At 69.8% G+C, this 56366-nt stretch carries 50 protein-coding genes and 2 pseudogenes (1 of these 52 cut by a window edge); 26 read left to right on the plus strand and 26 right to left on the minus strand.

Going from position 1 to position 56366, the window contains the following annotated elements:
- From GF068_RS47595 to GF068_RS47600, 4 genes and pseudogenes are all read left to right on the plus strand, one after another.
- Positions 1 to 788, plus strand: a pseudogene (locus GF068_RS47595) (collagen-like protein) (its annotated part extends 343 nt beyond the left edge of the window); the annotation flags it as partial.
- A 1288-nt stretch (positions 789 to 2076) separates the two neighbouring features.
- Complete coding sequence (locus GF068_RS26315; protein WP_153822194.1) at positions 2077 to 2541, plus strand: hypothetical protein; 465 nt, start codon at positions 2077 to 2079, stop codon at positions 2539 to 2541.
- Between the two features lie 56 nt (positions 2542 to 2597).
- Entirely contained in the window at positions 2598 to 3791 is a 1194-nt protein-coding gene (locus GF068_RS26320; RefSeq protein WP_153822195.1) for a tetratricopeptide repeat protein, read from the plus strand.
- Positions 3792 to 3839: 48 nt separating this feature from the next.
- A complete protein-coding gene (locus GF068_RS47600) occupies positions 3840 to 4490 on the plus strand; it encodes a deiodinase-like protein (protein WP_465251811.1) in 651 nt (216 codons plus the stop codon).
- A 28-nt stretch (positions 4491 to 4518) separates the two neighbouring features.
- Here GF068_RS47600 and GF068_RS46460 read toward each other — a convergent pair whose 3' ends face one another.
- Both GF068_RS46460 and GF068_RS26335 read right to left on the minus strand, forming a co-directional pair.
- A complete protein-coding gene (locus GF068_RS46460) occupies positions 4519 to 4641 on the minus strand; it encodes a hypothetical protein (RefSeq protein ID WP_275939231.1) in 123 nt (40 codons plus the stop codon).
- A gap of 130 nt (positions 4642 to 4771) precedes the next feature.
- On the minus strand, positions 4772 to 5104 hold the full coding sequence (locus GF068_RS26335; protein ID WP_153822198.1) for a hypothetical protein: 333 nt from the start codon (positions 5102 to 5104) through the stop codon (positions 4772 to 4774).
- A 92-nt stretch (positions 5105 to 5196) separates the two neighbouring features.
- Here GF068_RS26335 and GF068_RS26340 point away from each other — a divergent pair, with 92 nt between their 5' ends.
- Positions 5197 to 6045: a phytanoyl-CoA dioxygenase family protein gene (locus GF068_RS26340; RefSeq protein ID WP_153822199.1), complete on the plus strand. Its 849-nt coding sequence runs from the start codon at positions 5197 to 5199 to the stop codon at positions 6043 to 6045.
- A gap of 4 nt (positions 6046 to 6049) precedes the next feature.
- Here GF068_RS26340 and GF068_RS26345 read toward each other — a convergent pair whose 3' ends face one another.
- The 4 genes from GF068_RS26345 to GF068_RS26360 all read right to left on the minus strand — a co-directional run bounded on the left by GF068_RS26345 (position 6050) and on the right by GF068_RS26360 (position 9020).
- Positions 6050 to 7273 (minus strand): hypothetical protein, encoded by a 1224-nt coding sequence (locus GF068_RS26345; RefSeq protein WP_206079556.1) that lies wholly within the window; start codon positions 7271 to 7273, stop codon positions 6050 to 6052.
- A 123-nt stretch (positions 7274 to 7396) separates the two neighbouring features.
- Entirely contained in the window at positions 7397 to 7975 is a 579-nt protein-coding gene (locus GF068_RS26350) for a hypothetical protein (RefSeq protein ID WP_153822200.1), read from the minus strand.
- Positions 7975 to 8607 carry a hypothetical protein gene (locus GF068_RS26355; RefSeq protein WP_153822201.1) on the minus strand — a complete coding sequence of 211 codons (633 nt, stop codon included), beginning with the start codon at positions 8605 to 8607 and terminating at the stop codon, positions 7975 to 7977. Before GF068_RS26355 ends, GF068_RS26350 begins: the two co-directional genes overlap by 1 nt.
- 74 nt (positions 8608 to 8681) lie before the next feature.
- Positions 8682 to 9020, minus strand: a complete 339-nt coding sequence (locus GF068_RS26360) for a helix-turn-helix domain-containing protein (RefSeq protein ID WP_153822202.1) — start codon at positions 9018 to 9020, stop codon at positions 8682 to 8684.
- A gap of 270 nt (positions 9021 to 9290) precedes the next feature.
- Between GF068_RS26360 and GF068_RS26365 the strand changes: the two genes are divergently transcribed.
- Positions 9291 to 9995, plus strand: a complete 705-nt coding sequence (locus GF068_RS26365; RefSeq protein ID WP_153822203.1) for an alpha/beta hydrolase — start codon at positions 9291 to 9293, stop codon at positions 9993 to 9995.
- A 9-nt stretch (positions 9996 to 10004) separates the two neighbouring features.
- Here the strand turns inward: GF068_RS26365 and GF068_RS26370 are convergent, their stop codons facing one another.
- Together GF068_RS26370 and GF068_RS26375 are read right to left on the minus strand one after the other, a co-directional pair.
- Positions 10005 to 10286 (minus strand): hypothetical protein, encoded by a 282-nt coding sequence (locus tag GF068_RS26370; protein WP_153822204.1) that lies wholly within the window; start codon positions 10284 to 10286, stop codon positions 10005 to 10007.
- Positions 10287 to 10444: 158 nt separating this feature from the next.
- A complete protein-coding gene (locus GF068_RS26375; RefSeq protein WP_153822205.1) occupies positions 10445 to 10831 on the minus strand; it encodes a DUF423 domain-containing protein in 387 nt (128 codons plus the stop codon).
- 99 nt (positions 10832 to 10930) lie between these two features.
- On the opposite strand from GF068_RS26375, the gene GF068_RS26380 reads away from it, so the two are divergent.
- Positions 10931 to 12724 (plus strand): hypothetical protein, encoded by a 1794-nt coding sequence (locus tag GF068_RS26380; protein ID WP_153822206.1) that lies wholly within the window; start codon positions 10931 to 10933, stop codon positions 12722 to 12724.
- 33 nt (positions 12725 to 12757) lie between these two features.
- Positions 12758 to 13132, plus strand: a complete 375-nt coding sequence (locus GF068_RS26385) for a cupin domain-containing protein (RefSeq protein ID WP_153822207.1) — start codon at positions 12758 to 12760, stop codon at positions 13130 to 13132.
- 25 nt (positions 13133 to 13157) lie between these two features.
- On the opposite strand, the gene GF068_RS26390 is transcribed toward GF068_RS26385, so the two are convergent.
- From GF068_RS26390 to GF068_RS26400, 3 genes are all read right to left on the minus strand, one after another.
- Entirely contained in the window at positions 13158 to 14111 is a 954-nt protein-coding gene (locus GF068_RS26390; protein WP_153822208.1) for an NAD(P)-dependent alcohol dehydrogenase, read from the minus strand.
- Entirely contained in the window at positions 14108 to 15460 is a 1353-nt protein-coding gene (locus GF068_RS26395; RefSeq protein WP_170319683.1) for a PAS domain-containing protein, read from the minus strand. Before GF068_RS26395 ends, GF068_RS26390 begins: the two co-directional genes overlap by 4 nt.
- A gap of 185 nt (positions 15461 to 15645) precedes the next feature.
- A complete protein-coding gene (locus GF068_RS26400) occupies positions 15646 to 17034 on the minus strand; it encodes a PAS domain-containing protein (protein WP_170319684.1) in 1389 nt (462 codons plus the stop codon).
- A 257-nt stretch (positions 17035 to 17291) separates the two neighbouring features.
- On the opposite strand from GF068_RS26400, the gene GF068_RS26405 reads away from it, so the two are divergent.
- Together GF068_RS26405 and GF068_RS47410 are read left to right on the plus strand one after the other, a co-directional pair.
- The gene (locus GF068_RS26405) at positions 17292 to 19748 is read left to right on the plus strand and encodes a GcvT family protein (RefSeq protein WP_153822211.1); all 2457 of its coding nucleotides are present in this window, start codon (positions 17292 to 17294) and stop codon (positions 19746 to 19748) included.
- A 50-nt stretch (positions 19749 to 19798) separates the two neighbouring features.
- Positions 19799 to 20119 (plus strand): annotated as a pseudogene (locus tag GF068_RS47410) (virulence RhuM family protein); the annotation flags it as partial.
- Positions 20120 to 20142: 23 nt separating this feature from the next.
- Here the strand turns inward: GF068_RS47410 and GF068_RS45420 are convergent.
- Positions 20143 to 23229, minus strand: a complete 3087-nt coding sequence (locus GF068_RS45420; protein WP_153822213.1) for a serine/threonine-protein kinase — start codon at positions 23227 to 23229, stop codon at positions 20143 to 20145.
- 240 nt (positions 23230 to 23469) lie between these two features.
- Here GF068_RS45420 and GF068_RS26420 point away from each other — a divergent pair, with 240 nt between their 5' ends.
- Positions 23470 to 24273, plus strand: a complete 804-nt coding sequence (locus GF068_RS26420) for a hypothetical protein (protein ID WP_153822214.1) — start codon at positions 23470 to 23472, stop codon at positions 24271 to 24273.
- A gap of 1 nt (position 24274) precedes the next feature.
- Here GF068_RS26420 and GF068_RS26425 read toward each other — a convergent pair whose 3' ends face one another.
- Positions 24275 to 24697, minus strand: a complete 423-nt coding sequence (locus GF068_RS26425; RefSeq protein ID WP_153822215.1) for a hypothetical protein — start codon at positions 24695 to 24697, stop codon at positions 24275 to 24277.
- 149 nt (positions 24698 to 24846) lie between these two features.
- On the opposite strand from GF068_RS26425, the gene GF068_RS26430 reads away from it, so the two are divergent.
- The 4 genes from GF068_RS26430 (at position 24847) to GF068_RS26445 (ending at position 29091) form a co-directional block, all read left to right on the plus strand.
- Complete coding sequence (locus GF068_RS26430) at positions 24847 to 25353, plus strand: hypothetical protein (RefSeq protein WP_153822216.1); 507 nt, start codon at positions 24847 to 24849, stop codon at positions 25351 to 25353.
- 106 nt (positions 25354 to 25459) lie between these two features.
- A complete protein-coding gene (locus GF068_RS26435) occupies positions 25460 to 26551 on the plus strand; it encodes an STAS domain-containing protein (protein ID WP_153822217.1) in 1092 nt (363 codons plus the stop codon).
- Positions 26552 to 26596: 45 nt separating this feature from the next.
- Positions 26597 to 27874 carry a PAS domain S-box protein gene (locus GF068_RS26440; RefSeq protein ID WP_153822218.1) on the plus strand — a complete coding sequence of 426 codons (1278 nt, stop codon included), beginning with the start codon at positions 26597 to 26599 and terminating at the stop codon, positions 27872 to 27874.
- A gap of 380 nt (positions 27875 to 28254) precedes the next feature.
- On the plus strand, positions 28255 to 29091 hold the full coding sequence (locus tag GF068_RS26445; protein ID WP_153822219.1) for a hypothetical protein: 837 nt from the start codon (positions 28255 to 28257) through the stop codon (positions 29089 to 29091).
- A 3-nt stretch (positions 29092 to 29094) separates the two neighbouring features.
- Here GF068_RS26445 and GF068_RS26450 read toward each other — a convergent pair whose 3' ends face one another.
- Both GF068_RS26450 and GF068_RS26455 read right to left on the minus strand, forming a co-directional pair.
- On the minus strand, positions 29095 to 32343 hold the full coding sequence (locus tag GF068_RS26450) for a serine/threonine-protein kinase (RefSeq protein ID WP_153822220.1): 3249 nt from the start codon (positions 32341 to 32343) through the stop codon (positions 29095 to 29097).
- 7 nt (positions 32344 to 32350) lie between these two features.
- Entirely contained in the window at positions 32351 to 33769 is a 1419-nt protein-coding gene (locus tag GF068_RS26455) for a sigma 54-interacting transcriptional regulator (protein ID WP_153822221.1), read from the minus strand.
- 119 nt (positions 33770 to 33888) lie between these two features.
- Between GF068_RS26455 and GF068_RS26460 the strand changes: the two genes are divergently transcribed.
- From GF068_RS26460 to GF068_RS26475, 4 genes are all read left to right on the plus strand, one after another.
- On the plus strand, positions 33889 to 34761 hold the full coding sequence (locus GF068_RS26460) for a PfkB family carbohydrate kinase (RefSeq protein ID WP_153822222.1): 873 nt from the start codon (positions 33889 to 33891) through the stop codon (positions 34759 to 34761).
- Positions 34762 to 34826: 65 nt separating this feature from the next.
- A complete protein-coding gene (locus tag GF068_RS26465; protein WP_153822223.1) occupies positions 34827 to 35270 on the plus strand; it encodes a response regulator in 444 nt (147 codons plus the stop codon).
- 212 nt (positions 35271 to 35482) lie between these two features.
- Positions 35483 to 35893 (plus strand): thioesterase family protein, encoded by a 411-nt coding sequence (locus tag GF068_RS26470; RefSeq protein ID WP_153822224.1) that lies wholly within the window; start codon positions 35483 to 35485, stop codon positions 35891 to 35893.
- A gap of 189 nt (positions 35894 to 36082) precedes the next feature.
- Positions 36083 to 37996, plus strand: a complete 1914-nt coding sequence (locus GF068_RS26475; RefSeq protein WP_153822225.1) for a sigma 54-interacting transcriptional regulator — start codon at positions 36083 to 36085, stop codon at positions 37994 to 37996.
- A gap of 7 nt (positions 37997 to 38003) precedes the next feature.
- On the opposite strand, the gene GF068_RS26480 is transcribed toward GF068_RS26475, so the two are convergent.
- From GF068_RS26480 to GF068_RS26500, 5 genes are read right to left on the minus strand one after another with little or no spacing between them, the layout of a single operon-like run.
- Positions 38004 to 39029: a hypothetical protein gene (locus GF068_RS26480; protein ID WP_153822226.1), complete on the minus strand. Its 1026-nt coding sequence runs from the start codon at positions 39027 to 39029 to the stop codon at positions 38004 to 38006.
- A gap of 34 nt (positions 39030 to 39063) precedes the next feature.
- Complete coding sequence (locus tag GF068_RS26485; RefSeq protein WP_338046580.1) at positions 39064 to 39609, minus strand: hypothetical protein; 546 nt, start codon at positions 39607 to 39609, stop codon at positions 39064 to 39066.
- Position 39610: 1 nt separating this feature from the next.
- Positions 39611 to 40117: a hypothetical protein gene (locus GF068_RS26490; protein WP_153822228.1), complete on the minus strand. Its 507-nt coding sequence runs from the start codon at positions 40115 to 40117 to the stop codon at positions 39611 to 39613.
- Positions 40118 to 40154: 37 nt separating this feature from the next.
- Positions 40155 to 41702: an FG-GAP repeat domain-containing protein gene (locus tag GF068_RS26495; protein ID WP_153822229.1), complete on the minus strand. Its 1548-nt coding sequence runs from the start codon at positions 41700 to 41702 to the stop codon at positions 40155 to 40157.
- Between the two features lie 27 nt (positions 41703 to 41729).
- Complete coding sequence (locus GF068_RS26500; protein WP_170319685.1) at positions 41730 to 45407, minus strand: protein kinase domain-containing protein; 3678 nt, start codon at positions 45405 to 45407, stop codon at positions 41730 to 41732.
- Between the two features lie 61 nt (positions 45408 to 45468).
- Here GF068_RS26500 and GF068_RS43730 point away from each other — a divergent pair, with 61 nt between their 5' ends.
- Both GF068_RS43730 and GF068_RS26505 read left to right on the plus strand, forming a co-directional pair.
- Positions 45469 to 45705, plus strand: a complete 237-nt coding sequence (locus GF068_RS43730) for a hypothetical protein (protein WP_170319686.1) — start codon at positions 45469 to 45471, stop codon at positions 45703 to 45705.
- A gap of 162 nt (positions 45706 to 45867) precedes the next feature.
- Positions 45868 to 46764 carry a sensor histidine kinase gene (locus GF068_RS26505; protein WP_170319687.1) on the plus strand — a complete coding sequence of 299 codons (897 nt, stop codon included), beginning with the start codon at positions 45868 to 45870 and terminating at the stop codon, positions 46762 to 46764.
- Positions 46765 to 46790: 26 nt separating this feature from the next.
- Here GF068_RS26505 and GF068_RS47415 read toward each other — a convergent pair whose 3' ends face one another.
- Positions 46791 to 47186 carry an arylamine N-acetyltransferase gene (locus GF068_RS47415; RefSeq protein WP_153822232.1) on the minus strand — a complete coding sequence of 132 codons (396 nt, stop codon included), beginning with the start codon at positions 47184 to 47186 and terminating at the stop codon, positions 46791 to 46793.
- On the opposite strand from GF068_RS47415, the gene GF068_RS43735 reads away from it, so the two are divergent.
- A complete protein-coding gene (locus GF068_RS43735; RefSeq protein WP_170319689.1) occupies positions 47154 to 47357 on the plus strand; it encodes a hypothetical protein in 204 nt (67 codons plus the stop codon). The two genes, GF068_RS47415 and GF068_RS43735, sit on opposite strands and share 33 nt — an antisense overlap.
- A gap of 36 nt (positions 47358 to 47393) precedes the next feature.
- Here GF068_RS43735 and GF068_RS26515 read toward each other — a convergent pair whose 3' ends face one another.
- On the minus strand, positions 47394 to 47957 hold the full coding sequence (locus GF068_RS26515) for a hypothetical protein (RefSeq protein ID WP_338046581.1): 564 nt from the start codon (positions 47955 to 47957) through the stop codon (positions 47394 to 47396).
- Positions 47958 to 48119: 162 nt separating this feature from the next.
- Between GF068_RS26515 and GF068_RS26520 the strand changes: the two genes are divergently transcribed.
- Positions 48120 to 49898: a sensor histidine kinase gene (locus GF068_RS26520; protein ID WP_153822233.1), complete on the plus strand. Its 1779-nt coding sequence runs from the start codon at positions 48120 to 48122 to the stop codon at positions 49896 to 49898.
- A gap of 25 nt (positions 49899 to 49923) precedes the next feature.
- Here the strand turns inward: GF068_RS26520 and GF068_RS26525 are convergent, their stop codons facing one another.
- Positions 49924 to 51375 carry a pyridoxal phosphate-dependent decarboxylase family protein gene (locus GF068_RS26525; protein WP_153822234.1) on the minus strand — a complete coding sequence of 484 codons (1452 nt, stop codon included), beginning with the start codon at positions 51373 to 51375 and terminating at the stop codon, positions 49924 to 49926.
- Between the two features lie 137 nt (positions 51376 to 51512).
- Here GF068_RS26525 and GF068_RS26530 point away from each other — a divergent pair, with 137 nt between their 5' ends.
- Positions 51513 to 51893, plus strand: a complete 381-nt coding sequence (locus GF068_RS26530) for a DUF488 domain-containing protein (RefSeq protein ID WP_338046582.1) — start codon at positions 51513 to 51515, stop codon at positions 51891 to 51893.
- A gap of 4 nt (positions 51894 to 51897) precedes the next feature.
- On the opposite strand, the gene GF068_RS26535 is transcribed toward GF068_RS26530, so the two are convergent.
- Positions 51898 to 52275: a hypothetical protein gene (locus GF068_RS26535; protein WP_153822236.1), complete on the minus strand. Its 378-nt coding sequence runs from the start codon at positions 52273 to 52275 to the stop codon at positions 51898 to 51900.
- 28 nt (positions 52276 to 52303) lie between these two features.
- The gene (locus GF068_RS26540) at positions 52304 to 52537 is read right to left on the minus strand and encodes a hypothetical protein (protein WP_153822237.1); all 234 of its coding nucleotides are present in this window, start codon (positions 52535 to 52537) and stop codon (positions 52304 to 52306) included.
- Between GF068_RS26540 and GF068_RS26545 the strand changes: the two genes are divergently transcribed.
- Together GF068_RS26545 and GF068_RS26550 are read left to right on the plus strand one after the other, a co-directional pair.
- Positions 52536 to 53498 (plus strand): hypothetical protein, encoded by a 963-nt coding sequence (locus tag GF068_RS26545; RefSeq protein ID WP_153822238.1) that lies wholly within the window; start codon positions 52536 to 52538, stop codon positions 53496 to 53498. The genes GF068_RS26540 and GF068_RS26545 overlap by 2 nt on opposite strands.
- A gap of 68 nt (positions 53499 to 53566) precedes the next feature.
- Positions 53567 to 54820 (plus strand): alkaline phosphatase PhoX, encoded by a 1254-nt coding sequence (locus GF068_RS26550; RefSeq protein WP_153822239.1) that lies wholly within the window; start codon positions 53567 to 53569, stop codon positions 54818 to 54820.
- A 52-nt stretch (positions 54821 to 54872) separates the two neighbouring features.
- Here GF068_RS26550 and GF068_RS26555 read toward each other — a convergent pair whose 3' ends face one another.
- Entirely contained in the window at positions 54873 to 56246 is a 1374-nt protein-coding gene (locus GF068_RS26555; protein ID WP_153822240.1) for a hypothetical protein, read from the minus strand.
- Positions 56247 to 56366: the final 120 nt, after the last annotated feature.

Raw genomic sequence — 56366 nt, forward strand, 5'->3', positions numbered from 1 at the left:
GACCCATGGGACCGACCGGGCCGATGGGCCCGCAGGGGGCCGTGGGCCCCACCGGGCCGGTTGGACCCATGGGGCCACAGGGTATCACCGGTCCTCAAGGTGAGATCGGACCCATGGGACCGACCGGGCCGATGGGCCCGCAGGGGGACGTAGGCCCCACGGGGCCGGTTGGACCCATGGGGCCACAGGGTATCACCGGTCCTCAAGGTGAGATCGGACCCATGGGGCCCACCGGTCCCATGGGCCCGCAGGGGGCCGTGGGCCCCACCGGGCCGGTTGGACCCATGGGGCCACAGGGTATCACCGGTCCTCAGGGTGAGATCGGACCCATGGGGCCCACCGGTCCGATGGGCCCGCAGGGGGACGTAGGCCCCACCGGGCCGGTTGGACCCATGGGGCCACAGGGTATCACCGGTCCTCAAGGAGAGATCGGACCCATGGGCCCGACCGGTCCGATGGGCCCGCAGGGCGCGACCGGCGCGATGGGTCCCCAGGGGCCCATCGGTCCGCAAGGCGCCACCGGCGCGCAAGGCCCCATCGGTCCGCAAGGCGCCACCGGCGCGCAAGGCCCCATCGGTCCGCAAGGCGCCACCGGCGCGCAAGGCCCCCAGGGCGCCACCGGCGCACAGGGCCCCATCGGTCCGCAAGGCGCCACCGGCGCGCAAGGCCCGCAAGGCCCCCAGGGTCCCGTCGGCGCCACCGGCGCGCAGGGCCCCCAGGGCATCCAGGGCCCGATCGGCCCCACCGGGGCGCAAGGTCCCGCGGGTCCGGCCGGCGCCACCGGCGCGCAGGGCCCGCAAGGCTCCCAGGGTCCCGTCGGCCCCCAGGGCCCCGCCGGCTCGGCCAACATCAATGGCACGACCAATACCATCGTCAAATTCACCGGCCCCACGACGGGCGGCAACTCGAGCATCACCGACGACGCCACCACGGTGACCACCACCGGCCGGTTCGACGTCACGGGCGGCGCCGGCACGGGTTACGACGCCGCCTCCATCGAGGTCCGCACGACGAACACGCCGAGGATCGCCTTCCACTGGCCAGGCGTCGTCGCCTCGCAGCTCGGCATGGGCAACGACGGCGTCGTGCGCACGTACAACAACCCCGGCACGGGTTACGAGCAGTTCGCCGCCTCGAACATCCACGCGAACGGTTATCTGCGCGTGAACTCGGCCGCCGACACCGGCGGGAACCTGCGCTTCACCGCGGCGAACCCGTACATCGTCGCGAGCTCGTACGTCGTCGTCCCAGGCGGCGCCTATTTCAATTCGGGCACCGTCTACTTCCAGGCGCAGGCCCAGTTCCGCGGCGGCATCCACAACGACAATGGCCCGTACCTGCAATACGACGGCGGCACCTCGAACATCAACTACTTCCCCGGCGTCATCGGCGTCGGCACCGCGAGCCCGGCCGAGCAGATCCACGCGACCGGCAACATCCGGGCCGACGGGATCGTCTACTGGGGCAATGGCCTCACGCGCACCGAGACGAAAAACAACGCCGACGCGACGGGCTCCCGGAGCGGCTTCTTCGAGACCTCGGCCCCCGTGAACTACTACCCGAACGCCTCCGGGTGGCAGCACCTCATCGACGTGCGCCATTCGAATGGCGGCAACAACCACGCATTGCAGATCGGCGGCAGCTTCTTCGACCAGGACCTCTGGTATCGCAAGACGAACAACGCCGGCAACACGACCTGGCTGCAGCTCATCGGCCGCGGCCCGCGGCAATGCACCGCGCCATTCAACGCGATCGGCGCGACCACGACGACGACCCTCGGCGGCATCGCCCGCTCGAACACCATCTGCGCCACCACCTGGTTCGCCGCGCAGACCTTCAACAACGCGCAGAACGTCTGCGCCGCGCTCGGCGGGCACATCTCGACCTACAACGACCTCTACCGGCTCGCCCAGGCGAACGGCACGGGCTCCGTCCTCTTCAACGGCGACTGGATCGGCAACCGCTCCGGCGACGACGACGCGTACTGCATCAACTCGACGAACCTGACGAACTTCGAAGGGAACTGCGACAAGAACAACAGTCGCATCTTCCGCTGCGTCAACAGCTCCAATTACAATGAGTAAAGGCGCCGGGCGCGCGAAGATCCCGATCCTCGTCGCGCTCGGAGGCCTCGTCGCGGCGGGCGCGGCGCTCCTGCTCCGGAACGGGCAGGGCGCGCCTCCCGAGCCCCCGGCGGCGAGACCCGTGACCGTCGATCAAGCGTTCGTCCCGGAGCGCCCCCGGAGCCCGACGCCGCCGCCGCCCGCGCCCCCCGCGGCCCCGACCCCCGCGGGCGCAGGCGTGGAAACCACGCGGCGGGTCATCGATCCGGCGCAGGTCTTCAACGAGCCCGGCGAGCCCCTCACGCCGCCCGAGATTCGTGTCGACGTCGAGGTCGACCCCCGCGGCGCCATGACCGCCGAGCCGCTGATCCCTCCCGTTCTCCAGGCCGACGTGGAGGTCGACCCCCGCGGCGCCATGACCGCCGAGCCGCTCACGCCGCCGGTCCTGGAAAACCCGGCCGAGCCCGCGCGCCGCTGACAGGCCCCGCCGAGCGGGCTTTCCTCGCGACCGACACGAGCGTAAAACGCCGCCCGATGATCCCGAGGCCCCTCGCCCGTGCCCGCCGCCTGCCCGCGCTCGTCCTCTGCGCCGCGCTGGCCTGGGGCTGCGACCGCACCCCCGAGCTCGCGCGTGAGCACCTCGCGCGGGGCGACGCGGCCCTCGGCGCCGGCCGCTTCGCGCAGGCCCTCGCGGCGTACGGACACGCGCGCGAGCTCGCGCCCACGGATCCGGACGTGCAACGCGCCCTCATGCGCGCCAGGCTCCACCTCATCGCCGAGAGCGCCGCGCGGATCGCCCCCGAGGCCATCGAGGACGCGCGTTACGAGGCCGAGCTGCTCTTCGAGACCGACAAACCTCGCGCGCCCGTGTACCTGACCGCGCTCGGCAACATCCTGGCCCGGCAGGGCGACGCCGAGGGGGCGAAGATGAAGTTCGCCGAGGCGCTCGTGATCGACCCGAAATCGCCGCTCGCGCACACGGCGCTCGGGCTCGTGCTCATGAGCCGCAAGGAGGACGCCGCGCGCGGGAAGGCCGAGTTCCAGGCCGCGCTCGCCGTGAAGCCGGACGCCGCCGGGGCGCTCGTGGGCCTCGGGCAGCTCGAGCTCGCCGACGGCGATTTCGCGGGCGCCGCGGGGCACCTCGAGGCGGCGCTCCAGGTCGCGGAGAGCTTCGAGGCGCGCCTCGCCCTCGGCAGCGCGCGGGCGAAGCAGGGCAAGCCCATGGACGCCATCCGGCATTTCCAGCGCGCCGCCGAGCTCGACCCGAAGAGCGCCGAGGCCGTTGGTTCGCTCGGACAGGCGCTGCTCGGCGCGGGCAAGGTCGAGGAGGCGGAGCGCGCGCTCCGGGCCGCCGCGCAGATGCGGCCGGATCCGGAGACACGAAATGCGCTCGGCTTCGCGCTCGTGCGGCAAAAGAAGGCGGCGGCCGCGCTCGACGTCTTCCGCGGCGTGCTCGGGGACGAGCCCGCCTCGGCGCCCGCGCTGCTCGGCGCGGGCGTCGCGAGCGAGGAGCTCGGGCAAAAGGAGCAGGCCCTCGCCCATTATCAGAGGCTGCTCGCGCTCCCGCCGGGCGGCCTCGACGGGCGCATGCTCGCCGACCTGCAAAGACAAGCGCAGAGCCGCGTCGCGGAGCTCTCGGCCACGCCGCCGGCCGCCGCCGGATCGGCCTCGGCGGGCTTGGCGCCATTGCGACTGGATGCAAAGCGGAGCCTGGAGAGGCCTTTCTAAACGAAAAGGGATCGACGGCAGGGTCGCGAACATGGTAAGCAACCCGGCATGTCCCGAACGAAGAAGGTCCTGGTTTCGGTCGCAGCGCTCCTCGTGGCGGCGGGCGCGGTCGTCGTGGGGTGGATCGGGCCGCGCAACGTCATTGGCATGTTGCGGTACGACCAGCGTGAAGAGGGGCGGCTCGCGGTCGGCGACGCGGCCCCCGACGTGGAGCTCGTCTCGCTCGGCGAGGGGCGGCGGGAGAAGCTCTCCGCGTACATCGGGGAGAAGCCGCTCGTCCTGATCTTCGGCAGCTTCACATGACCGCCCTTCCGGCGCTCGGTCGAGCGCCTCGAGGCGATGTTCGGGCGATATGGCAAGAGCGCCCGTTTCCTCACGGTCTACATCAAGGAGGCCCACCCGACCGACGAATGGCAGATGGACGTGAACGAGAAACACAACGTCTGCTACCCGCAGCCGCGGAGCACCGAGAGCCGCGTGGCCATCGCCGCCGACTTCGTGAAGCGCTTCGAATACGACATTCCGCTCCTCGTGGATCCGATCGAGAACCCCGCGAACGCGGCCTATGCGGCCTGGCCGGAGCGGCTCTACGTGATCGACGAGAAGGGGGCCATCGTTTACAAGGGCGGGATGGGGCCGTTCGAGTTTCACCCGGAGGAGGTGGAGACCTGGCTCGCCCGGCGGTTCCCGGGGGATTGATTCCAGCTCACCGGCGTCGAGATAGGTCTCAGAGCTCGGAGAGCTTTTTCCCGCCCGAGGCCTGCTCCTCGATCGCGGGAGGCGGCGGCGGTGGCGGCGGCGGCATACCGGGGAACATGCCCGCGCCGAGCACGAGGGCAATCCGGCCCATGGAACGGAACGAATACAAAAGGCGACGGACGAAGCGTCGCCAGGCCCTCCTGCGAGGGCTGGGGTCCCGAGGCGACATCGCTTTCTCCTTTGCTGATGAATCGAGAGGCCACGCGAGAGGGCCCTCGAATTCAGCAAAGGAGCGCGCAATGCAAAAGCCAGCGTTCGGCGGGGACGGGGACGGACGAGGCGTCCGGAGCGGTCGCGGCGAGCGGCTCTGTCCGGACGAACGAGGGCACCTTCCTGGGCGGGGCTTCGACCTCGGCCCGGGGCGCCTCGACGTGTCTCGGCGCGACCTCGGGCGCGGCTCGGGCGACCTGCGCGGCGGCCCTCGTGTACGCGACGACGAGCACCGTGTCGACCACGGCCGGCGCAGAACGCGCCGGCGCGGCCGGGAGCAGCAGCACGAGGCAGGCGAGCAGCACGCGGAGCGCGCGCACGATTCGCCAGGGGTGCCGATGCATGGGCCGCAGCCTAAGGCGCGCGCCGGCCCCGCGCAATGCCGGCCGCGCACGAGCCATGGACAGCCGGGCGCGGGAGGGCTACGAGGTTCCGCATGCCCCGGCCCATCGCCCCCTCCGAGCGCCGTGACGCCTTCGAGCGCGACGGTTTCCTCGTCCTGCCCGGGTTCGTCTCGGTCGACGCGTGTGAGGCCCTCCGGCGCCGCGTCGAGGAGATGGTCCGAGACTTCGACCCGGAGGCGCACCGCTCGGTCTTCAGCACCCACGAGCAGACGCGCACCTCCGACGCGTATTTCCTCGAATCGGGCGGCGAGATCCGCTTCTTCTTCGAGGAGGGCGCGCTCGATCCGGAGGGCCGCCTGCGCGTGCCCAGGGACCGGGCGCTCAACAAGATCGGCCACGCGATGCACGACCTCGATCCGGTCTTCGATCGATTCTCGCGCACGCCCGCCCTCGCGGCGCTCTCGGCCGAGCTCGGCCTCGCGCGACCGGTCCTAATTCAATCGATGTACATCTTCAAGCAGCCCCACATCGGCGGCGAGGTGGTCTGTCACCAGGACGCGACGTTCCTCTACACCGATCCCGTCACCGTCACCGGCTTCTGGTTCGCGCTGGAGGACGCCACGATCGAGAATGGCTGCTTGTGGGCCGTGCCCGGCGGACACCGGCAGGGGCTCAAGAAGCGTTTCTTGCGGGACGGGCGCGGAGGGACGCGCTTCGAGGTGCTCGACGAGGCGCCGCTCGTCGAGGACGGCGCGACTCCTCTGGAGGTCCCGGCCGGCACGCTGGTCGTGCTCCACGGCCTGCTCCCGCATCGAAGCGCGGAGAACCGCTCGGGGCGGTCGAGGCACGCCTACGCCGTGCACGTCGTCGATGCGGACGCGTATTACCCCGAGGACAACTGGCTCCTGCGCCCCGACCTGCCTTTGCGTGGTTTTTCCTGATGGATCAGGGATCCGGCCACAGATTCAACTGCGGATCCGGCCAGCGGAACGGGTTCTGCGTCGCGTTCGCGTTCGCGAAATCGTTCTGGCACGAGGTGATGTTGTTCGGCTGGTTCAGCAGCGTCCAGAACGAGGCGCAGACGTTCTGCGAGATGAAGGACCGGCACTCCTCCATCGTGTGCTCGCCCGGCTTCGGCTTGCCGTAGTAGGCTTGCACGAAATTCCAGGCGATCTCCTGCATGTCGGCCGCAGGCTCGGCAGCGACGCCCGCGGGGACGGCCGCGCCGACCGGCGAGGCGCGGAAGATCGACGCGTACGTGACGAGCGAGAGGTAATACACGCCGAGCGGCGTCATGTGCACGTTGTCGCTGAAGATCATGTCGAGCTTCTGCGACGTCCCGCCCGTGATGCCAGCCACCTCGTCGTTCAGGATGCGCTCCACGAGGTCCACGAGCGCCGCGCCCGCGGGCAACGTCTCCACGCGATCGGCCCGCCCCTCGGCCTCGAGCGAGAGGTTCACCTTCGTCGCCACGCACTCCCACGCGTAGAGCGCGTTCTTCTCGTGGCCGATCCACGTCTGCGGGGCATTCTTGTCGACGTCGAGCCAGCTATGGTAAAAGAGCGTGCGCCCGGCCGGGTTCCCGTCGATCAGCCGATCGTGGTAATGGCGCAGGAAGCCGAACGTGTCCTCCCACCAGATCGTGCCGAGGACGTCGTGCCGCTCCGTGATCACGAGGGTATCGTAGAGCTCGCCGGGCCCGAGCGTCTTCGGGGAGAGCAGCTCCTCGATCACGTTCATGTCGCTGCCGTCGCGGTTCTTCCCGGTCGAGTATCCGGGCCAGCCCGGCGCGTCGAAGCTCCCGCCCTTGGTCCGCACCCGGATGGGCGAGCCGATCCCGATCTGCTCGTTGAAATTGAAATCCTTCCCGAGGCTCTGCGCGATGCTCAGCACGTAGTCGGGCAAGGGATTGTCCGTGAGGCTGTGCCCGGAGAGGAACATCCGCGCCGACGCGCGCCCCTCGAGGCCCACGCCGCCGCCCACGCCGCCCACGCCGCCCACGCCGCCCGCGCCGCCCGCGCCGCCGCCGCCCACGCCGCCGCTGCCGCCCGCGCCGCCATTACCTCCGGCGCCCGTGCCGCCCGCGCCGCCGGGATTCGACGACGACGCATCATCCGAGCATCCGGACGCGGCGCACACCGCCGCCATGCCCGAAAGCACGAGCGGCATCCAAAGGCTCCTCCACCCACGCTGATTCATGACTTCCTCCAGGAAAAGCAAGCTCCGTAGCGACCCGTACGAGTCCTAACGGCGATTGCCATTCCCTGTCAAGGAGCAGCGAAGGCGGGGCGCCTACCGCTTTCGTTTTCGCTTCTCGCCGAGCACCACGCGCTTCGTGGCGAGGTACGCCTCCGCGTCCACCTTCTCGCCGTGCGCCCAGCTCGTCATGAGCGGCACCACCTCGTCGTCCCAGGGATCGGCGAGCCTCAGGCGCACGAAATCGGCATACAGCGCCGACAGGGACGTCTCCAGGTCCTCGAGCAGCATCATGCGCTCGTAGAAGACCTCGTGTTTCTCGTCGTTCTTCTTGAGCTGCGTGGGCAACTTGAGGCCCGAGAGCGCCAGCGAATCGGCCTTGAGGGTCCAGGTGAACTCGCGATCCCCGCGCACGAGGCGCATCTTGGCCTCCTTCGGCAGCTTGCCCTGCCGCAGCGCCTCCTTCGCCTCGGGCGACGAGGCCGGGATCGCCCCCTTGAGCCGGCTCTCCTCTTTCTCCAGCACCAGCGTGATCTGCGCCTCCAGCCACATCGAGACCGGATCGGCGCCCGTCGGCTCGAGGTTCGTCTCCTGCACCTCGCTCTCGAACCAGAGCCAAACCACGAATTCACGCCCCATGAAGCGGCGCCCTTCGATGACGTCCAGGAGCTCCATCAGCGCGCCTCCTCTTCCAATCGGGCGAGGGTCATCGGCTCGAGCCCGGCGAACGCCCGCACCTCCTTGGCGTCGAGGCCGAGGCGCTCGGCGGCCGTGCCCGGGCTCTCGGGCACGAGGTCGACCTTGAACGTCCTCTTGAAGAGATCGTCGAGCAGGGCCGCGATACGCTCGGATTGGCTGTACAGGTGGAGCACGTTCGTCCGCAGGTTCCAGACGACGTCGTAACTCTTCAAGGAAGGCACGAGCTGGCGGCGGAGCTTGCGCACCACCATCGTCTTCAAATCGGCCTTCGCCTGCCGGCCGAGGCGCTCGAGCCCCTTCTTCGCGAGCAGCGCCTGCTCGGCGTCGCGCAGGTGCGTCTTCAAGAGCGGACCGGGGATGACCCAGCGATCGAGGCGCAGGCCGAGACAAACGTACTCGTTGTAAAAGACCTTCTCGTGATCGAGGTCCGTGTCGAAAGGATCCTCGATGCTGGCCCAGCCCGCGCCCTCGTTTTTCTCGTCGTCCGGCGAGAGGGGCTGGAAGGCGTTGGCACGGATGCGCTTCAACGTCGTCCCGGGAACATCGTCGGGGATGTCACCGGTGACGTAGAAGCGCGAGAACGTGAGGCTACCGCGGAGCGCACCCAAGGTGGCGCCCATCTACGAAATTCACCGCGCGGACGCAAGAAATTCTTCCGTCCCGCCCCCCCCGGGACGGCTTCTCAGGCCTTGCCGGCGCCCCGCGCCGTGAGCTCGCGCCGGAGCTTGGGCAGCTCCTTCTTTCCGATCTTGGTGCGGATGATGTCGGCGATGCGACCCCGCTCGTCGTCCTCGGGGAACGTGAGCAGATCCATCGGCAATAGATCCAGGCCCTGCGCGATACGCACGAGCGTCTCGATCGTGATCGCGGCGAGCCCGTGCTCGATGCTGGAGAGGTGGCCCTTCGACAGTTGACCGACATCGGCAACGTGCTGGAGGGACAGACCCCGTTCGAGGCGGAGCGCGCGGATGCGCGCGCCGACCTTCGCGGCGGCAGGTGAAGGAGTGGTTCGTCTGGGCATGACGTTACGATGCCACAACCCCGCTCCTGCGACAAACGAAAGTTCGACCCCGGGGTGGCGTGGCCCACGCCGGACCTCCCCGCGTGCGCCGTCGCTCGCAGGGGCGCGTCGAATCGAACAAATTCGCGGGCGCGTGTCGCTCTCCCATTCGGCCGCCCCGAGCACGTCCGCCTGCGCCCTCGAGACGGCGAGCCTGGGCTTCTGATCGTACGTCCAGGGGCCACCTTCCTGGCCCGGCTCGTGCACCGCTCCCCGCGGGGAGAGATCACCATGACGCTCGCTGCACGAAAGCTCGATCCGCGCGACCTCGGCCGATTGGAAGCCCGCCCCACGCCCGGCCCACGCGAGCACGCCCAGCGAGGCGATCGGCCGCTCGGCCTGGGCGACAAACGCGACGGCATCCTCTTCATCCCGTCGAGCTACGATCCCGCCCGCCCTGCCCCGCTGATGCTTTGCCTGCACGGCGCCGGCGGCGAGGCCCGTCATCGGATCGATCCCATTCGCCCGGAGGCCGAGCGCGACGGCGTCATCCTCGTCGCCCCGGATTCGGTGGGGGCGAGCTGGGATCTGCTCCGCGGCGGATACGGGCACGACATCAACCGCATCGATCGCGCGCTCACCGCGGCCTTCCATTGCCTCGCCGTGGACCCCACGCGTGTCGCCATCGAGGGTTTCTCCGACGGGGCCTCGTATGCCCTCTCCCTCGGCCTCACGAACGGCGACCTCTTCCGCTTCGTCTTCGCCTTCTCCCCGGGGTTCATGCGGCCGATGACCCAGGTGGGCGCGCCGGAGGTCTTCATCAGCCACGGCGTCGAGGACGCGGTCCTGCCCATTCGATGCAGCCGGACCATCGTCCCCGCCCTCGAATCCGCGGGGTACGCCGTGACGTACCGCGAGTTCGACGGAGGCCATTACGTCCCGCAGGGCATGCTCCGCGAGGCCATGGATATCCTGACCAACGCGCAGACGACCTGAAGGCTCTCTTCAATGCCTGCGGCGGTTCGTCTCGAACCCGCCGACCATGATGGCGTGGTCGAGCGGCTCGGGGCGGCCGAACGTCGCGTCGCGGGCCTTGTCGGCGCAATCGCCGCAGAGCGGCACCTTGCCGAGGTCGATGGCCTCGTACAGGCGCACCTCCGCCAGCGTCGCGCAGGCGTAACAAGCGGAGACGCCGCGGACGGCGCCGCTCCTCCGGGAGGCGAGCGCGGGCAAGGAATGGCGCTCGGCGGGCGGGCGACTCCGAGCGACGGACGGCCTCTCGGGCATGGGCGCGACGCGAGCTCTCCCGTTCGGACCCACCCTCACGAGTTTCCGCGTCTTGCCCTCTCCGGCGCCGCTCGTGGGTGCATGCCGCTTCATCCGTTCCCGCCACGGATATACAGAAGACCCCGGGGCCTGTCCAGACCGGACGCCCCGGGGCTCTCTCACGCCGTCGCGAAGAGCGCGTTCAAAGCAATGGCGAGCCAGCCCGCGAGGAGCAACAGGCCGCCGATCGGCGTGATCGCGCCGAGCGCGCGGCGGCCGGTCAGCGTCATCACGTAGAGGCTGCCGGAGAAGAGAAAAATACCGCCGAGGAAAAACCAGGGGGCGAGCGCGCTGCCCTCCTTCGTGGGCGTGGGGTGGAGGGCGCCGAGCCCGATCGCGAGCGCATGCAGCAGGTGATATTGCGAGCCGGTCTGCCACCACGCGAGGCGCTGCTCGGCGTCCGGGAACTGGACGACCCATTTCTTGAGCCCGTGCGCGCCGAAGGCGCCAAACGCGACCCCGAGAAACCCGAGCACGCCGGCGAGCAGGAGGGAGAGACGTTCCATGCGAGGAGCGTGACGCGCCCGCGGCGCTCATGCACGAAGCCGCAGGCGCGAAAGTATCCGGGACGGAGCCCCGTCTGTCGCGGTAGGGTGTCCGGGCCGATGAAGCGCACGACCGCCCTGCCCTTCGCCCTCGCCCTTTTGCTGTCCGCGTGCACGCCCACGCAGTGGAGGAGCGCTCCGCCGTGCCTCCGCGGCGCAGTCCCCGAGGTAGGCCGTCCCGTCCCCGACGAGATGTTCGCCCTGATGCGGCGCGAGGCCGATCGCGCCGCGCGCGCGCCGACGCTCGTCGGGGCGCGTATCCTCGAGAGAATCCCCTCGCTTTTCCCCGACGTCAGCGATCTGCTCCTCGCCCCTCCTTGCGACGCGGAGCTCGAACGCGCGGGCGCGGCGATGTTCGACGACGAGCCCCTCGTGTTCTCGCGCGAGCTCGTCGCACGCATCCGCACCGTACACGACGCGGAGGCGCTCATGACGCTCGTCCGGCGGGACGAGTCGACGATCACCCATTACGAGCTCTCCCCGGGCGAGAGCGGGCCCCGGCCGCCGCGATCCCTCGTCCGGTACCTCGCGCTCGCCAGCATCCCGACCTACTGGGTGGTCGACAATGTCGCGGAGGGCAGGCGCCTCTTGCTCGAACGTCTACGCACGAGCAAGGACGCGCGTGAGCAGCTCCTCTTGCATGGCGCGGCCTCGGCGGTCTACGCGCAAATGCTCTGGGGACACCCCGAGCGCGCTCGAGGCGCGGAGGGGCCGGCGCTGCTTCGTGGGGTGCTCGCAGGGATGAAGCAGAGGCTCGACGGGCCTCCGGATCCTGCGACGCTCGAGCTCGTGCTCTTGCAGGTCGCCGACGCGGGCGTGTTCGGCGTGCGCTTCGGCCTCGAGCGCGAGGCGCGGGCGCTCGTCGGCGGGATCCTCGCGGCGAAAGGCGAGCTCCCGCTCACGCGAGGCGTCCCCGGCGCGGCGCGGGACCTCGTGGAGATCACGCGTGGTGCGCTCTTCGACCTCGACACGCCGCAGAAATCGGTCGGCGTGCGTGATCGGCCCCGTCCGCGGCGAAGGCGATTCGATCCGCGCAAGGATTGGCTCGACGCGGAGCCCGCGGGCGGGAAGGTCCCGGAGGCCGCCGCGCTCGCCCGCGTCCGGGACCTCGACGGCGAGCTCGCGACGTTACGCTTCAATGCCCCGCGCTGCTACGTCCTCGGCGAGCTCGGTCGGTGGATGCCGCCCGCGGAGGCGTCGCGGCGCTTCGACGCGTTCGTCGCGCCCATCTTCGAGGGGGATCGAATTCGCCTCGACACGGAGACCGTGTGCCGCATGCGCGTCGCGCTCGACTTCGAGGGCGTGGAGGAGGCGCGCCGCGTGAAGCTGCTCGTCCGGCTCCTCACCGCCAAACCTGAAGAGGTCCTCCCGCGTGATCGGAGCCGCGACGAACATGGCCCGGCCATTGGTTATCCGGTCTACGAGCAGCCGCTCTGGTCGGTCGCCGCGCGTGCGCTGCTCGAGCACCCGGAGTGGATCGAGCGCCACGCCGAGGTGCGCGCCTGGCTCGAAGAGAAGGCCCTCGCGCCGATCCCGATCGACGCCGCCACGGCGGAGGTGTGGAGCCATTTCCAGCCCTCGTTCGACCGTGTGATCACGTTCCACGCCTCCGGCGCGCCGGGCGCGTCGATGGAAACGGCGCGCGCCCTTTTGCGCGCGTACATGCGGCCCGTGGACCCGGCGGACCTGAAGAAGGTGAGCCATATCTATTTCGGCGAGGTGGTGGCGGCCCGCCTGCGCGCGCTCGGCGAATACGGGCGACGTGTCGAGCTCGTCCCCGAGGTCACGGCGTACCTCGAAGAACGAAAGACGAATCGCACGGCGGCGATCGCGCTGTATATGCTGAACCTCTAGCCGCGCCGGAAAAACGGCGGTAACCTCCGCGGCATGAACGACCCCGCGAAGTACAACATCGACCTCGACGTCCAGTTCCGGCACCTCGAGCGCATCGACGTCCCCGCCGTCGTCGCCGCGTGCACGGAGACGTGGCAGAACCGGACGTTGACGCAGGTCAATGGCAGCGTGGTGCGGCTCGGGGTGGTCGAGGGAGACTTCCACTGGCACAAGCACGACGAGGACGACGAGTTTTTTTTCGTCCTCGAAGGCAAGCTGCTCATCGACCTGGAAGATCGGACGATCGAGCTCGGGCCGCAGCAGGGGGTGACGATCACGAAGGGCGTGATGCATCGACCGAGGGCCCCGGAGAGGACCGTCATGCTCATGGTGGAGACGACGGCCATTCAGCCGACCGGCGACCCGTGATGTGACGCCTCGCTGAACCGCAACCTCAAGGGACGAGCAGGAGCTTGCCGACGACCTTGCCGGCGCGGGACCGAGCGTGCGCCTCCTCGGCCTCCGCGAGCGGGAACGTGGCCTCGATGATGGCCTCGATCTCGCGCTTCACGAGCGCGGCGACGAGCGGCTCGAGGATCTCGCGCGTGGGTTTGCCGAGGAGCGTCTTCGTCCGGCGTGACGTGACGAGCGCAGGGTAATCGGCCGGCCGGACGACCACGAGCCCGAGCAGCCCCGTCGCGCAGAGCAGGCTCCGGCACGAGGCAGACGGGTACACCGCCGAGCCCACGGCGTTGAGCACGAGGTCGAAGGGGCCGAGGCGCGCGGCGGCTTCGAGCGGGTCTCCCTGATTGTAATCGAGGGCCGTGGCGCCGAGCCTCGTCACGAGCGGCGCATTACGCGCCGAACACACGCCCACCACGGTCGCGCCGTACGAGCGGGCGAGCTGCAAGGCAAAGAGGCCCACGCCGCCCGAGGCGCCGAGCACGAGCACGCGCGCGCCGGGCTTTGAAGCGATATCGGCCTCGTCGAGCCAGCGCCACGCGGTCACGCCGGCGACGGGCAGGCACGCGGCCTCCTCGAAGGAGACCGACGCGGGCAGCTCGGCGCATTGATCGGGGCGCACGATGACCTCGTCGGCGTAACTGCCGCGCTGCTTGCGCGAGAAATCGGTGCCGCCCACGACGCGATCGCCGGGCCTCGGCCTCTCGACGGCGCTGCCCACCTCCACGACCTCGCCGGCGAAATCGATGCCGACGACGAGAGGCCCCGGCGGGCCGATGAGGCGCTGCGCCGTGCCGAGGGGGCCCCCCTCGCGCATTTTCCAGTCGACGGGGTTGACGCCGATGGCGCGGACGCGGACGCGCAGCTCGTCGGCGCGCAAGGGGCGGGACGGCAGCTCGACGAGGCGCAGGCTTTCGCGGGACGAGCGGGAGGTCGCGACGATCATGGCCGCGCCGTGGGCTTGCGCGCGGCGCCTGCCTCTTCCGTGAGCTTTCGAATCGTGAACGAGAGCCCGTCCCGCAGCGTCGCGAGCGTGCGCACGCGTGACAGATCGAGGCCGAGGGAGACCATCGTCTGGGCCACGTTCGGGCGGATCCCCGTGATGATCCCCTCCGCGCCGAGCAGGCGCACGGCATTGATGATATTGAGCATGTGGCCCGCCGTCGCCGTGTCGACGATATCGACGCCCGTCAAATCGAGGATCGCGAAGCGCGCCTGCGTCCGGGTGACCTGCTCGAGCAGATCGTCGGTGACACGCGCGGCGCGCTTGCTGTCGACGACGCCCACCATCGGGAGCGTGAGGACGTGGTCCCAGACCTGGATCACCGGCGTCTCCAGGTTGAAGATGACCTCCTGCTGCCGTTGGATGACCGCGAGCTTCGACTCGAGCTCCGCCCTCGCCTGGGCCGCCTCCGTGACGTTCAGGCTCATGCCGATCACGCCCGTGACCTTGCCGCCTTGCCCGAGGACGGGGACGGCCCAGTGCTCCCAGACGACGCCAAACGCCTCCGCGCGCCCGTGCCCCGGGACGCCCGTGAGCGCCGTACGCACGAGCTTTTCGTCGTCGGAGAGCTCGAGCGCGTTCTGCCCGACGAGCGCGCCGCGCGTGAGCCCGGCCGACTCGGCGCCGCGTCCATCGTGGAAGGTGAAGGTCCCTTTCTCGTCGGTCGACCAGACCACGATGTCGAGGTGGTCGAGCAGGGTCTCGAGCATCCGCGCCATTCGGAGCCTCTCCTGCTCGGCGGCGACCCGCTCCGCCTCGGCGCGCAGGCGTTGCTCGCGCTCGGCTTCGAAGCGCCTCCGCTCGCCGAGATCCCGGCACACGACCACCGCGCCGGTGATCGCGCCGTCGACGTCTCGGATGCAGCGGGCCGAGCATTCGATGTACGTCCCCGCCGGGATCTGCGCGGACCGTATGAAGAGCTCGACGCCGTCGAGGTCCTCCCCGTGCAAGGCGCGGTAGAGCGGGATCTGGTTCGGCTGGACGGCCGTCACGCCATCCGGGAGGAAAATACCGAACCGCGCCGCCCACTCCGCGGGGGGCACCTCGCTCGACCGCTCGCCGAACATCGCCGTCGCGGCCGCGTTGAAGTGCAGGAGCCGGCCCTCGCGATCGCAGATCACCACGCCGTCGGCCAGGCTGTGCAGCGCCGCCCTGAGGAGCCGCGCCTCGCCTCGCTGGTCGGAGGGCACGCCCTCGAGGCGATCCCCTTGGCCCACGATCGACGCTCGTTCGGCGAGGCGCGCTTCCAGCTCGGCGACCCGCTCGCGGAGCGCCGCGCACTCCTGTTCCAACGCAAGATGCGACACACTCATCTCCCAGGATCACGCCGGCACGACGTGTGAACTCAATCGATCACCGTACCCGAAGAACATTCGCTTGCCAACGGAGGGATGAGTGACCTCCCGAAATTCGGCACGAGCGACGTGCCGGAATTCACAAGCGGAACGCCGGCAATTCGGGTGACCGGGGTGTTGACCTACGTGTGTCTCCTCGGAGGGGACAAGGCCGCGGCCCGGCGCGGCGAGCCGCGGTCCTCGGGCAGGCTTCGAATGGCGAACGACAGCCCGTCCCGCAGCGTCGCCAGCGTACGCACCTGCGACAGATCGAGGCCGAGCGAGACCATGGTCTGCGCGACGTTCGGGCGAATCCCCGTGATGATCCCCTCCGCGCCGAGCAGGCGCACGGCGCTGATGATATTCAGCATGTGCCCCGCCGTCGCCGTGTCGACGACGTCGACGCCCGTCAAATCGAGGATCGCGAAGCGCGCCTGCGTGCGCGAGACCTGGGCGAGCAGATCGTCCGTGACGCGGGCGGCGCGCTTGCTATCGACGACGCCCACCATCGGGAGCGTGAGGACGTGGTCCCAGACCTGGATCACCGGCGTCTCCAGGTTGAAGATGACCTCCTGCTGCCGTTGAATGACCGCGAGCTTCGCCTCGAGCTCGAGCTTGGCCTGGTGCGCCTCGGTGACGTTCAGGCTCATGCCGATGACGCCCGAGACCATGCCGTCGCTCGTCACCGGAATGGCCCAATGCTCCCAGCAGACCCCGTGCGAGCAGCTACGCTCGTGCCCCGCGACGCCCGCGAGCGCGCGGCTCAGGAACGCGTCGTCGCCGTAGACCTCGCGGGATTTCTTCCCGACGAGCGCGCCCCGCGAGAGGCCCGCCGATTCGGCGCCGCGGCCGTCGTGGAACGTGAACGTGGACTGCGCATCCATCTCCCAGACCACGATGTCGAGGTGATCGAGCAGGCATTTCAGGATCCGCGCCATGCGGCCCCGCTCCTGCTCGGCGGCGAGCCGCTCCTGCTCGGCGCGTAGCCTCCGCTCGCGCTCGGCCTCGTACCGCCTCCGCTCGCCCAGATCGCGGCAGACGACCACCGCGCCGAAGACCTTGCCCTCGGCGTCACGAATCACGCGCGCCGAGCACTCGACGTGTTTGCCCGCCGGCAGCGCCTCGCTCCGCACGAAGAGCTCGACGCCGTCGACCGCCTCGCCCCGGAGGGCGCGATTGGCGGGCAGCTCCTCGAGCGGCACGTGGTTCACGCCGTCCAGATAAAAAATGCCGTGTCGCCTCGATATATCCTCGACGGCGACCTCGCTCGACGGCTCGCCGAAGATCAACGTCGCGGCGACGTTGAGGTACAAGGGTCGGCCCTCGTGGTCGCAGATCACCACGCCGTCGGCCAGGCTCTGGATCGCGGCCCGGAGGAGCCGCGCCTCGCTGTCCGGGCTCGAGGCGGCCGGCTCGCGGCGGCGGCCATTGCCATTCGTCCCGGTGGGCGCTCCGGAGGCGAGCCGAGCTTCGAGCTCGGCGACCCGCGCGCGTAACACCGCACACTCCTGCTCGTAGGCGATCAATGACACGTGCTCCTCCCCCCGCTCGGGCCGGCATGGAAGCGTTCGTGGACGCAATGGATGACCGTACCCGAGGCCGTCGACTCGTCAACGGATTGACGTGCCAAGCACGGATTCGTCGGAATGCCGTGTGTCGCTCCACCGACACGACTTCAACCCATACGCGTTGGCGACAGCACAGTTCGACCCGGCCTCCGGGTGAGAATCGTCACGTCTGGCATCGATGGGCTTGGACGCGGGCCTCGGTTTCGGGCAAAAGCACCGCCATGTCCGTACCGGTACTGCCGAAACGCGCGCGTGTCGTCGTCGTCGGCGGCGGGGTCATCGGTTGCTCCGTCGCTTACCATCTCGCTCACATGGGCTGGAAGGACGTGGTCCTCCTCGAGCGGGACCGCCTCACTTCGGGGACGACCTGGCACGCCGCCGGGCTCATCGTCACGTTCGGCTCGACGTCGGAGACGTCGACCGAGATGCGCAAGTACACGCGGGACCTGTACACGCGCCTCGAGGCGGAGACGGGCCTCGGCACCGGGTTCAAGCCGGTCGGGTTCATCGAGGTCGCGGCGGATCCGGACCGGCTCGAGGAGTACCGGCGCGTCTCGGCGTTCAACCGCCACTGCGGCGTCGACGTGCACGAGATCTCGCCCTCCGAGGTGAAGGAGCTCTTCCCGCTCGCGCGGACCGACGACCTCCTCGCTGGCTTCTACGTGAAGGAAGACGGCCAGGCGAACCCGGTCGACATCACGATGGCGCTCGCGAAGGGCGCGAAGATGCAGGGCGCGACGATCCTCGAGAACGTGCCCTGCACGGGCGTCCTCACGAAGCGCGGCGCGGTCGCGGGCGTCCGGACGCCGTTCGGGGACATCGAGGCCGAGTACGTGGTGAACTGCGCGGGCATGTGGGCGCGGCAGCTCGGCGCGAGATCGGGCGTCAACATCCCGCTGCAATCGGCCGAGCATTATTACCTCATCACGGCGAAGATCCCCGATCTGCCGAAGGCGATGCCCGTGCTCGAGGATCCGGGCTCGTACGGTTATTATCGCGAGGAGGTCGGCGGCCTGATGGTGGGCCTCTTCGAGCCCGTCTGCGCGCCGTGGAAAATCGAGGGCGTGCCGGACGATTTCTCCTTCGGCGAGATCACGCCGGACTGGGATCGCATGGGCCCGTACGTCGAGAAGGCGATGCGGCGCGTGCCGGTGACGCTCGAGGTCGGCGTTCGCAAGTTCTTCTGCGGCCCCGAGAGCTTCACGCCCGACCTCGCGCCCGTGGTCGGCGAGGCGCCGGAGGTGAAGAACTACTTCGTGGCCGCGGGCATGAACTCGATCGGCATTCTCACGGGCGGCGGCCTCGGCCGCGTGCTCGCGCACTGGATCATCAACGGGCGGCCCGACGTGGACGTCACGGGGATGAACATCGACCGGCTGCACACGTACCAGGCGAACCCCGAATACCGCAGGACACGCACCGTCGAGTCGCTCGGGATGGTGTACCAGTGCCATTACCCGACGCGCTCGATGCAGACGGCGCGCGGCGCGAAGACCGCGGCCATTCACGACAGGCTCGCGGCCGCGGGCGCTCATTTCAAGGACGTGAGCGGCTGGGAGGGCGCGGACTGGTACGCGCCGCCGGGCGTGGCGCCCAAGGTGGAGCGCCTGTCCTGGGGCCGTCAGAACTGGTTCCCGTACTGGGAAGCCGAGCACAAAGCCTGCCGCGAAGGCGTGATCCTCATGGACATGTCGTTCATGGCGAAGTTCCTGGTGCAGGGCCGGGACGCGGGGAAGCTGCTCGATCACATCTCGGCGAACCGCGTCGACGGCGCGCCGGGCGTGATCACGTACACGCAATGGCTGAACGAGGGCGGCACGATCGAGGCGGACCTGACGGTCACGAAGCTCGACGACGAGCGCTACTGGGTCGTCGCCTCGGACACGGCGCACCGCCACGTGCTCACGTGGATGCGGCGGCATACGCGGGACGACATGCACGCGTTCGTCACGGACGTCACCTCGGGTCACGCGCAGATCAACATCCAGGGGCCGCGGTCGCGCGAGCTCATGCAGCTCGTGACGAGCGAGGACATGTCGAACGAGGCCTTCCCGTTCCGCGCCGCGCGGGAGATCGACATCGGCTTCGCCCGCGCGCTCTGCGTCCGCATCACCTACCTCGGCGAGCTCGGCTACGAGCTCTACATCCCCACGGAGCAGGCCACGCACGTCTACGATCGCCTCGTCGAGGCGGGAAAACGCGTCGATTTGAAGCACGCCGGCCTCAAGGCGCTGGCGAGCCTGCGCATGGAGAAGGGCTACCGCGATTACGGTCACGACATCGACAACACCGATTCGGTGCTGGAGGCGGGGCTCGGCTTCGCGGTGGACCTGAAGAAGCCGAGCTTCCTCGGCCGCGAGGCGGTGCTCGCGAAGAAGGCGCAGGGGCCCTTGAAGCGCAGGATCGTGCAGGTCCTCGTGAAGGATCCGGAGCCCTTGATGTTCCACGCGGAGATCGTGCGTCGCAATGGCAAGCCCGTCGGGTACGTGCGCGCGGCGTCGTACGGCCACACGCTGGGCGGGGCCGTGGGCCTCGCCATGGTGGAGGCCGGCGAGCCGATCGACACGAGCTGGCTGGAGAAGGGGACGTGGGAGGTGGAGATCGCCGGCAAGGTGGTTCCGGCGATCGCCTCGATCAGGCCGCTCTACGATCCCGAGGCGAAACGCGTGAAGGCGTAGGCCTCGTCAGGGCCCGCGGCGCACGTGTATCGCCACGCGAGAAGGCATCCATGACCGACGACGAAGCCCCCCCGCCGTCCGAGTTCCTGCTGTACCAGACCGAGGACGGCCGCACGCGGATCCAGTGCCGGCTGGAGGAGGAGACGATCTGGCTGACGCAGCTACAGCTTGCAGAGCTCTTCCAGACCACCGTCGCCAACATCAACATGCACCTCAAGGCCATCTACGCCGAGGGGGAGCTGACAGAGGCGGCAACGATTAAGCCGTACTTAATAGTTCGAACCGAGGGGACACGACAGGTCTCTCGTGAGGTGATGCACTACAGCCTGCCCGCCATCCTCGCCGTCGGTTACCGCGTCCGCAGCCATCGCCATGACGAAGCCGCCACCGCGCCTCACTCCGCCGCCTCCTCCAGCACCCGCTCCGCCTCCCGGAGCGCTGCTGCCCTCTCCCGCGTGAGCAGCGGATTCTCCCGCAGCGCTGCTTCGAGTGACGCCTTCGCCTCGCGCGCGGCCTGCGCCCGCGTCCGCGAGCCTCCCGCGGCGGCGCGGGCTCGCGTGAGCAGGAGCGCGCCCTTCGACGCGAGCGCCGTCGCCATCTTCGGGTGAATGGCGAGCGCCTTGTCGGCCATCACGAGCCCCGCGGCGACGTCCTCGTCCGCGGGGCGCTTCCGCCCGGCGAGCCAGCCGGCGCGTAATTCGTGGACCTCGGCCAGCGATTGATACACGTGTGGATTCGCGCGCTCCTTGTCGAGCACACGCGTGAGCGGGGCGGAGGCCGCCTCGAACATCGCGGCATCGGCCTTCCCTTTCGCGAGCGCAAAACGCAGGGCGAGGAGCTCGGCGCGCGCCTGGTCGACCCTGTAGTCCACGTCCCACGGCGACGCCTCCGCGCTGCTCCGGAAAAACGACCGCGCCGCCTCGATCGCCGCCGTCGGGTCGTCCCCTCGGCGCAGCAGGTGGAGCCCCCGCGTCATCGCGAGCAAACCTCGGATCTCGTCGTTCGTCGAGGAGGGCGCGTGTTTCTCCTTTTCGCGGAGGAAGTCCTCCGCGCGCTCCAGGGAGCCGCTCGGATCCTCTCCCGCGTCGCAGGCGTGCGAGGCCTCGAGCCAGAGCGCCCAGGCCGAGATGTGCGCCGCGTCCAGGGCATTGGACGCCTTGACGACGGCGACCGCCTCGAGCGCGCTCGTGACGGAGGCGGCCGGCGAGAGACCCCTCTCCACGAGGTATTGCCCTTGTCGAAAATGGGCGTACGCCTTGTAGATGGCCGGATACGTGAAGCTCGGGTTCTGCGCGATGGCTTGATCGCAGCGTGAGACCGCGCGCTCGACCGAAGGGGTCGGATCGACGCCTCGCCAGGTCTCGCTCCGGGCGCGCTCCAGGTACGACGCGCAGACCTCGTTGTACGGCCAGAGGAAGCCGGGATCGAGCCGGATCGCCTCCTCGTACGCGGCGATGGCGCGGTCGCCCACGGCCCGCGCATCGAGCCCCCGGTTCATGTGATGCATGAGCTCCATCCGATACGCGGCGCCGACCAGGAAAAACGCCATCGCGTCGTCCGCGCGGAGGCGCGCCGCCTCCTCCGCCCGCTCGATGGCGGCCAGGAGGATCGGCTCCGCGTCCTGCCCCCCGGGGGCGTTCACCATTCGCCACGCAAATGCGTTGTGCGCGAACGCCATCGTCCGGCGCGCCGAGCCCCGCTGCGGATCCGCCACGAGCGCCTTTCCGCAGGCGCTCGTTGCTCTCTCGAAGCTCGGGCGCAACTGCTCGGGCCTCGCGTCCGACGCGATGACGACCTGGGTCCAGAGCTCGCATTCCGCCTCGTGCACGGCCGGATCACTACGCGCGATGGAAGCGGCCTCCGCGTAGGCGGCGGCGGCCGGCTCGAAGGCGCGCATCATTTTTTCGTGGTCGAACGCGGCGTCCCGCCCGAAGCGCTTTCCTTCGGCGAAATGGGCGTCTCCTTCGAGCTTCTTCGCCTCGTGGAGCCACGGGGCCCGCGCGAACGCCTCCCGCGCCTTCTCCCGCGCGGCGTCGGTTCGCCCCTCCTGCAGCGCGATGAGCCCCTCCACGTAGGCCGGCGACGAGAGCCTGGCGCCGAGCGCCGCGCGCAGGTGGGCGAGCGCGGGCGCCTTGTATTCGGCGTCGAGCGCCTCGATCCTCGCCTTCTTGCGCGCCTCGTCCTGGATACGCTTCGTCTCGTCGAGCGCCCCTCGATAAAGCTCCACGAGGGCGAGCCCCATCGCATACCGGCTCTCCGGCGTCGCGTACCCGGCCGCCTCGGCCCGGCGCAGGTGGGCGAGCGCCTGCGCGGGCTCGTGGAGCGCGAGGTACCCCCGCCCGAGCGCGTAATGCCCCGGCCCCTCCCCGGCCCGCCCGAGCGTGGCCATCCGCGCCTCGATGTCCCGCAATTGCTCCCGCACGAGGCTCCGCTCCCGCTCGATGTCGTGCAGCGGGAGGCCGTAGGCCCGCGAGAGGAAGACCTCCATCTCCTTCACGTCCTCGCCGAGCTCGCGCGAAATCGCCGCCTGCTCGGCCAGGGCCTGCCGCTCCCGGATCCAGAGCGACCCGAACACCACGACGGCCACGAGGAGCGAGAGCGCGACCGCCACGCGCAGCTTGTGCCGCCGCGCGGCCTTGTAAAGGACGTAACCGAGCGACGCCCGGCGCGCCATCACGGGGACACCGTCGAGGAACCGCCCGAGGTCCTCGCCGAGGGCGAGGGCCGACTCGTACCGCCGCCCCTGCTCCTTTTCGAGGCATTTCATCACGATGGCCTCGAGGTCCTCCGGCACGTCGGGCCGGACCTTCCGCAGCGGCGCCGGCTCCTCGGTGAGGAGCTTTCGCAGGACCACGAGCGCGTGGGCCCCCTCGAAGGGGGGGCGACCCGCGAGCAGGTCGTACAGCGTCGCGCCGAGCGAATACACGTCGCTCCGCCGGTCGAGCCTCTCGACGTCCCCGTTCGCCTGCTCGGGCGCCATGTACGCGGGTGTCCCGGCGAACGACGACGTCACCTGGGTCGAGGTGCCGATCTCGCGGGCGATGCCGAAATCCATGATGTACGGCTTGTGCGCGCCGTCCTCGCCCTCCTCGACCATGATGTTGGCGGGCTTCACGTCGCGGTGGATGATCCCGAGCCGGTGCGCCTCGTGCAGCGCCAGGGCCACCTGCTTCACGACGCGCACCTTCTGCTCGCGTGTCATTCGCTCGGCGGCGACGTCGAGTGGCTCACCCGCGATGTATTGCATCACGATATAGGGGCGCTCGCCGTCGGCCCCGACCTCGTGCACCTTGCACACGTGCTCGTGCTCGATCCGCGCCTGCGCCCGCGCCTCGCGCAGCAGCGTCCGGTTCGTCTCCGCGTCGGCCTGGTGCAAGAATTTGATGGCGACATCCCGGCCGAGGTGCCGATCCTTGGCGCGGTAGACCGAGCCCATCCCCCCGGCGCCCAGGAAGGCGAGCTCGTCGAAGCGTGAGATCAACGCCTGCGGGAGGCTCGGCGGCCCCGAGGGCGTGCTCCGGCGCGGGGCGTCCTGATCCAGTGTCGTTGTTGAAGTCACAGGGGCAACAGAACGCACGAGATCACCTTCATAAAGCGCACGAAAGACCAGGCACCATGAGACCAAGGTCCCATGGCGCTCGGTTTGCAAGAAGTCTACCTTCGAGGTCACACAGTGAGGGAGATGAACTTCATGTCGTTCCGGTCGCTTACGGGGGTTGTCTTGGGAGCGCTCTTCCTGGTCGCGGGCTGCGTCTCCGCGGAGGCGCCGGTGAGCGTCGAGGAGGCCGCGGATCTCGCGCCGCTGGGGGGCCCAAGCACGGGCATGGGAGGTTACAACGGCCTCTCCCCCCTCGCCTACCACGCGAACGTGAACCGACTGCTCGCGGCGCTGGGCGTCGCCGCCGCGGATCCGAACGATCCTTCGGCCGTCAGCCCCGCCCTCGTGGCGACGGGCCTGCTCGACACCACCGCCGGCCGTGACGTGTTCTCGTATGCCGCGCGTTGCGCGCTCCCGGCGGGTACGCAGCTCGCGAGCGGCGGCCGCGTCTACACGGGCGGCGGGATCCTCACGACCACCGGCGCCTGGGCCACGGCCGGCCTCTCCACCTCCCAGAAGGAGGACGCGCTCACCTGCATGGTGACGCACCTGAACCCGTTCAGCGCCAGCGTGCCCATCTTCCTCTCGGGACCCAGCGTCGCCGGGACGCAGAGCTCCGAGCCGCAGGGCTTCGAAGTCGAGGAGGCGATCTGGCAGGTGCGGCTCGAAGGTCCGAACCAGACCCCGGCCTACTACGCCTGGCCCCGCGTGAACCTGCTCGACACGTGTGGACTGCTCACGACCGTATCCTGGATCACCCGCATCTGTGGTTCACCTCTGAACACGTGTGGTGTGCAGGTTCGTTACGATCGCGGGAGCGCGTGTGCCGGATCGGATGGTGTCTTCTCCTGCAACGGTGCGCCTGCGATCCAGACCACGCTGGAGGAGAGCGACCTCTGCATCCTCCACGTCGACCTCAGCCTGTAGGTCACGCGCGCGCAGGCGAGAGACCTGCTGCCTGCGCCCCTCGACGATCGCGGACGGCAGTCCTCACCCGAGCACGCTCGCCGAGCGTGCCTTCGGACGCCGCGAGCCTGATCACGGGCTCCGCGACCACGCCTTCGGACCCCGCGCGCACGTGCACGGACCCCGCGAGCGCGAAGACACACGCCCCGAGCATGACGACGGACCTCGCCACCACGTCCTCGAACGCCACGCGCGCGCCTTCGGACCCCACGCGTACGATCACGAACGCCACGCGCGCGATCACGGACCCCACGAGCGCGATCACGGACACCACGAGCACGAGCACGGACCCCACGCGCGCGATCACGGACCCGACGCGCGCGCCTTCGGACCCCGCGAGCACGATCTCGGACCCCAGGAGCACGATCACAGACCCCACGAGCACGATCACGGACCCGACGCGCGCGCCTTCGGACCCCGCGCGCGTGTCCTCGCGCTACCCACACGCCAAGATTGTGCTCCAGGCGGATGATGAATCCCCGCGCTTCGTCGAACGCGCATACAGGGCAAGCTCCCCTGCACAAGGAGGATCCCATGTCGGAGAACGCGATCGGGAAGTATACGGGCACGGGTATCGCCAGCGCGATGCCGTTCAAGCACAAGCTCGTCGACGTCAAGCAAGGCGACCTGCCCAAGCTCAAGCGCTCGAAGCCGGGCTGCGCGGCCGTGCTCGGCGACCTGGCCGCCGCGATGCCCGTCCACGGAGACGAGGCGCGCATCCACCCCGACTTCTACGCCGAGATCGTCGAGACCCAGGAGCTCCTCCAGGCGATCCGCGCCCAGCGCCCCGAGGCCGACAAGCTCGCCGAGGTCCTGCGCGAGAGCGAAGCGTTTTACGAGGACAAGCTCGAAGGGCTGCTCAGCCGGCTCGCGAAGATCGTCCTCGACACCGCGAAGGACGAGAACAAGCCCGGCCTGCTCGCCACGTTCGAATCGACGATCCAGTATCGCGGGCTCTACGCGAACAGGAGCGCCGCCACCCGGCGCAAGAACCAGGAAAACACAGCCACGCCGACCCCGGAGCCCACAAGCGAAGGGTAGGTCGCGGACGTTGGTGCTTTGACGCTGCTGCGGCGCGGCGCGCCCGATAAGATTCCTTCCCACCTCCGCCCCGGACGATGTAGGGTCTCCGCTGGAGACCTATCCCATGATCGAACGCGCAACCCTGGGGGGGTTGGAATTCGAATACGATACCGAGACGAAGACGATACGCATGGCGGGCAACCCCGCCATATTCATCTGGGTCGAGAGCACCCTGGCGGGGCTCATCTCGGGGCTGCAGCGCAGCGTGGGCACCGAGCGGATCCGGCTCTCCCTCCACGGCGGCGGGCGCGACGGCGTCGATCAGGACTGGGCGTACATCTGCCAGTTCCCCACCTTCGAACAGGGCTTCGCCGAGCTCACCAAGGTGGCCGCGGTCTTCGGCTGGGGCGGCTGGGAGCTCGTCTCGCTCGATTCGAAGGCCCAGGTGGCGCGCGTGCGCGCCCGGAACCACTGGGAGGCCGATTGCCAGAAGGCGCTCGGCGTGAGCTGGGGCTCGAGTTACCTCGGCGGCAAGTTCGCGGGGATCTTCCAGCGTCACTTCGGGGTCCCGCAATGCTGGGCCGAGCAAACCGCGTTCGCGTCGAAGGGCGACGAATACGACGAGTTCGTCATCCGGCCCTCGGACGCGAGCCTGGAGGACCGCGTCGAGCGCCTGCTCGCGACCGACGAGGCGACCAAGGCCGACCTGGCCGTCGCCCTCGAGCGCGTGCGTAAAGAGGTCGAGGAGCGCGCCGAGACCGAAAAAGAGCTACGAGAGAAGCTCGACCTCATCGCGCGCCAGGAGGAGGCCATCCGCGCCCTGTCCACCCCGATCATCGAGGTCTGGGACGGCGTGATCACCCTGCCGCTGATGGGCGTCATCGATAGCCAGCGCGCCGCCGAGACCATGACGCGTTTGCTCGACGCGATCGTGCACAAGAACGCGCGCCACGCGCTCATCGATCTGACGGGCGTGGAGGTGATCGACACGTCCACCGCCGATCACATCCTGCGGCTCGTCCGCGCCGCCGAGCTGCTCGGCGCGCAATGCGTGATCACCGGCATCCGCCCCGCGGTCGCCCAGACGATGGTGTCGATCGGTATCGATCTCTCGAAGCTCGTGACGCTCGCCAGCCTGCGCGACGGCCTGCTGCGCTGCATGGGCGGGGCGCGCGCGGGCGGCGCGAGACCACGCTCCGTGGACCGCGGCGTCTAGGACCGCCTTGGCATCCCGGGCGGAGGGGTGCGATAAGGGCGCATCATGCGGGAGGCCGAACAGACCCAGGACACCCTCACGGCCGAGGACGAGATCGAGCGGCTGCGCCGGCGCGACGTGGAGCGCGAGGCCGAGATGGAGCGGCTCCGCGGCCGGCTCGATCTGCTCGAAGGCATCGTGGGGAAGATGGCGAACCTCGTGTACGTCCACGATTCCTCGACGGACTGCAACGTCTTCGCCAATCGAGAGCTCGCGCAGATGCTCGGCTACGACGAGGAAGAGATACACGCGATGGGCGCGGACCTCTTGCCGAGCATCTTCCACCCCGAGGACGCCGCCCGCATCCCGGCGCTGCGCGCCCTCTTCGCGACGGCGAACGACGGGGACGTCGTCCCGCTGGAGTACCGGCTGCGCGGCGCAGACGGGCAATACCGGTGGATGGAGGACCGCTGCGTCGTCTTCACGCGAAACCCCGACGGATCGGTGCGACAGACCCTCGGCACGCTCCAGGACATCACCGAACGCAAGCGGCGCGAGGCCGACGAGCGGCTCGCCAATCAAGCGGTGCTGCGCGCGTTCCTCGACCACACGCCCGCGCTGATGTTCGTCAAGGACCTCGAAGGGCGCTTCCTCCTCGTGAACAGGGAGATGGAGCGCTTCACGGGGCGATCCCGGGAGGAGATCCTCGGAAAAAAGGCCGACGCGTTCCTGCCGCCGCAAGGCGTACGCAACAGCGAGGACGCCGAGCGCCGCGCCCTCGCCGAGGGGCGCGCGCAACACCTGCAGATCGTCCCGCGCCCGGACGGGCCCGTGTATTACCAGAGCATCAAGTTCCGCGTCGAAGACGACGAGGGCGCGGTCCGCGGGATCGGGACGGTGGCCATCGACATCACCGCCGAGCAACAACACCTCGAGGAGCGCGCCGAACACGAAGCGCAAAACCTCGCCCGGCAGGCCGCGCTGATCCGCGAGCTCGCGTCGCCCCTGCTCCCGATCGCCGAGCACGTCGTGGCGATGCCCCTCATCGGCTCCATCGACGAGGCGCGCGCCGGGCAAATCACCGAGGCGCTCCTCCTGGGTGTGTCCGGGCACGGAGCCCGGGTGGCGATCCTCGACGTCACGGGCCTGCGGCAGGTGGACACGCACGTCGCGAGCGCGCTCGTGAATGCAGCGAGGGCCGTGAAGCTGCTCGGGGCCGAGGTGGTCGTGACCGGAATGCGGCCGGCCGTGGCGCAGGCGCTCGTGGAGACGGGCGCGGATCTGCAAGGCATCACGACGCTGGCGACGCTGCGGGCGGGGATCGCCTGGGCGATGCGCCGGTAGCCGAACCCGCGCGCGACGTCTGCGGCGCAGGAGGTCAGCCCCCGCCGCCTCTGTTTCTCCCCGGCTTTGGCACGAGCGCTGCAATGGCTCCGCCCCCTCCGCACCTGCGGAGATTCGCCAATCACCTACGACATCACGGTCGCACCATGACGTAACGCGCCACGCGCTCGAAGCCCCGCCGTCACGCCGACGGAACAGCCGCTGTCACCCCGCCGTGACAGTGTTACGGCGTCGTGTCACCTGCGTCCGGCCCGAGGCGCGTCTTCCGTGACGTCGATCACGCCTTGGACGCTGTTCACGGTGGCATGGGTCTTGTTATGATGGGTCGTATCCACGCGACGAAAAAAGACGTCGCTCGAACCCAGAAAGGACTCGACCCCATGACACTCCACCGCTCGCTCTTCATTGCTCTCGCCGCCGGCCTTGGTCTCCTCCAGGCGGGGTGCCTCGCCGAGGGGCCCGAGGTCGCGGAGATCGGGGGCGTCGGATACGAGACGCTCGAGGGCGGTGATCACGGAACCAACGGGCTCGACACCTGGGATCTCGCCGCGAACGAGGCGATGCTCTGGGCGGCGACGAACGACGGGATCAACGATCTGGACAACTTCGCCGTGGCCCAGCTCCAGGCCGCCCCGAATAGCGAGACGCTCGACTATGCCGTCCGTTGCGCGGTGCCGCAGGGGGTGTCCGGTCCCGGCAATTACACGGGGCGAGGCCACCTGTCGACCACGAGCGATTGGCTGGACCCGGACGGATTCCTGGCCCTCCCCGAGAAGCTCGACCTCTTCACGTGCATGATCGCGCACGTGAACCCCTTCAACGTCGACGTGAACCTCATGCTCACGGGTGACACCATCAGCGACGGTGGAATGGGCCCCGGCCAGGTCGCCACGTACAACATCGAAGAGGCCCTCTGGATCGCGCGCCTGGACTCCGTGAACGGCCTCGAATACATCGTCTGGCCCCTGGACTTCCTGGAGCTGCAATGCCCGAACACGCAGAACGCGCTGCTGACGCGGACCTGCGGCGGGCTCCAGGCCGGCGGGGTGGACACGGATTGCCGCGTGGAGGTGCGGACCGGTGGCCCGCGTCCCGATTGCACGAAAAACTCCACGACGGGGAACTGGACCTGCCTCGGCCGCCCCGCCATCAAGACCTGGCTGAGCTCGATCAGCTACCTCACCCTGTACCCCGGTTGTTATCCCCTCGCGCAGTGACCCTCAGCGGCCGAGCGGCGCCTCCCGCGCGAGGCGCCGCGCTTCCTCGAGGGCCTGCCGCTCCCTCCTCTCGACGAGGGGATTCTCCCGGATGGCCGCGGAGAGCGCCTCGATCGACATGCTCGCGGCCTTTCGGGCCTCCCGCTCGTCCTTCGTCCTCTTCGCTCGCAGGAGCAGGAGCCTGCCCTTGCACGCGAGGGCGGCGGCCATGCGAGGATGAAGGGCGAGCGCCTCCGCGATGCGGGCGAGCCCTCGCGTGATTTCACGGTCGGCGTCGCGCCCGCCCCGGAGCCGGCTGCCGAGCTCGTGGATCTCGCCGAGCAGGAGATAAAGTCGGGGCTCGGCGCGCTCGACGTCGAGGAGCGGCGCCACCGGAGCGAGCGCCGCTTCGAGCTGGGCCTCGGTGGCCTCGCCCTGCCGGATCGCAAAACGCAGGGCGAGCGTCTCCGCCATGGCGCTCCCGAGCCGATACTCGAGAGCGGCCGGCTTCGCCTTCATGGCCTCGCCGAAGGCGCCCCTCGCCTCGAGGATCCGGGCGGAGGGGTCCTCACCACGCTCGAGGTGGAGGCGCCCGCGAATCGTGGCCACCTTGCCGCGGAGGTTGTGCGTGAGGCTGGAGGTCGGCGCGAGGCGGGCGTGCTCCTCGGTGCCTGCGTCGGCGCGAAGCAATGCTCCGGTCGGATCGCCGCCCGACTCGAGCAGGTAGGTCGCTTCCATGAGCGCCAGCATGGCGCGAAATCGATGCGCCACGGCGGAGCGCGGTGATTGCTGCTGGAAAGCCGCGATGAGCCCCTCCGCTTCCCGCACCACGTCCCCCGGGGATTGCCCGGCCGAGACCCTGTGCTCCGCGAGGAGCAAGCGATGATCGATCGCCGTGATCTTCGCGTACGTGAAGCTCGGGTCGACCTCGACGGCCTTGTCGCAGCGCGCGAGCCCCGCCTCGACGGAGCGGCGGGGGTCGATGCCGTGCGCGATCTCGTGTGCTGCACGGAAATAATACGCGGAGCAGCTCTCGTTCAGCGCCCACACGAAGACGGGATCCCGCTCGAGGGCCGCGTCATACGCCGTGATGGCGTGGTCGACCGCAGGCACGACGTCGAACCCGCGGACGCTCGCGTGAAGGACGCGTGTCCGGAAGATCGCCGCCTCGACGTACCACGCCATCGGCTCCTCGGCGCTCATCCGCACCGCCTTCTCCGCGTGCTCGATGGCCTTCGCGATGGCGACCTCCGGCTCCTCGTCGGCCGCGTCCCCGACGGCGACGTGCCAGGCGAAATGCGAATGGAGCTGCGCCAACCGCAGGTGCCCGACGCCGTCCGCGGGGCTCGCTTCGACGGCCCTCGCGCAGGCTCCCTTCGCCGCCTCGAAGCTCGGCCGAAGGGGCCTCGTCGCCGCGCGCGCGCCATTCATCTCCTGCGTGTGGAGCTCGCACGTCGCGACGAGCACCGCCGGATCGCTGCTCCCGATCTCGGCAGCGGTTCGATATGCCTCCCCCGCCCGGGCGAACCAGTGGGACATCTTCTCGAAATCGAACGCGGCGTCGTGCCCGTATCTCCTCCCCATCGCGAAGAGCACGTCCCCCTCGAGCTTCTTCGCCTCGTAGAGCCACGGCGCCTTTTCGAAAGCCTCCCGCGCCTTCACGAGCGCCTCGTCGTGCCGCCCCTCGTACAGCGCGATGAGCCCCTCCGCGTACGCCGGCGCCTCGATCGTCCCCCCGAGCGCCGCCCGGAGGTGCACGAGCGCCGGGGCCTTGTACTCCGCCTCGATCGCCGCGATGCGCTGCTTCTTGCCCTCCCCCTCCATCCGCTTCGTGTCCGCGAGCTCTCGCTTGTACATCTCGGAGAGCGCCATCCCCAATGCATCATCGAGCCCCGCCGCTCGATACCCCGCCGCCTGCGCCCGCCGGAGGTGCCCGAGCGCCTCGGCGGGCTCCTGCAGCGCGAGGTAGCCCCGCCCGAGCGCGTAATGCCCCGGCCCCACGCCGATGTCCCCCGCGGCCTCGATCACCGACGCGATCGCCCGGAGCTTCTCCCGCACGATGCGGCGCTCCCGGTCGATGTCGTGGAGCGGCAGGCCATGCGCATTGCGGAGGAAAAACTCCATCTCCTTCACGCTCTCGCCGAGCTCACGCGCGAGCTCGGCCTGCTTCGCGGCCCGCGCCCGCTCGCTCATCCACCCGCCCACGAACACCGCCGCGACCACGAGCACGACGCTCGTGATCGACAGCTTCACCTTGTGCCTCTTCGCGCGCCGGACCAGCGCATACAGGCGCGCCCGCGCGAGCGCCGAGACCGGCTCGCCGTCGAGGAACCGCTGGAGATCGTCGCCCAGCGCCTTGGCCGACTCGTAACGCGCCGCGGGCTGCTTCTCGAGGCATTTCATCACGATCGCGTCGAGGTCGAGCGGCAGCTCGCGCTCGATTTGCCGGGGCGAAAGGGGCTCCTCGTGCATGATGGCGTGGAGCAGGGCCGAGAGGCTCTCGGCGACGCTCGGCGGGCGACCGACGAGGACGTCGTACAGCGTCGCGCCGAGGCAATACACGTCCGTGCGCCGATCGAGCGAGCGCACCTTCCCCGCCGCCTGCTCGGGCGCCATGAACGAGGGCGTCCCCATCAATGCGCCCGACACCGTCGCGCCCGAGTCCCCCATCTCCCGCGCGAGGCCGAAATCCATGATGTAGGGCTTGAAGGCCCCATCCTCGCCGCGCTCCACCATGATGTTCGCGGGCTTGACGTCGCGGTGCACGAGCCCGAGCCTGTGCGCCTCGTGCAGCGCCGAGGCGACGAGCCGGACGACGCGCACCTTCTCTTCGAGGGACATCGCCGATTTCGCCTTGTCGAGCGGCTCGCCATGAATGAGCTGCATGACGATGAACCGCACGTGATCGGCCGTGCCCGCCTCGTAGACCTCGCACACGTTCTCGTGCTTGATGCGCGCCTGCGAGCGCGCCTCACGCAGCACGCTCCCGAACGCCTCGTGCTCGGCGCCGAAGAGCAGCTTGATCGCGACCTCGCGGCCGAGGCGCAGATCACGGGCCTTGTACACCGTGCCCATCCCACCCCGGCCGAGGAACTCGAACGCCTCGAATCGCGCGTGAAGCGAGGGCGGGATGTCCGAGACCTCCGACGTCGAGGGCCCCGGGGCCTCTGGCGCCGCCGCTGCATTCGCAGGCTCGCGGGGCGCCTCGTCCTGCGTGACGGTCGTCTCCTGCGTTTGCCCCGGATCGTCCCGTCGCTTGCCGCGGTATCTCATGCGCCGGTCAGCCTCGCTTCGAGGCGGCGTGGTCCGGCGCGCCGTCCTTGGCGCGAATGCCGTGCCGATCGAGCAGCCGATGCAAGAGCTGCCGCGACACGCCCATGGCCTCGGCCGCGCGGGAGATGTTCCCGTCGTACCGGCGGAGCTTCGCCGTCGCATATTTGCGTTCGAGCTCCGCCAGCACGGCCTCGCGCGCCTCGGGCAACGAGAGCTCGAGCAATTTGCCGAGCTTCTCCTCCGCCTCCTCCGGGTTCACCTTCGCCGCCTCGTCGACGGGCGGCGAGGCGGCGCGGGCGGCGGGAGCGCCCCCCGCCTCCGGGCCCAGGATTTCGTGGAGCAGCTCGGGGAAGAGCACGAGCCGCGTGATCACGTTCCGGAGCTCGCGCACGTTGCCCGGCCAATCGTATCCGAGGAGCATCGGGATCGTCTCGGGCGGCAGATCCGAGGCCCTCAGCGGGGGATTGCGGCTCGAGAGGAATCGCTCGACGAGGAGCGGGATGTCCTCCCTGCGCTCACGCAGCGGCGGGACCTGGAGCTCGAGCACCGAGAGGCGGAAATAAAGATCCTGCCGGAACTTGCCCTCCGCCACCATGGACCGGAGGTTCCGATGGGTGGCCGCGACGATACGCACGTCGATGGCTCGCTCCTGCGTCGAGCCGAGCCTGCGCACGGTCCGCGCCTCGATCACGCGGAGCAATTTCTGCTGCGCCTCGAGCGGCAGCTCGCCGATCTCGTCGATGAAGATCGTCCCGTGGTGCGCGGCCTCGAAGAAGCCCGCCCGGTTCACCGCGCCCGTCGCCGCGCCCACGACCATGCCGAAGAGCTCGGACTCGATCGTATTCGACGGGACGGCCCCACAATCGACGATGACGTAGGGCCCGCTCGCGCGCCGGCTCTCCTGGTGAATGGAGCGCGCCAGCACCTCCTTGCCCGTGCCGGACTCGCCGAGCAAGAGAATGGTCTCCTCCGTCTTCGCGATGCGCTCGAGCTTGGCGAAGAGGGCCCGCATCGCGAGGCTCTCGCCGAGGGCGGAGCCGAAGGCGCTGCGCGCGGAGAGCGGCAGGACGGCGGCGCCGCCGGACGGCTGCACGACGAGCGTCGAATCACCGACGGTGACGGGCACGCCCGGCGGGACGAAGGCCTCGACGATGCGGACATCACGAATGAACGTGCCATTCCGGCTGTCCGTGTCCCTCACGAGCACGCCCTTCTCGGTGAGGCGCACCTCGCAATGCACCCGCGATACCTTGGGGTCGTGGACGACCAGGTCGCATTCGGGGCTCTTGCCGAGCAGGAGCGGGCCGAGCCCGAGGGGCGCCGTGAGGGTCTGCCGATCCGGCAGCGTGACGATTGCCCGAAGGTTCGGCAGCCGGAGGGATCGCCCCTCGTCAATGCTCGTCAGCGTGAAAGACAGGTCCTGCATGCTCGCCACAGGCGTCATCGTATCGCCGACCACGAAGGCCTTGTCAACGCTCCCCGAACACCGGCCCCCTCCCCGGCCGCCGTGGTTCATGGCATGCTCGCGGAGGGAGGGTCGAGAAAATGGCCGCGCCGGACGTCTTGCTCATCGGGCACGTCGCTCGTGATCTGTTAAGCACGGATCCGACGGGCGGCTACCGCCTCGGAGGCACGGTCAGCTTCGCCGCGGTCACGGCGGCGGCGCTCGGGCGGCGCCCCACGATCCTCACCTGCGCCGCGCCCGATATCGATTTCGCCGAGCTGCCGGCCGAGGTGGAGCTTTACGTCCTGCCTTCCGAGGCCACCACCACGTTCACGAACGTTTATACCGAGGAGGGTCGTATCCAGTATTGCTCCACGCGGGCGCGCCCGATCACCGCCGCCGATATCGATGCCTCGTTGCACCACCCGCGGGCGGCGCTGCTCGGGCCGATCGCCGACGAGATAAGCCCCGACGTGGCGTCCGTCTTCGACGAGGAGACGCTGGTCGTGGCCACACCCCAGGGGTGGATGCGTCACTTCGACGAGAACGGACGTGTTCATGGCAAACCCTGGGAGAGCGCAGACGAGGTCCTTCCTCACGTGGACGCGGTCGTGCTCTCGCTGGAGGACATCAACTCGGATCTCCAGCGCCTCACGGCGATGGTGGAGCGCGTGCCCCTCCTGGTCCTCACCGAATACCGCGACGGGAGCACGCTGTACCGACGGGAGGGCGACGGCACGACCCGCGTGACGCGTATCCCACCCCGCCCGGCGAGGGAGGTCGATCCCACCGGCGCCGGAGACATCTTCGCGACAGCATTCATGATTCGTTTTCAGGAGACCCGCGATCCGGTGGAGGCGGCGCGCTTCGCCAACGTCACCGCCTCGTTCGGCGTGGAGGCGGTCGGCGTGGCCGGGATCCCGAGCCGGGAGCAGGTGCTCGCTTATATGCAGGAGCACCCAGCGCGGACATAACGATGCCACCAAAGTAGCATCGGGCCCTTATTGACAGGCGAGGGGTGGTGGTGTGATCTGGAGCAATGGGGGACAAGTCGCGTATTCTTCTGGTCGACGACGATCCGGTCTTCGGGAAGGAGGCGGTCGGTCGGCTCCGGGCCGCAGGGCTCGACGTCTCGTTCCATCGAGGGCCCCTCGGGACACTCCGAGCGGTGCGAGCCTCGGGCTGCGAGCTCGTCGTCATCGACGTCAACATGCCGAAGATCGACGCCGGTCTGCTCGTGCGTATGATCCGCGATGCCTTCGGCTTCGGGCATAACCGCGTGATCCTCTACTCCGACCTCGCGCCGGACATGCTCACGACGCTCGCCAAGGCCCTGCAGGTGACGACCATCCCGAAGAGCGCGGGCCTCGCCGTGCTGACCACGACCATCCGCGCCGCCCTCGAGAGCCCCGCCGCCACCGCGGCGCCGCAGCGCTCGAAGAAGACCACCACGCGGAGCCGGCGGGTCGCCGCGAGCCGGTGAGGCCGGCTCCGCTCGGCTCCGGTCGCTCGCCACGTCGCGCGCTTGCGTGATCACGCAACGGCTCGCCCTCCGCGGGCGACGCGCCGCCGCAGGTACCCCCGACATCCCGGCCCGAACGACCCTGATTCGGCGATGTGACGGCTGGCATCGACGTTGCTCACGCGCGGCGCGGGCGCGCGGTCCGGGACGCGGATCGCGGGAGGAGAGGATGAATGAAATCGATTCCGCTGGGGGCATCGGCCGAGCTGCGTCACGTCGTGAGGGACGATGACAGCGCCGCGCGATGGGGCCATGGCGTGGCCGTGCTCGCGACGCCGGTCCTCCTGGGGCTCGTGGAGCTCGCCGCGATGAAGGTCATCGAAGGTGAGCTCGAGGAGGGCGAGATGACCGTGGGCACCGCGCACGAGTCCGCGGCGCTCCTCGCCCCCACGCCCGTGGGTTGCCCGCTCGTCATGATGGCCCGCCTCGTCTCGGCGTCCGGCGAGACGATGCAATTCGAGGTCGAGGCCTTCGACGAAGAGGAGGTCGTCTACCGCGGCGTCCACAGGCGCGCCGTCGTCTCTGCCTCGCGCTTCGCGGAGCGCGCCGCCAGGAAAGCCAGGCGGCTCGCGCGCGCCACTTGAACGAACCGGCCGAGCTCGGCTCGGCCTCGCAAAGGGGCACTCCCCATCGATGGGACAGCTCGTACGTCCGTATCCAGAAGATGAAGAGCAGACGAGCGCGGGGCGCTTTTCGACGATCCCCCTCCCCGGCGCGTGGCGTGGCCCGGCCTCCGGCGCCATGACATGGTGACCTCCGGGGGGGAGGAGACGATGTCGGCACGTAAATCGGAAATCGTCCAGACCGTGCCCCTGCCGTCGAGCGCCGTGGACGCGCTCCGGCAGGCCCGGCGCGGGGGTTTGCCGATTGCGCTGCTCGCCTACCACCGAGACGGCACGGAGCTCGTCGAGCTCCCGCTCGGCGGCTCGCTGGTCATCGGGCGCGCGCACCCGGCCGACGTGCAATTCGACGACGATAGCCTGTCGCGCGAGCACGCCCGCTTCACGCGTATCGAGGACGGGGTCGTGCGCGTGGAGGATCTCGGCTCGCTCAATGGCACGTGGGTGCGGGGCGAACGCGTGACGCAGGGAGAGGCGCGGGTCGGCGACGAGGTGGTGCTCGGGCGGGTGATCGTGAACGTCTGCGAGCGCGCGCCCGAGGCGGGGGTCCTCTCCGGCCTGGTGAGCCACGAGCGTTTTCGGGTCGCGCTCGAGGAGGAAGTGGTCCGCGCGCGGTTCTTCGGGCGCAGCGCGGCGGTCCTGCTCGTGCGCGCCGGGCGCGGCGAGCGCGTCCACGTGAGCCGCTGGGCGCCGCGGGTGCGGGACACGTTGCGCCCGGTCGACAAGATGGCGCTTTATAGCCTGGACGCGGTCGCCATTCTCCTGCCGGAGGCCACGCTCGCGACCGCGCTCGAGGTCGCCCGCGCGATCACGACGCCGCGCCCGGGGGACGTGCCGCTGTTCGCGGGCGTGGCCGCTTCGCCGGAGACGGCGACGTCCGCCGAGAAGCTGCTCGAGGGGTGCTGGGCCGCGGCGCAGGGCGCATTGCCCGGAAGACCGGTGCAGGCGGCGCCGTGCGGGCCCTGGACCTGGGGCGGCGCTTCCGAGGAAAAACCCATGAACGAGCGGGAGGTGGTGGTGAGCCCCGCGATGAAGAAGATTCACGCCTCGGTCGCGCGGCTCGCGCGTTCGTCGATCCCCATTCTGATCCAGGGCGAGACGGGGACGGGCAAGGAGGTCCTGGCCCGGGCGCTGCACGAGCAGGGCCCGAGGCGGGGTCGGCCGATGGTTTGTCTCAATTGCGGCGCCGTCCCGCCGCAGCTCGTCGAGAGCACGCTCTTCGGGCACGAGCGCGGCGCGTTCACCGGGGCCAGCCAGCAGCAAAAAGGCATCTTCGAGGCCGCGGACGGCGGGACGGTGTTCCTCGACGAGATCGGCGAGCTGCCCTTCCCGGCGCAGGCCGCGCTCCTGCGCGTGCTCGAGGAGAAACGGGTGACGCGTGTCGGCTCGAACAAGGCCATCGAGGTCGACGTGCGGCTCATCGCGGCCACGCACCGCGATCTGGAGGCGATGTGCGAGGCGGGCACGTTCCGCCTGGATCTGGTCTACCGCCTCAACACGATGACGCTCACCCTGCCGCCGCTGCGGGAGCGCGTGGAGGAGATCGAGCCGCTGGCCATGCATTTCCTGGATCAGGCGAACCGCGCGAACGAGCGCCATATCCGGGGAATCGAGCCCGCGGCGCTCGCGCTCATGCAGAGTTATTCGTGGGCGGGCAACGTGCGGGAGCTCAGGAACGCGATCGAGCGCGCCGTGGTCATCGCCGAGGGGGAATGGATCTCGGTGCAGGACCTGCCCGAGCGCGTCCGCGCGGCGTCGAGGAGCGCGGCACCGGCGGAGCGCGCCGCCGAGGCGGATGTGGGTCCGCCGAGCGGGGCCGCGTCGAGCGACGCCGGCAGCATCCGGGCGCGCCTGCAGCAATACGAGGCGCATCTCATCGTGGAGGCGCTGCGGGAGGCGCAATGGAACCAGACGGAGGCGGCGCGCAAGCTCGAGATGCCGCTCCGGACGCTGGTGCACCGCATGAAGGTGCTCGGCATCAAGAAGCTCGGTTACGGCCCCGCGGGGCCGTCCTCCGGGGTGTACGCGATCGACGCGGGCGCGAGCGACGATTCGAGCGACGATTGACGCACCTTCAGCCGAAGAGCGGCAAGCTGGGGGCGAACCCGAGGTACACCTTGGCCTCGGGAGGCTCGTCGGGCCGCACGACGAGCTTGAGGGAGAGCCAGCCATTGATCCGGCTGGGCCAGCGGTGGTTTGGCAAGGCAACTTGGGCTTCTCTCGGCCAGAGCGGGAGCGCTTCGCGCTTGGCCGGCGTGCAGAGGCCCCGCGCGGAGAGCGCGTCGAGGAGCGGCGCGAAGCTTCGATCACCCGGAGTGCATTCGATCTCCAGGCCGAGGATGGGCAAGACGTCGGCGCCGACATCGAGCTGAACGCTGATCCGGCTCGCATACGGCGCCAGCATCGAGGCGGCCTCCTCGGCCTGCCGCGTGGGGCCGGGCCAGCCAATTCGATCGAGATAACCCGAGATGGCGCCGCTCGGCAGGGCCGCCCCCAATCGAATCGCTTCTCGCCCGCGCGGCGCGAGCGGTCCCAGGTAACTCACGTGGGCCCTCTGCGGCAAGAGCGCGACGCAACGAGCGAGCGCGGCGTCGACGGCAGGGTCGAGCTCGCTCCCGAGCAGGAGCGGGAGGGCGCGGGTGATCACCTGCGCGCACGCCGCCCGGTGGGCCTCGTCGGTCTCGCCCGGCGGGCGCGCGCCGAACATGTGCCGATCCACGCAGGGGAACACGAGCGGCGGCGGGGCGTGCCGCTCCCCCACGACGTCGAATTCGAGCCAGACGGCGGGCACCTCGACGCCGAGGAGTGATCCCGGCCGCGCCCATTCCGCGCAAAAATCGAGGACGCGTCGCCACACCGGCGACACGAGCTCGCCGCGCCGACGCAGGAGGGCGCGGTGCCCTCCCGCATGGCCGCTCACGGCCATCACGAGATCGACGCGCTCGCTCGAACCCAGGCGACATTCGAGGGCAGCGCCGGAGGCCACCGGAGGCAGCTCGGACGCGGTCGCCATGAGCGCGCGGAGCGCGCCCGGACAAACGAGCGCGGAAGGCAAGAGCGGCGCGACGAGCGCGAGGGATGGGTCGAGAGCGACGAGCACCTTGGCCTCCGTCTTTCACCCGGGAGCGCTCGCGTCATTCGTGGACCGTGAAGGCACCGGCGAGCGTCCCCGCTCGCGCCTCCGACGCGTCCTCCCCGTCGTGGACGACCACGTCGTAGAGCCCGAGGGGGGTCTGCTCGCCGAGCGTGAATCGCGCGGTGATACGTGCCTGACGGCCGATCGCGACGCTCTCCACCGCCCCGACGACGCGCACGTCCCCGCGCCGGAGCTCGGCGCGGGCGTCGACCGGGAAGAATACTCCGTAAATGGTCACGAGCACCTCCTCGCCCGCGCGCCCGCTCCTCGGCGAGATGGACGTGATACGTGGTCGGGGCGGGAACCAGGGTACCCATGACCGAAGGTCCACTGCGGCGACGGACCCGAGCTCCCGCGCGACCGCATCGGTGAGGCGCTGGAAGTCGCGGGCCCGGATCGTCTCCTTCTCCTCCTCGGTGAGGCCTTCTCGGCTCATGACTCCCTCCGGATCCGCGAGAAACTCCTCCCGGAGACCGCGGTTCCTCCGGAGCTCGGCGATGAAATCGAATAACACCCGGACCTCCCCTAGTTCCCGGCCAAACACGTCACTTGCGGACCGTGAAGCCCCCCGGGAGCGTCGCGGCCTCGTCCGCCGCCGCTTGCGCCGGGCCGTAGACGAGCACGTCGTACGGGCCGACGGGGATGTCCGCGCCGAGCGAGAATCGTGCGGTGATGCGCGCGTTCGGCTCGGTCTCGACGCTCTGCACGGCACCGACGATACGGACGTCGCCGCTCCGGAGCTCGGCGCGGGAGCCCTCCGAGAAGAAGACGCCCTGGATGGTCACGACCACCTCTTTGCCTCTGCGCCCGCTGTTCGGCGAGATGGACGTGATACGGGGCTCGGGGGGGAACCACTTGAGCTGCGGCTCCTTCAGGGCGATCCCGAGCTGCCGGACGACCGCATCCATGATGCGCCGCTCGTCGCGGGACCGCACGATCTCCTTCTCCTCGTCGGTCAGCCCCTCCCGGCACATCACGCCCTCCGGGTCCGCGAGGAAATCGGCCTGGAGCTTGGGGTTCTTCCGGAGTTCGGCGACGAAATCGAATAACATCCTGACCTCCCGTGCTCCCTCCGAAGACGTACCTGCGTCAACGGGACGAGCGGCGGTAAAATACGTGGTTTGGCGCGAAGGTGCTGGTGAGGACGATGTCCGGCTGGCTGGAGACGAGGTAACGGACGGTCACCTGGTCGCCGGGCAACAAGCGCTGCCCGAACGAAACCCAGTTGCCACCCGGCACCACGACATACTCCCCGCGCCCGAGCGCGACGCCATTGCGACGCACCTCGACGATACCTTCGGTGACCTGATGCAAGAGGGTGACCACCGCCCGAGGTCGCTCGATCGACAGGGAGATCGAGGCCTCCTCCAGGCTGTCCCGGGAGAGGTCGGCGACCAGGATCGTCTCGCCGACCGTGCACGTACGCGACACCCACGCGGGTTTCGCGCCGAACACCCCGGCGCCACCCAGGTAGATCTCGAGAGGCGCGCCCATACCGAGGACGGCGGGGCCCCAGCGGGTCGCGAGCAGATCGAGCACATCGTCGCCGCTCACGTCCGCGAGCAATACGCCGGATCCCCAGCCGACGCTCTCCGCGCTCCAGATCGGCGCCTCGTCCACGAAGGGCGCATACACCATCAAGCGCGAGAGGCTGCCGAGGCCCGGCGCGCAGGGCGTATTCTCCGTCTCGGGCCAGCCCCCGGGCGGGGGCTCGGACGGAGGATCCCAGAAATCGTTGTACGAGGTGACGAGGCGGGGCGATCCCCCGACGATCCCCACGTCGACGAAGAACGGCAAGCCATCCTCGGCGCGCGCCGTCCAGTACGGCGCGGCCGGGAGCGTCACGGAACCATTCGGGTCGAGGCGAGCGCGGTAGATCGGCAAGGACGGCGCCGCCACGGCCATGTCGAGCAGGCCGTCCCCGTCGATGTCCGCGAACTTCATGTTGAAGCTGGTCATCGGCGTGTCGGATTGCCAGGTGGGGCTCGGCGAGAGGCGCCCGCCCTCATTTCCGTAAATCCGCACCCGCCCCGGCGCGCGGCCCTCCTCGAAGACGACGGCGACGGCGAGGTCGAGATCCCCGTCGCCGTCGTAATCGCCGAGCGCGCCTCCCGTGCTCCTGTAACGATCCTCCGTGCGATAACTCGGCGAAGGCTCGAGGGCGCCGCCGCGATTGAAGTACACCTTCGCGTACCCTTCGGCGGCCGTGTTCTCGGGCGCGGGCGCCACCGTGATCGCCACGTCGACCCAGCCGTCGAGGTCGATGTCACCGACGGCCACGCCGGTGTGATGGTCCTCGTCATTCGAGGACCAGCTCGGCGTCGTCGGGAAACGACCTCGCCCGTCGTTGTAGAAGACCGTGACCGGGTTTTCGGCCAGGTCGTTCCCGTTCGCCACGATGAGATCCTTGAAGCCGTCGCCGTTGATGTCGGCGAGCGCAGCGCCCAGCGAATGGGCCTCGGCGTCAGCCGAGCTCCAGCCCGGCTGCGGGGCGTAGGGCAACCTCGAGGGGGCCCGCGACGCCGCGTCGGCCTCGCCGTGGAGCTCGTCCACGCCGCAGCCGGTCAGAGCCACGGCGAGCGCGCCGAGGGTGACGGCCGCCCATTGCGCAGCCAAACCACACCGCCGCATTTCCATTGTCGAACCCATCTGTCCCGCCCCCCTTCACGCAGCTCTCGCGTACGCCTCTTCCACGCCGAAGCCCGGAGCGAAGATCACGAGCCACCGCTCGGGCCGCTGGATCCCCTGCTTCCGCATGACCTCGTGGGCCTCGGCGACCAGCACGGCGCCCGCCTCGCCGCCGAGCAGCTCTCCCATGCGATGACGCGCGCAAGCGGCCGAGAGGCTCATCTCGGCGGCGTCGAAGCCGCGGACCGCGGTGTCGAGGTGCGCGAGCGCGAGGTCCCTCCGGCCGCGGAGAAGCGCGACGGCAGCGCGGAGCAGCGCCGCGGTGGGCCGGGCATCCCTGCGGAGCTCCCGCTCGAGCCGCTCCGCGATACGCGTCGCCTCCCGCAAGAGCCGCGGCCGCCGGCGATCTCCGGCCGCCGCGCACGCGATCGCCGTGCGCCCGCGCAGGGTCAGCACGTCGATACGCGACGGCTGGGGGCGGAGGAGCTGCGACTTCACGATGGCGCGCCACAGCCCCTCGAGCCGCGCGCGCGCCACGTCGGCGCGGCCGGCATAGAGGTCCGCATATATCTCCACACGAAGCGCATACACGTGCTGCACGTGCATGCCATGGGTCCACCTGGAGATACCCTCCCGGACGCGCCTGCGCGCGCCCTCCGGGTCGTCCGCTGCGATGAGCGTGTGCGCCGACGCGATCGAGGCGACGATCGCCGCGAAGAGATTGCCGACGGAGGCCGCCTTGCGGTGCCACGCCGCCGTCCGCTCCGCGAGCTCCGGGAGGCGGCCCATCGCGTCGAGCGCGACCACCGAGATGACCTCCGCGAGGTTCGGATCCATCACCGGGCTCACGCCGCGCTCCCGCAGGTAGCGGCCAATCTCGTCGTAGCGGGCGAGCGCCTCGCTCCACCGCCCCTCGATGAGGAGCATGGCGGCCTTGAACACGCCGACCGACGCGCGCAGCTCCTCGTTCCCGCGCTCCGCTGCGATCCTCTCGGCCTGCGCGAGCAGCCGCATCCCTTCGTCGACCGCGCCTTTTGTCCCCCGCAGCAACGTGAGCTGGGCGAACGCGCTGAGCCCCAGCGCGATCCGGCGGGGCTCGCCGGCCTCGATGGCCATGCGGAGCCCGCGAATCTGAAAGCCGAACGAGCGGACCGGGTCGACGTCCGTCAGCGCCAGGCTCACGGCCCAGCAAACATCGACGCGCGTGAGGACCTCGGGGGGTATCTCGGGCGTGGAGCGAGCCTCGAAATGGTACCCTCGCACGCGCAGGCTCGCGAGCTGGGCCAGGGCCTCGAGCACCGCGCGGGCGGTCGTGACGCGATAAGGCAGGCCGACCTCGGAGAGGAAGGGGGCGAGGACGCGATTGCCCTCGTCCAGGTGGCCACCCACGAAGAGCTGCTGAATGGCGCGTCGGCGCAGATCGAGCGCCTCGGCGCGGGGCGCCTCCTCCGCGCCGACGAGGTAGAGCTCCGCGGCTTCGCGGCAGCGCCCGGCGTTCGCCAGCGCGTGCGCGCGCCGGACCAGGAGATCGTGGCGCTCCTCCGGCGTCTCGAAGGGACCGTCGGCCCCCCATTCGAGGGCGAGCGCATAAAGATCGGCCGCGCGATCGAAGGCGAGCGCGTCGTTCGCCCTGTCCCCAGCCAGCGCCGCGTACGCGGCGGCCCGTCGTCGCTCTCCAGCGCCATGGTAATGCATTGCGAGCTCTTCCGGTTCTGGCTGGTCCGAGGCCTCGAGGGCCGTCGCCAGCCGGTGGTGGCGCGCCGCGAGCGCCTCCGGGCCGAGCCCGGAGAGCACGGCGTCGCGAATCCGAGCATGCACGACCTCACAGGCGAGTCGCTCGCGTACGCTCGCGACCCGGAGCAGCTTGGCGGAGCGGAGCGGCGTCAAAAAGAGGAGCGCGCCGTCCCCGAGCTCGGCCGCCTCGAATGCGACCTCCTGCTCGAGCGGGCGCCCCGCGACCGCCACGACCTCGAGCAGGCGGCGCGACGACGGCGGCGCCGCGTCGAGCCTCGCCCGAAGGGCGGAGCGCAGGGTCAGCCCGCCGCTCGCGAGCGCGCGCCTGCCTGGATCGCCGGAGACGCCCGCCGCGACGTACCGGCAGAGCTCCTCGATCGCGAATGGATTGCCCTCGGATTCCCGGGCGATCGTCGCCGCGAGCTCCACGTCGACGACGGGCGCGAGCCGCTCGGTCGCGAGGCTCCGCGCCTGCTCGGGCGGCAAGGGCGAGACCGGCACGGCGCGGATCTCGACCCCCGCCGAGAGCAGCCGCCCGAGCTCCCGCAGGCACGCGCTCCGCTCCGCGTCGTCGCTGCGATAACAGGCGACGACGAGGAGCGGCGGCGCCTCGGGAGGCGAGAGCAGCTCGGCGAGCAGGTGCGCGCTGTCGACGTCGCCCCAATGCAGATCGTCGATGCAGATGACGACCGGGCGCGCCCGGGCGAGGTTGCCGAGGAGCTGCTTCAAGACGTGGAAGGCGCGCCTGCGCTCGAGCTGCGGATCGTGCCCCCGCGGCGTCGAAGGCCCGGTCCCGGCGACGATCTGGAGCACCGGAAAGAGCCGCGTGAGCTCGTGAACGTCCTTCGGGAGCAGCGCCGCGACCTCGGCCGGCGGGAGCCGCTTCAGGTAGCGGGCGAGGGCGTCCACCACGCTGTCGAGCGCCTTGTACGGCACCGATTCTCGGTCGTGGCAAGCGCCCATCAGGACGATGACCGATTCGCGCCGATGAAGGGACTCGGCGAACGCCGACGCGAGCGCGCTCTTGCCCATCCCGGAGCCGCCGGCGACGCGGGCGAGCACGGCGCGCCCCTCGCGGCTCGCCTCGAACGCCGAATGCAGCGCGCTCATCTCGCGCGCTCGCCCGAGCAGCGCGCACCCGGGCCCCGCCTCGTGTCGCCGCTCGGGGATCGCCGTCACCCGAGGCGGGCCTTCCCCGCGTAAACACCGCTCGATCTCCTCGCCCGCGGGCCGCGCGCGGCGATCGCGGCGGAGCAGGCCCATGCAAAGGAGCGCGAGATCCTCGGGCACGTCGTCCGCGAGCAACAAGGGGGACGTCGGCGCGGCGTAGAGTTTGTCGCGGAGCACCTTCTCCGTGTTGCCCTGGAAGGGGAGCTGCCCGGTCAGCCCCTCGTAGAGCATCGTGCCGACGCTGTACCAATCGCTGGCCTCGGACGTCGTCTCGCCGAGGATCTGCTCGGGCGCGATATAAGCGGGCGTGCCCGTGGTGCAGGCCTCGTCCCAGGGCAGCTCGCAGGGCCGGCGCGGCAAGAGCTCCTTCGCCAGCCCGAAATCGAGCAGGACCACCCGCCCTCCCGGGGTCACGAGCACGTTCGAGGGCTTGAGATCGGCGTGGAGGACGTTGGCCGCGTGCAACGCGCGGACCCCATGGACGAGCTCCAGGAACATCACGCGCAGGAGGCCCTCGCCCGACGAGGGCGCGCTCCCGTCGTCTCGCCGGAAGGAATCGAGGAAATGGACGCCGCCTTCCACGAGCTCCATCGAGAGCAGCCAGCGATCCCGATCGTAAAGGAGCTCGTGGAGCATCACGAGGTTCGCGTGGGTGATGTCGGCGAGGACGCGGAATTCGTTCTTGAACCGGTAGAGCGCGTCGGGGTTGTCCTGGTACAGGACCTTGAGGGCCACGGGCGATCCATAACGGAGATCGAGCGCCTCGTAGACGACGCCGAATCCACCCGAGCCCAGCCGGCGGTGGACCACGAAGCGGTCGTCCTGAACGCTCTCTGTGCTTTCGCAATCCAACCCGAGCCGTGGCTCTCCCATGACGCTCACGCGTCGTGCAGGCGTCATGCCCGGTCGTGGCGTGGGTCGAGGCCGCCTGCGCAAAGCGACACGTTTCCTCGGGATACCCGCGCACGTGGCTCGGCCGAGGCCGCGGGCGGACGTCCAGCGCCGGGTGGAGCTCTCGCGCGCAACCGATTGCGTGTTCACGCAATCGCCGCCGAAGGACCACGCTCTCCCGGAGGCGGCCATGGACGAGCTCGCCGCCCTTGCGTGACCCGGCAACGGGATGGACCGGCCAGGCGAGCCGCCCGGCCCGTCCCGTGGGCGCCGCGTGGCCCCTCATGCGCGCCGATTCGGCTGCATTTGGCCGAAACAACGACAGTTGTGGGGTCTGGCACGGGAGCTGCTCTCGGGAAAACCGACGAGGAGTCCAACCATGTGTGCCCGGAATCCCGAAAAGGTCCTCGCTGCCCGATCGTGTCCTCCCGTCGAGGGGCGACACGAGCGTTTCGACGCGCGAGCGCAATGCGACGAGTTCATCACGCTCGCCTCGCACGAGCTCTTGACCCCGGTCACGGCGCTCCGGCTCCACGCGCAGCACATGCGGCGGCTGCTCGCGCAGCACCCCGAGGAGGCGCCCGCTCGGATCCCTGGCATGGTGGAGACCTTCGACCGTCAGCTCGGGCGGCTGTCGCTCGTCTGCGACGAGCTCCTCCAGGCCACGCAAATCGGCGCGAGCGAGCTGCCGCTCACGTGCGAGGAGGTCGCCCTCGGCCCGCTCGTCAGCCGCATCGTCGACCGCATCGCGCAGCGCCCGGACGCACGCTCCCTCATCACGATCCGCGTCTCCGGGGAGCCTCGTGGCTCATGGGATCGCGCGCTCCTCGAGCAGCTCGTCCTGCACCTCGTCCGCAATGCGCTCACGTTCGGGGAGGGCCAGCCCGTGGCCATCGACGTATCGACGACGGAGGGCGGAGCCCGGCTCGTCGTGAAGGATCGCGGAATGGGGATCGCCAGGGAGGACCAGGCGCGGATCTTCGACCGATTCGAGCGAGCCGTCCCGTCCACGCAATTCGGCGGCCTCGGCCTCGGCCTTTACATCGTCCGCGCCGTGGCGAAGGCGCACGGCGGCTCGGTCCGCGTCGAGAGCGCCCCCGCGGAGGGCGCGACGTTCATCGTCGACCTCCCCGCCGAGCCGGGCCCGACAAAGCTCGCGCCCGAGGTCGCCCGCGAGGCCACGCGCAGGGGCAATCGTGGTGCCTGTCGTTGCCATTACCGGTCACGCAGCGCGCGCCAGGTGATGGCGCGGCGGCCTCGGAGTCGGGCATTTTGAGGGCGCTCGCGGGACGGGCGCGCTCGTCACGTCAGGCGGTCGAAGGCCGCGTCGAGCTCGGGCGCGTCCGGCACGGCGAGCAAGAAATCGCGCTCCAGGGTCTGCCGCAGCTCCTGGCTGCTCGTGAGGACCCGGCGCTCGGTCGGGCCGCCCCGGTGGTGAACGGCGAATTGACGATTCCGGAGCGTGCAACGAAGGCCGGGCGCCGAGCGGGCCGCGATGAGCCCGGCGCGGAAATGCGAGCGCGGATGGGTCGAGAGGGCAGAGTTTGCTAGGGTTTCGATCCAGCTCGACGAACGAAGCAGGACCCGATGACCCTCGACCTCGACAGAGCGTCGCCGGGAGGGATTCTCTCCATCGGGCGGGCGTGGTAGCCTCGGGCGCACACCATGTCGCCCTCGTCGTTGCACCGCATCTGCCATGAGTCCTGGGAGCTGATCCAGACCTTCCGCGGGCCCACGATCCCACGCGAAGGGGAGATGTTGCTCCTCGAGCAGGGCGGGCAGGAGGCCAAGTATCGCGTCACCGGGGTGATGTACAGGCCCGCCCCGGGGGGCGAGCTCCTGGCGACGGTGTTCGTGAAGCCGGCTTGAGCCGATTGCCGACGATGCTCGAATGAGCACCGCCGATCAGAGCCCGAATCGCACGATCACCGCGGCGACGGCGCCGATCACCACACCCGCGAGCAGCCAAGCCAGGCGCGAGGGGCGCGGGGAATCACTCGTGCCGAGCGGGAACTCCACGGCGTGCACCCGGTCGGCCTCGGCGTCGACCAGGAGCACACCGTCGACGTCGAAGGCGATGCGGTATTCGAGGAGCTGGCGGCGCGTGCCGGGCGTGTCGATCCGCGGCGCCGCGCGGCCCGTCTTCACCTCGGCCACGTAACGTTTGTCGCCGTGGCCCACGAGGTAATCGGCGCGCAGGTCGATCGCCACGGGATCCCCGTCGACCCGCACGCCGTACGACACGGCCACCTGCCGGCCCAGGATGGTGAACCCCAGCTCGCGGAGCAGGCCCTCGGCGCGTTGCTCGCCCGCCGCGCCTCGCTCGCGGCGAATCGTGAGCGCGCGCCGCCGCCAGAAGCCCTGCCAGGCGATACGCGCGGTCTGCACCAGCGCGAGCAGCGCCGCCGCCGCGAGCAGGACGATCAAGACTTCGGGCGGGAGCGTGCGCGGATCCACCTGCGCGTACACGCCGCCAGAGATGAGCGTGGTGGGCCAACTTTTCGGCGAGCGCCTCTTCGTCCGCTGTAGGGCGCGCCCGTCTCTTCGGTGCGCAAACCCATCGCACGAGCCGTGGCCCGCCCCTCGCACATCCACGGGCGGCGCCACCGATCACATTCCAGCCATTCTCCGATGAGACGACATCTCCCGGTCGCCGCGGTCATCGCGATTCTGACCACTCTCCTCACCGGGGTGCTGGTGTATTCGTCGCGCGCGCTCGCCACGAGCCTCGAGCGCGAGGCGCTCCGGAAGCAACGTGAGCGAGCCGTCGAGCTCGCCTCGTACCTGGACGCGCAGCTCCTGCGCTCGCACCAGGTCGCCAACTCGACCGCGGCGCTCGTCGAGCCCATGCGCAGGAGGGACGAGCTCGAGGGCCTCCTCCGTCGCATGCTCCTGTCGACCCCGCCGCAATTCGTCTATGGCATCGGCGTCTGGTTCGATCCGTACGCGTTCGACAAGACGAAGCGATACTACGGCCCGTACGTGCACAGGGACGCGTCGGGCGAGGTCGTGCTCACGTTCGAGTGGTCGACGAGAGAATACGACTACCCGAGCCGCTCCTGGTTCGAGTTCGGGAAGTCGGCGGGCGCGCGACCCGCGTTCACCGAGCCCTACTTCGACATCGACCATATTTACCTGAGCACGCTCCGCAGCCTCGAGGACGAGCGCGGCAGGACGGTCGGCGTGGTGAGCGTCGACCTCATCCTCCCCCAGCTCCGCGAGATCCTCGCGCGGGTCAACACCACGCCGGGCGAGGCGCTCTACGTCACGTCGGCCGAGGGCCGGATCGTCGCGCATCCCGACGAGCTCCGCCTCCTCGCCTGGGCCCGGGAGCGGGGGCGCGCGCCGCGCTCGATCCTCGATCTTTCGCTCGCGGATCTCGAGGCATTCCACGCCGCGGTGGGGCCGCCCGAGCGTATCGTCTCGACCACCCTCGTGGAGCAGAGCGGCTGGAAGGTCCATATCGCGAGCGACCGGCGCGTGCTCTTCGCGGAGAGCAGGCGCGTCCTGTCGATGGCCTTTGGTATCACGCTGCTCCTCTGGGCCGTCGCCATTCTGGGCCTCGTCGCGCACGCGAGGCACGTCCACGCGAGGGACCTCGCGCGCGCGGTCGAGCTCCAGAGGCGCGTCGAAGATTCCCTGCGGGCGAGCATTCACCAGCGGGACGAGTTCATCTCCCTGGCGTCGCACGAGCTCCGCACGCCGCTGACCCCGCTCCTCGCCCGGCTCGAGCTCGTCCAGCGCCACCTGCGCGCGACCAAGAGCGCCGACGCCTCACACATCGACCGGGCCATCGCGGCCCTGCAGCGGCTGCAGGCCTTGATGGACGAGCTGCTCGACGCCGCGGCCGTGCAATCGGGGCGCCTCTCGATCCACCTGCAGCCGACCTCGCTCACGGAGATCGTACGGCGCTCCATCGCGGCCATGTCGCACCTCGGATCGGGCCACAGGATCGACGCCGACCTGCCCCGCCAGAGCTTCATGATCGCGGGAGACGCCTCACGCCTCGAGCAGGTCGTGACGAACCTGCTCACCAATGCGATCAAGTTCAGCCCTGCAGGGGGCGCCGTGCGTGTGTCCATCGAGGCGGGCGCGCGCGAAGCCGTGCTGTCGATCCGCGACGAGGGGATCGGCATCCCCGAGGCGGAGCAGGCGCGCGCCTTCGAGCGGTACTTTCGCGCCAGCAATGCGCCGGCGACGTCGTTCCCCGGGCTCGGGCTCGGGCTTTATATCAGCCGCGAGATCGTCGAGCGCCACGGGGGGCGGATCGGGCTCGAGAGCGGAGCGGGGCGGGGCTCGACGCTGCACGTCACGCTGCCGCTGCTCGAGGAGGGCAGCCGCTCGGAGGCGTGCCCCGTCGCGCCGGCGCCATTGCGGGCCTCCGGCGAGGGCAAGCGGCGGGGGCATTGAGTCCACGGCTCGCGTGTGGCCTCGTTCACCCCCGCGGGTCTGCGATCGCCTCCGAGAGGTCCTCGATCAGCATGTCGATCCTGTCCGCGTGGGTGCGGAAGCAGAGCACGCAGACGCGGATGACGAAGACCTCCTCGCCGAGCGCCGGATCACGCAGCGTCGTGCCCGTCAACATCAGGCGCTTCTTCTGATTGACGCGGGCGAGCACGCGTCGATTGAACGCGTCGAGCTCCGCGGCGCCCATGTCCGGCGGCTCCACGCGGAACGCGAACAAGGAGAGCTCGGGCTCGGCCACGATACGCACGCCGGGCAGGGCCCTCACGCGTGTCGCCGCGCTTCGCGCGAGGTCGAGCTTCTCGTCGAGCGCCTCGCGAAATGCCGCCGCGCCGTGGAGCCAGAGCGGCAACCAGATACGCAGGCCGCGGGCCGGGCGGCTCAACTCGAGGCCGAGATCGGCGAAGTTCCAGTGGTCCTCGTCCTCCTGCGAAGGCGGCAAATACGCGGCCGTCTCGGCGAAGGTGGCGCGCAAGGTCGAGAGGTCCTTCACGATCAGGCAGCCCGTACCATAAGGTAAAAACAGCCCCTTGTGCGGGTCGAGCGTGATGGAGTCCGCCCGCTCGATCCCGGCGAGCGCGGCGCGCCCGCGCTCCGTGAGCAGGAAAAACCCTCCGTACGCCGCGTCCACGTGGAGCCACAACCCGAGGTCGGCGCAGACGTCGGAGAGCGCGGCGAGATCGTCCACCGCGCCGACGGGCGTGGAGCCGGCCTGCGCGACGACCATGAAGGGCCGGTTTCCCGCGGCCCGATCCTCGGCGACGGCTTTCTCGAGCTCGTCGGGCCGCAACTGGAACGACCCGGAGGCGGGCACGATACGCGTGGCGCGCCGCGGCAAACCGGCCACGCGCGCGGCCTTCGCGATCGAGTGATGTGCGCCTTCCGAGGTATAAAGGACGGCCCCGCCCGGGTCCTCGCCGAGCTTCGCCTCGCGGGCCGCCACCACGGCGGCGAGATTCGCGATCGACCCACCCGAGCAAAGCCAGCCCCCCGAGGAAGGCCCATACCCCGCGAGCGAGCAGAACCAGCGGATCACGCTGATCTCGAGCTGCACGAGCCCGGGCGCGGGCATCCACAGGCCCGTGTAACGATTCGTGACGTCGGCGATGAGATCCGCGAGCGCCGTGCTCGGCAGGCCGCCCCCGGGGATGTACGCGAGATAGCCCGGCGAGGCCGTATTCAAGCTGATCGGAATGGCGCGATCGAAGAGCCTCGCGAGCACGCGCCGGAAGGGCACGCCGCGCTCGGGCATGGGCTCGTCGAAGGCGCGGGCGACCTTGTGACTGCCGTCGAGCGAATGGGCCGGTTCTTCCGCGAGCCCATCCAGCCAGGGCGCGAGCCGATCCATGCAGGCGGAGACGAGGTCGCGGAGCTCGGCGCCTCCGAGCTCGAGCGGCGCGGGGCGTCGGAAGGGGCGAGGCATGCGCCCTTCTACCCCGAAACGAAGGGCGAATTCCAGCTCCCGCTGGACCGCTCGGGCCGACGCGCGTCGACAAACCCGCCTTCCGGAGGCAGAATCTCGTCATGCATGTGGATCGCGGCAGGGAGACAATCGGGGCTGTGCGCCTGAAGCGGGCCTACGAGGCGCCCGAGGCGGCGGACGGACATCGGGTGCTCGTCGACCGCCTGTGGCCCCGGGGCGTGCGCAAGGATGCGCTCACGATCGACGCCTGGATGAAGGAGATCGGGCCGAGCGACGAGCTCCGGCGCTGGTTCGGCCATGACGACGCCCGCTGGGAGGAGTTCGCGGCGCGTTATCGCGAGGAGCTGCGTCGAGGGCCGGCCGCGGAGCACCTGAACGAGCTCGTCGCGCTGGCGAAACGCGGGACGGTGACGCTCGTGTTCGGCGCCAAGGACGAGCGTCACAACCAGGCTGTCGTCCTCCGCGACGTCATCGAGCGGAGGCTACGCCGTGCCCAAAAGAGCGCGCCGCATTCGTGACTTCTCAGCGCACGTAACCTGCGTACGACAAGCCCACCCCGATGAGGAGATGGATCAGCCCCGCTCCCATCATGAGCCCGGGTTTGTCGAGCATCGCCGCCCCCATCTCCTTGATGCGCTCCGGGAAGAGCATGCGGAGCGCCCCGCCGACCACGAACAGCCCGCCGAGGACCGTCAGCCCGATCGGCCAGCCGGGCCTCCAGGCATTGACGATGCCGAGCCCGATGATCAGCGTCATGAACCCCGTGACGTAAACGAGCGCCCGGCTGGCCAGAAACTCCTGCGCCATGGCGCGGTAGCTCTTGCCACCCACGAGCACGGCGAGACCGCTGACCAGGAACAGCGGCCCGATCATCCTGGCAATGTAGATCGACGTATTCATGTCCACCCCTCCTCGCGTCCCCTCCGGTTTACACGAAACGTGCGCTCCGGGCAGGCAAGCGCAAGGGCTCACGATCGGGGTCCACCGGGTTCGTTCTCTGCGCGTTTGCGCTCGATTCCAGCCGGTTCGGGCTCAGCGAGCGATGCGCCTTGCCATCACGCGCCCGTCGTGGTTCGCTCGCGGAAAGCACCATGTGCATCACGGACACCGCCGACCGTTTGGCCCGGATCGTCATCTGCCTGATCGCACCAATCGCCTTCATGGCGTGCACCCGTTCCACCGGCAGCACGCCTGCGCCCGCCTCTTCCGGGAGCGCGAATGCGCCCGCCGTCGCCGCTGCGCAGGAAACCGCGTCGCCGGAGGCGGAGCAGTCCTTCATCTTCGGCTGGAAGGTGCCTTGCCGCGTGCCCGTGGAGCAGGTCGGCGAAAAGAAAGGCAACACCGCCCGCCTCCGCTACATGCTCTCCGTGAAGCCGAGCGCCGACGGAAACCTGGATGTCGCGTTCAGCGATTTCCAGTTCCTCGAGCTCAACGGCCAGGACATCACGGCGCCAGAGATGCAGAAGCAGCTCGCGGTTGCCCTCGCGTTGACCTCCGTCATGCCCAGCCTCACCGTGTCACGGGAGGGCGAGTATCTCGGCGTCCGCGGCCTCGACGCGGCGATCGATCGTATGCTCGCCATGCCGCCCTTCAACGAGGACCCGAAGATCACACGCCAGCTCGCCGCGACGTTGCGTTTGCCCGCGATGAAGGCGAACCTGGAGGCCAAGGTGGGGGACTACTGGAATACATGGGTCGGCGCCTGGAACGGCCTCACCCTCGCGCCCGGCGCGTCCCGCGAGGGCGACGATTCGATCCAGGTCGGTGAGGATGAGATCCCCACGCGCATCCGCTTCGAGCACCACGGGCCGGTCGCGGGCGACCCGAAGCTCGTCCGGCTCTCGTTCGTCTCCACCATGTCGGGCAACGCGGCCAGCGTGGTGCTCGCGGCGTTCACCCGCGCCTTGCTCCGCGACGCCGGGACCAACCTCCCGAAAGACGTGAACATCGAACGCGTGAGCCGCGTGGTCACGCTCGAGACCGAGACCGACCCGGCCACGTTGCGCCCGCGCCGCACTCGTTACGTGACGGATCTGGAGCTGATGATCGACGGAGAGCTGTCCACGCGCCGCGAGACGCGCGAGGATCGGTTCGACTGGGAGCGCGCCGAAGGCTGCCGTTGAGTCGAGCGAGCGCGATCCACCGCGATTCAGGCTCGAACGTCACCTTCAGAACCGGTTATCATCCGCCCATGAACAACACCCCCCCTCTCTTCTCTCGACGCGTGGTCCTGCGCGGCGGCCTCGCTGGCCTCGCCGCGATGATGAGCCCCTCCCTGCTCGCTGGTTGCTCCTCGGAGGGCGGCGCTCCGCCCGCGCCGGCGACGGGCCCCGGCGAGCCGCCGTTTGGTGTACCCATGGACGGGCCCAAGCTCGTGTCGCGTATCGCCGAGATCGGGCCGCTCGGCGATCCGGACGCGAATGGGGTCAAGCTGCCGCCTGGCTTCTCGGCGCGTATCGTCGCGCAGACCCATAAAAAACCGATGGAGAGCTCCGATTACGTCTGGCACATCGCGCCCGACGGCGGGGCGACCTTCCTCCTCGAGGACGGCGGTTTTGTGTATGTCTCGAACTCGGAGGTCCCCATCGCCGGCGGCGTGGGCGCGCTCCGCTTCGACGCGGCGGGCAACCTCGTGGATGCTTATCCGATCCTGAGCATGACGAACGTGAACTGCGCCGGAGGGCCGACGCCCTGGGGCACGTGGCTCTCGTGCGAGGAGGCCTCGCGTGGGCGCGTCTTCGAGTGTGATCCTCGCGGCGAACACGAGGCGATCGTCCGCCCGGGCCTCGGCATCTTCAAGCACGAGGCGGCCGCGGTGGACCGGGACAAGCACCACGTCTACCTGACCGAGGACGAGAGCGACGGTTGTTTTTATCGATTCGTGCCCGACAAGCTCAATCGATACGGCTTCGCGGACCTCTCGAGCGGCAAGCTCCAGGTGGCCGAGGTCGGGGAGGACGGGAGCGTCACGTGGCTGGACGTGCCGGATCCGCTCTTCGAAGGCCCGACCCCCACGCGAAAGCAGGTCGCGAGCGCGAGGCTCTTCGACGGCGGAGAAGGCATCTGGTACCACGATGGAATCGTGTACTTCTCGACGAAGGGCGAAGGGCGCGTGTACGCATTCGACACGATGACCGAGAAGCTCGCCGTGCTTTATGACGCGAGCCTGGCGCAAGACCCCATGCTGACGAACGTCGACAACATCACCGTCTCGTGTTGCGGCGACGTGCTCGTGGCCGAGGACGGGGGAGACCTGCAGCTCGTGGCGATCTTGCCGAGCGGCGAGCTCTTGCCCATTCTGCAGCTCATCGGGCACGACAAGAGCGAGATCGCGGGGCCGGCGTTCGACCCTTCGGGGACGCGCCTCTATTTCAGCTCGCAGCGCGGCGATGGGAGCGGCGGCGTGACATTCGAGGTCACGGGGCCGTTCCACGCGCCGGCGTAGCGGCAGACGTGGGAGCCACCACGGGCTGTCCAAGAGTCGCCCGCGCGGCGGCTCAAAGTTTCTTGGCTTGCTCGAGGATCGCCTGGAGCTTGCTGCTGCCGCCGGGCTTGCGCTTCCCCACGGCGCGCGCCACCGGGACCGTCCGGATCCGCAGGGTCAAGGGGTGCGCTCCCACGTGTGAATCCCGGCTCGCCTCGGTGTGGAACGATTGGCCGCCGGCCCCGTACATGGCGAAGTACCATTTCGCGTTCTTGTCGCTCAGGAATTCGGTGGACAGGTTCTCGAGCGTCACGTAATCCGCCCCGTCTCGCAAGATCACCCCCGCCCAGTGGAAATTCCAGAGGTCCGTCACGCCGCCCTTGTCCGCGGCGATCTTCTCCCCTTCGTCGTTCACCTGCGTGAGCGCCTCGCCGATGGCAGGAATCGCGTACTGGTTCACCCCGAACGTCTGCGCGAACACGGAGGAGAGCACCGGCTGATCGTAGATCGCCCGGTAAACTGCCGCGTAGGCGCTCATGACCTCCTTGTCGAGCTTGACCCCTTGGAGACGCTCGATCCGATCCTTCAAGGCGAGGTATCGCGCGCGTCGGGCCTCGTGCCGCGCCTCCTCTGCGAGCCTGCCGAGGATCGGGGCGAACAGCGGCATCGCGTGAAGGAAAAACGCATACATCGCCCGGTTGGCGCCCGCGTCCGAGTTCAGGTTGTGAAATACCTTCGCGTTCCTCACCGGCTCGAGCAGCGTGTAGTCGTCGTTCGGCCCCCGGATCACCGGCTGCTCGGTGTTATCGAGGCCGGCGGGCGCGTCGTCCGAGCCCATGATGGTCTGCGCGGTCAGGTGACAATCGGCGTGGCTCTGGTAGGGTTGGTTCGGTTGCGCGTTCAACTGCGCCAGCTCGACGTGATAGGGGGATGCCCGGGAAAGGAGGTGCCGCCCGGCCCGCATGCGCACCGTGACCCGGAGCAGATCCGCGTCGTCCCCGTAGACCTCGCCGGTCGTCAGGAGCTCGACGTAGGAGCCCCTGTCGCCATTGACGCTGGCCAGCGCCAGGTTCGCCGCGTCGATGAGGTCCTGCCTGGCGTACAGGGTCTTCTTGTCGTGCAGGACGATGCCCCCGTTGTCGGAGGTGCGATCCGTGAAGCCGTCCATCAAATAAGGCGACGCCGTGTATCGCTGCGCGGTCTTGCCGGGGTCTCGGGCCGGCGACCCCGCCGCCCGGCTCTCCGTGGAGGTCCTTCTTTGCGCGACGGTCGCCGGATGCGGGGCGCGCGCCGGCTGCGCGACCGTCGCGGCGTGCGGCGGCGTCCCGGGCCCTCCCGCCGCCGTGGTCCTTCGTTGCGCGACGGTCGCCGGATGCGGGGCGCGCGCCGGCTGCGCGACCGTCGCGGCGTGGCGCGGGAATTTCGCATCGTCGGGGTGTGTCGGCACGCGGCGCTCCTTTGGCGCCACACAGCGTCGCACCTCGAGGGAAGGCAGGTCAAAGAAGCGGCCAACCGCCCGCCTCGTGAACCGCCCTCCCGCCCCCTCCCTCGCCGCTCCACACCTTTG

Source organism: Polyangium spumosum (assembly GCF_009649845.1).
Lineage (GTDB): Bacteria > Myxococcota_A > Polyangia > Polyangiales > Polyangiaceae > Polyangium > Polyangium spumosum.

Excerpts from the sequence above, each read along its gene's own strand:
- GF068_RS26315 (WP_153822194.1), top strand. The coding sequence starts at position 2,077 with ATGAGTAAAGGCGCCGGGCGCGCGAAGATCCCGATCCTCGTCGCGCTC.
- GF068_RS26320 (WP_153822195.1), top strand. The coding sequence starts at position 2,598 with ATGATCCCGAGGCCCCTCGCCCGTGCCCGCCGCCTGCCCGCGCTCGTC.
- GF068_RS46460 (WP_275939231.1), bottom strand. The coding sequence starts at position 4,641 with ATGGGCCGGATTGCCCTCGTGCTCGGCGCGGGCATGTTCCCCGGTATG.
- GF068_RS26335 (WP_153822198.1), bottom strand. The coding sequence starts at position 5,104 with ATGCATCGGCACCCCTGGCGAATCGTGCGCGCGCTCCGCGTGCTGCTC.
- GF068_RS26340 (WP_153822199.1), top strand. The coding sequence starts at position 5,197 with ATGCCCCGGCCCATCGCCCCCTCCGAGCGCCGTGACGCCTTCGAGCGC.
- GF068_RS26345 (WP_206079556.1), bottom strand. The coding sequence starts at position 7,273 with ATGCCGCTCGTGCTTTCGGGCATGGCGGCGGTGTGCGCCGCGTCCGGA.
- GF068_RS26350 (WP_153822200.1), bottom strand. The coding sequence starts at position 7,975 with ATGGAGCTCCTGGACGTCATCGAAGGGCGCCGCTTCATGGGGCGTGAA.
- GF068_RS26360 (WP_153822202.1), bottom strand. The coding sequence starts at position 9,020 with ATGCCCAGACGAACCACTCCTTCACCTGCCGCCGCGAAGGTCGGCGCG.
- GF068_RS26365 (WP_153822203.1), top strand. The coding sequence starts at position 9,291 with ATGACGCTCGCTGCACGAAAGCTCGATCCGCGCGACCTCGGCCGATTG.
- GF068_RS26370 (WP_153822204.1), bottom strand. The coding sequence starts at position 10,286 with ATGCCCGAGAGGCCGTCCGTCGCTCGGAGTCGCCCGCCCGCCGAGCGC.
- GF068_RS26375 (WP_153822205.1), bottom strand. The coding sequence starts at position 10,831 with ATGGAACGTCTCTCCCTCCTGCTCGCCGGCGTGCTCGGGTTTCTCGGG.
- GF068_RS26380 (WP_153822206.1), top strand. The coding sequence starts at position 10,931 with ATGAAGCGCACGACCGCCCTGCCCTTCGCCCTCGCCCTTTTGCTGTCC.
- GF068_RS26385 (WP_153822207.1), top strand. The coding sequence starts at position 12,758 with ATGAACGACCCCGCGAAGTACAACATCGACCTCGACGTCCAGTTCCGG.
- GF068_RS26390 (WP_153822208.1), bottom strand. The coding sequence starts at position 14,111 with ATGATCGTCGCGACCTCCCGCTCGTCCCGCGAAAGCCTGCGCCTCGTC.
- GF068_RS26405 (WP_153822211.1), top strand. The coding sequence starts at position 17,292 with ATGTCCGTACCGGTACTGCCGAAACGCGCGCGTGTCGTCGTCGTCGGC.
- GF068_RS26430 (WP_153822216.1), top strand. The coding sequence starts at position 24,847 with ATGTCGGAGAACGCGATCGGGAAGTATACGGGCACGGGTATCGCCAGC.
- GF068_RS26435 (WP_153822217.1), top strand. The coding sequence starts at position 25,460 with ATGATCGAACGCGCAACCCTGGGGGGGTTGGAATTCGAATACGATACC.
- GF068_RS26440 (WP_153822218.1), top strand. The coding sequence starts at position 26,597 with ATGCGGGAGGCCGAACAGACCCAGGACACCCTCACGGCCGAGGACGAG.
- GF068_RS26445 (WP_153822219.1), top strand. The coding sequence starts at position 28,255 with ATGACACTCCACCGCTCGCTCTTCATTGCTCTCGCCGCCGGCCTTGGT.
- GF068_RS26450 (WP_153822220.1), bottom strand. The coding sequence starts at position 32,343 with ATGAGATACCGCGGCAAGCGACGGGACGATCCGGGGCAAACGCAGGAG.
- GF068_RS26455 (WP_153822221.1), bottom strand. The coding sequence starts at position 33,769 with ATGCAGGACCTGTCTTTCACGCTGACGAGCATTGACGAGGGGCGATCC.
- GF068_RS26460 (WP_153822222.1), top strand. The coding sequence starts at position 33,889 with ATGGCCGCGCCGGACGTCTTGCTCATCGGGCACGTCGCTCGTGATCTG.
- GF068_RS26465 (WP_153822223.1), top strand. The coding sequence starts at position 34,827 with ATGGGGGACAAGTCGCGTATTCTTCTGGTCGACGACGATCCGGTCTTC.
- GF068_RS26470 (WP_153822224.1), top strand. The coding sequence starts at position 35,483 with ATGAAATCGATTCCGCTGGGGGCATCGGCCGAGCTGCGTCACGTCGTG.
- GF068_RS26475 (WP_153822225.1), top strand. The coding sequence starts at position 36,083 with ATGTCGGCACGTAAATCGGAAATCGTCCAGACCGTGCCCCTGCCGTCG.
- GF068_RS26490 (WP_153822228.1), bottom strand. The coding sequence starts at position 40,117 with ATGTTATTCGATTTCGTCGCCGAACTCCGGAAGAACCCCAAGCTCCAG.
- GF068_RS26495 (WP_153822229.1), bottom strand. The coding sequence starts at position 41,702 with ATGGAAATGCGGCGGTGTGGTTTGGCTGCGCAATGGGCGGCCGTCACC.
- GF068_RS43730 (WP_170319686.1), top strand. The coding sequence starts at position 45,469 with ATGACGCTCACGCGTCGTGCAGGCGTCATGCCCGGTCGTGGCGTGGGT.
- GF068_RS26505 (WP_170319687.1), top strand. The coding sequence starts at position 45,868 with ATGTGTGCCCGGAATCCCGAAAAGGTCCTCGCTGCCCGATCGTGTCCT.
- GF068_RS43735 (WP_170319689.1), top strand. The coding sequence starts at position 47,154 with ATGTCGCCCTCGTCGTTGCACCGCATCTGCCATGAGTCCTGGGAGCTG.
- GF068_RS47415 (WP_153822232.1), bottom strand. The coding sequence starts at position 47,186 with ATGGCAGATGCGGTGCAACGACGAGGGCGACATGGTGTGCGCCCGAGG.
- GF068_RS26520 (WP_153822233.1), top strand. The coding sequence starts at position 48,120 with ATGAGACGACATCTCCCGGTCGCCGCGGTCATCGCGATTCTGACCACT.
- GF068_RS26525 (WP_153822234.1), bottom strand. The coding sequence starts at position 51,375 with ATGCCTCGCCCCTTCCGACGCCCCGCGCCGCTCGAGCTCGGAGGCGCC.
- GF068_RS26535 (WP_153822236.1), bottom strand. The coding sequence starts at position 52,275 with ATGAATACGTCGATCTACATTGCCAGGATGATCGGGCCGCTGTTCCTG.
- GF068_RS26545 (WP_153822238.1), top strand. The coding sequence starts at position 52,536 with ATGGCGTGCACCCGTTCCACCGGCAGCACGCCTGCGCCCGCCTCTTCC.
- GF068_RS26540 (WP_153822237.1), bottom strand. The coding sequence starts at position 52,537 with ATGAAGGCGATTGGTGCGATCAGGCAGATGACGATCCGGGCCAAACGG.
- GF068_RS26550 (WP_153822239.1), top strand. The coding sequence starts at position 53,567 with ATGAACAACACCCCCCCTCTCTTCTCTCGACGCGTGGTCCTGCGCGGC.